The sequence below is a fragment of the Streptomyces sp. NPDC007084 genome (assembly GCF_040703595.1).
Classification (GTDB): Bacteria; Actinomycetota; Actinomycetes; order Streptomycetales; family Streptomycetaceae; genus Streptomyces.
Window position 1 is genome coordinate 1 of sequence record NZ_JBEYFY010000018.1, and the last position, 57,671, is coordinate 57,671.

The following is a 57,671-nucleotide window of genomic DNA, read 5'->3' on the forward strand; positions in this document are numbered from 1 at the left end:
GGCGAGCCTGATCAGGCTCGCCCCCGCCCGGCGGAACAACCCCGGCCCCGAACCGAACACCTGATGAAGACGGACGGACCCCACCCCGCGAGGGCTCAGTCCTCTTCGCCGGCCGGGACCACTACCAGGAACGCGTCCGAGTTCAGGTCCATCACGACCGTCGCCGCCAGTCCCTCGGTGCGGCGCCGGGCCGCGTACTCCTCCGCCGTCCAGGATCCGCGAGGGGCCCCCGCGGGAAATCGTTCCAGCACCTTTGTCCCCATAGCGGCAGGCACCTCCACCTCTGACCTCGGACCCCGAGCGCCGGGTCCCCGTGGATTGCGCTTGCCCGCTTTTCACCCAGACATGTCATGTACGTTCAGGGTTCACCGGCGACGGACGGCAGACGGACGCAGGGCGGCAGGCGGGGGCCGGCGATCCGCGCGGACCGGCCACCTCACACTCCGACGCGCTCCCCCTGACGCGGCACCCGCGCCGGTTCACGGCTCAGCCCGCCCGGCCACCACGCGCGGCGGCCAATGTCGCGGACGAGGGCCGGCACCAGCAGGGACCGCACCACGAGGGTGTCGAGCAGGACGCCGAACGCGACGATGAAGGCGATCTGCACGAGGAAGGCCAGCGGGATCACCCCGAGGGCCGCGAAGGTGGCCGCGAGGACGACACCGGCCGAGGTGATCACCCCGCCGGTGGCGACGAGTCCGCGCAGCACTCCCTGGCGTACGCCGTGCCGCAGGGACTCCTCCCGGACCCGGGACATCAGGAAGATGTTGTAGTCGACGCCGAGGGCGACGAGGAAGACGAAGCCGTACAGCGGCACGGACGCGTCGGTGCCGCCGAAGCCGAACACGTACCGGAAAACGAGCGAGGAAATGCCCAGCGTGGCCGCGAAGTTGAGCGCGACCGTGGCGACCAGCAGCAGCGGCATCAGCAGCGAGCGCAGCAGGCCCGCCAGGATGACCAGGATGATGGCGAGGACCACGGGGACGATGAGGGCGCGGTCCCGTTCGGCGGTCTGCCGGGTGTCGTACTGCTGGGCCGTGTAACCGCCGACGAGGGCGTCCGCGTCGGGCAGGGCGTGGACCGCCGTACGCAGCCGGGCGACGGTGTCCTTGGCCGGGTCGCTGTCGGCGGCGCCGCGCAGGGTGACGTCGACGCGCACCCGGCCGTCCACGACTTTGGGGTCTCCCCCGCCGGGCCGCCCGGACTCCGTCACGGCGGCGGCCGAGGCGACGCCCTCGGTGGCGCGCGCCGCGGCCGTCACCTCGGTGACGCGGTCCGCGTCGGCGATGATCACGGCGGGGTTCCCGGAGCCGCCGGGGAAGTGCCGCGAAAGGGCCTGCTGGGCGGCGACGGAGGGCGCGTCGTCGACGAAGATCTCGTCGAGCGGGACGCCCTTCGCGGTGAGGGTGGGGGCGAAGGCGGCGCAGGCGAGGAGCCCGGCCAGGGCGATCGCCCAGACCTTGCGGGGCGCGCGGTCCACCAGGTCCGCGACCCGGTGCCAGACGCCGCCGCCGCCCGCGTCCCCGGCCGGGCGGGGACGGGCCGGCCAGTAGGCGGCGCGGCCGAGCAGGACCAGGACGGCGGGCAGGAAGGTGAGCGTGCTCAGGACGGCGCAGCCGACGCCGATGGCACCGACCGGACCGAGCGCCCGGTTGTTGGTCAGGTCGCTGAGCAGCAGGGCGAGCAGTCCGAGCGCGACGGTCCCGGCGCTCGCGACGATCGCGCCCCACGACCGCCGCAGCGCGGCCCGTACGGCGGTCAACCGGTCGCCGTGCAGCGCGAGTTCCTCGCGGAAGCGGGCGGTGAACAGGAGGGCGTAGTCGGTGGCCGCGCCGATCACCAGGATGGAGAGGATGCCCTGGACCTGGCCGTCCACCCGGACGAGGTCGTGGTCGGCGAGGACGTAGACGATCGCGCACGCGAGGCCGAGGGCGAACACCGCGCCGAGGATGATGACGAGCGGCAGCAGCACGCTGCGGTAGACGAGCAGCAGGATGACGAGCACGGTCGCGAGGGCCACGCCGAGCAGCAGGCCGTCGATGCCGGCGAAGGCGTCGGAGAGGTCGGCCTGACTGGCGGCGGGGCCGGCGATCCGCGCGGTCGTTCCCGGGACACGGTCGGCGGCGGCCCGGACCCGGTCGAGGGTGTCCGGCAGCTTGTCGCCGAGGTCGGGGCGGAGTTGGACGACACCCTCCAGCGCCTTGCCGTCGTCCGACGGGAGCGCGGGGGACGGGCGGCCGACCACGCCGGGCGCACCGCCGAGGGAGGCGAGCGCACGGGTCGCGGCGGACTGGCGAGCGCCCCGGACCGAGCCGTCCGCGTCCACCGTCCAGACGACGATGGCCGGCAGGGTCTCGTCCTGCTGGAAGGCCCGCTGCTCGGCCACCACCCGGGTGGACTCGGCGCTGCGCGGCAGGAAGGCGGCCTGGTCGTTGGTCGCGACCTCGCCGAGCTTGCCGGCGTAGGGGCCGAGCGTGCCGCCGATGCCGAGCCAGGCGACGAGCAGGACGACGGGGATCAGCCACAGGGCCCGTCGGGGGGTGAGGGACATCGCTCTCCAGGGGTCACGGTCACGGCGGCGTACGAAGCGCCGGGCCGACGCTCCGGCCCGGCGCCCGGGGTCGGTGCACCGGTTCGGCGCCCGGCTTCGACACTCGAACCTCGGCGCTCGGGTTCGGTGCACTGGTGTCCAAATATCTCAACGAAAAACAATCTCAATCATTGAGTCATCTCGGGGGCAGATCGTAGACCACGGCCTTGCTTCGGGAGTCACCGCCCGTTCGGATGCGGCAGGTGCCGTACGGCCTGCGCGGTCAGCGGCCGGGGGACCGTACGCCGGAGAGCCGTTCGTTCATGGCCGTCAGAAAACGCAGGACCACCGTCAGTTCGTCCTCGCTGAACCCGGACCGCACGCTCGCCGTCACCTCGGCGAGCGGCCGGAAGTGGGCGCGCGCCGCCGATCGGGCGTCGGGGACCCAGTGGAGGTGGACCACCCTGCGGTCGGGACTCTCCCGTACCCGCCGGATGTGCCCCGCGCGTTCGAGCCGGTCGAGGCAGGCGGTGACGGCTCCCGAGGTGAGCCCGAGGTGCTCGCGCAGCCGGCCGGGGGTGAGCGGCTCGGGCGCGTCGAGGATCGCGGCGAGCGCCTGGACGTCGGTGGCGTGCAGCCCGTGCTCCCCGGCGAAGCCGTGCACCAGCCGGTTGACCTCGCCGTTCATCCGGCGGAGCTGCACCGCGAAGGCCTGGAGGTCCGCCGCGCCTCCCTGCTCGCGGGCCCCTCCCCCGGCCTGGTCGCGGGCCGGCCCCCCGGCCTGCTCGCTGGCCGACCCCTCGGGGTGTGGCCGGCCCGTTCCCCCGGCGCGCTCGCGGCCCGGTTCCCCCACGGGGTCCGGCTCGCCCGCCCGGGCGTCACGGTCGTCTGCTCTGGCCACGCGGTCAGCCTATAGAAGTCGGCGCCGCGTCCCCGTACGGCCGCCCCCGTCGGCGGATCCGGCCGGACAGGGCCGCCGACTAGGCCCGTCCGGCGCATCCGCGGGAGTGGCCAGCGTGGAAGGGATCACAGGAGAGACAGACGGACCAGCGGCGATCACGGCCGGTGACGGAGGACGCATGAGCGAGGACGACACCCGCACCGGACTGCGGTGTCTGGTGACCGGCGCGACCGGCTACATCGGCGGGCGGCTCGTCCCCGAGCTGCTGGCGGCGGGTTACCAGGTGCGCTGTCTGGCACGCTCCCCCGACAAGCTGCGCGACTATCCGTGGGCGGGCGAGGCCGAGGTGGTGCGCGGGGACGTCACGGACGCCGAGTCCGTCGCGGAGGCGATGCGGGGGATCGATGTCGCGTACTACCTCGTGCACGCGCTCGGCTCCGGCCGCGACTTCGAGGAGACCGACCGCAGGGCGGCCCGTGTCTTCGGCGAGCAGGCCAAGGCGGCGGGCGTCCGGCGCATCGTGTATCTGGGCGGCCTGACCCCCGTGGGGGTACCGGAGAAGGAGCTGTCGCCGCACCTCAGGTCGCGGGCCGAGGTGGGCCGTGTCCTGCTGAACTCGGGTGTGCCGACGACCGTGCTGCGCGCGGCGGTGATCATCGGCTCCGGGTCGGTCTCCTTCGAGATGCTGCGCTATCTCACCGAGCGGCTGCCGGTGATGGTGACGCCGAGCTGGGTGAGCACCCGCATCCAGCCGATGGGCGTACGCGACGTGCTGCGCACGCTGGTCGGCTGCGCCACCATGCCCGCCGAGGTCAACCGGGCCTTCGACATCGGGGGCCCCGACGTCCTGACGTATCTGGAGATGATGCGGCGGTACGCGACGATCGCGGGTCTGCCCCGCAGGCTCATCTTCCCGGTGCCGTTCCTCACGCCCCGGCTGTCCAGCCACTGGGTCGGGCTGATCACGCCGGTGCCCGCGTCCATCGCGAAGCCGCTCACCGAGTCGCTGCGCCATGAGGTGGTGTGCCACGAGCACGACATCGCCCGCTACCTTCCCGATCCCTCGGGCCGGCCGATCGGCTTCGACGCGTCGGTGGCGCTCGCGCTCCAGCGGGTGCGGGACGCGCAGGTGACCACCCGCTGGTCGTCGGCCTCCTACCCCGGTACGTCGAGCGATCCGCTGCCCACCGACCCGGACTGGGCCGGCGGCAGTCTGTACACCGACCGCAGGGAGCTGACCGTCGACGCCTCGCCCGAGGCGCTGTGGCGGGTGATCGAGGGCATCGGCGGCGACAACGGCTGGTACTCCTTCCCGCTGGCCTGGGCGGTGCGGGGCTGGCTGGACCGGCTGGTGGGCGGGGTGGGCCTGCGGCGCGGGCGGCGGGACGCGGCGCGGCTACGGGTGGGCGACTCGCTCGACTTCTGGCGGGTGGAGGAGATCGAGCCCGGCCATCTGCTGCGGCTGCGTGCCGAGATGAGGCTGCCGGGCCTGGCCTGGCTGGAGATGTACGCGGAGCGGGACGAGGAGGGACGCACCCGCTACCGGCAGCGGGCCCTGTTCCATCCGCACGGTCTGCTCGGCCACCTGTACTGGTGGAGTGTCTCGCCGTTCCACTCCGTGGTGTTCGGCGGCATGGCCCGCAACATCGCCAAGGCCGCCGCGAAGAGCACGACGGGCGGGACGAAGGAACCCGCCCTCACCCGCTGACCACGACCCCGCGTCCGGCGGAGCCGCCCCGGCCGAAGCAGATCACGCAACGCCCCTCGCGGCCCCGCGGCAGTGTCCCCTACGACCCCGTAGCCGCACCCCTCGCAGCCGTCGCAGCCCTCGGCCGCACCCTTGCCGTCCTTCGCCGTCCCCCTCGCAGCCCTGTACCGGAGCAACGCCATGACCCTCTCGATCGTCCTGTTCACCTCGGACCTGCGCCTGCACGACCACCCTCCGCTGCGGGCCGCGCTCGACGGTTCCGACGCGGTGGTACCCCTGTTCGTCCGCGACGAGGCCGTCGCGGAGGCCGCGTTCACCGCTCCCAACCGGATGGCGTTCCTCGCGGACTGCCTGACGGATCTGGACGCCGGGCTGCGCGAGCGCGGCGGGCGGCTGGTGGTGCGGTCCGGTGACGTGGTGGCCGAGGTGTGCAAGGTGGTCGCCGAGGCCGACGCGGACGAGGTGCACATGGCGGCGGGCGTCAGCGGCTACGCGCACCGCCGGGAGGAGCGGCTGCGTGCCGCGCTGGAGGCCGAGGGGTGCAGGCTGCACGTCCACGAGACGGTGATCACGGCGGTCGCGCCGGGCGCGGTGACCCCGGCGTCCTCGGACCACTTCGCGGTCTTCACGCCGTACCACCGCCAGTGGGCGCGGCAGCCGCTGCGGGACGCGCTCGGCGCTCCCCGGGTCGTCCGGGTGCCGGACGGGGTCGGCTCGGAGGAGATCCCGAAGCGCGCCGACGTCTCCGGGGTGTCCCCCGCGCTCGCCACGGGCGGGGAGTCGGAGGGCAGGAAGCGGGTGACGGCCTGGCTGCGGAGCGGGATCGCCGCGTACGAGGACCGGCACGACGATCTGCCGGGCGACGCGACCTCCCGGCTCTCCCCGTATCTCCACTTCGGGACGGTCTCGCCGGTCGAGCTGGTGCACCGGTCGAACGCGGCGGGCGGCCCGGGCGCCGAGGCGTTCGTCCGGCAGCTCGCGTGGCGCGACTTCCACCACCAGGTGCTCGCCGTACGGCCGGACGCTTCCCGCGCCGACTACCGCACCCGGCACGACCGTTGGCGCTCGGAGCGGGAGGCGGGCGAGGACATCGAGGCGTGGCGCGAGGGCCGCACCGGCTATCCGGTGGTGGACGCCGCGATGCGGCAACTGCGTCACGAGGGCTGGATGCACAACCGGGGCCGGCTGCTCACGGCGAGTTTCCTGGTCAAGACGTTGTACGTGGACTGGCGGGTGGGCGCCCGGCACTTCCTGAGCCTGCTGGTGGACGGCGACCTCGCCAACAACCAGCTCAACTGGCAGTGGATGGCGGGCACGGGCACGGACAGCCGGCCCAACCGCGTCCTGAACCCGGTCACCCAGGGCAAGCGCTACGACCCGGACGGGGAGTACGTGCGGCGCTGGGTACCGGAGTTGGCGGGCCTGGAGGGCAGGGCCGCGCACGAGCCGTGGAAGGCCCAGGGACTCGACCGGGCGGCCTGTGACTATCCGGACCCGATCGTCGAACTGTCCGAGGGGCTGGCCCGGTTCAGGCGGGGCCGGGGCCTGACCGACTGAGCGGGCGGGCCGGCGGCGGGCGGAACCGCCGAGGGCAGGCGGGCGGCGGGCGGAGCCGCCGAGTGCAGGCGGGCGGCGGGCGGAACCGCCGAAGATTTTACCCGCCGTAAAGATTTTTCCCCGGTGTGCGGCCGTACTGGGGGGCGTCCGAACCACTCGTACCGGGTCCGTCCGCAGCGGATCCATCGCGCGGCGGACCGGCGCGTTTCGCTCCGGACGCCGCCCCCGGCCACCAGGAGGCTCAGTGCGCATTGCACGGAACGCGGGAACACTCTTCGTGACGGGCGCGTTGACCCTGACCCTCGCCGCGCTGGCCTATCCGGCCATGCTGGGTGTGCAGACCACCTCCAGTGCCTCGACACGGATCATCGCCAATCCGCCGTCGGGCCCGCTGACCGAGGCCGACCGCGACTTCGTCGTCAAGGTGCGCGCGGCCGGCCTGTGGGAGTACCCGGTGGGCCAACTGGCCTTGCAGAAGGGGACCATTCCGTCGGTGCGCACGGCGGGAGAGCATCTGGTCTCGGGTCACGCGGGGCTGGACGAGGCCTGCCGCACGATCGCGCGGCAGCTCGGCATCACCCTGCCGAACAAGCCCTCTCCGCAACAGCAGGGATTCGTCGCCACGTTGAGCGGCGACAGCGGCAAGAAGTTCGACTCCGACCTCGCCAACATCCTGCGGGTGACGCACGGTCAGATCTTCTCGGTGATCGCGAAGGTGCGGGCCACGACGGAGAACACGCTGGTGCGTCAGCTCGCCAACCAGGCCAACTCCACGGTGCTGGACCACATCACGGTGATGGAGAAGACCGGGCTCGTGAACTTCGAGCAGGTGATCGTCCAGGAGACGACCGACCCGAAGCTGCCGAAGGACAACCTGACCCCTCCGCCGCCGCAGCCCGGTGAGCCGACGGTCGTGCTGACGCCGCCGGCGGGCGGCGCGCGGGGCGGCGCCGCGAAGCCCTCGCCGACGCCGACCGTGGGATGACCTGAGGCACGCGCGGAAACTCCGTCGGGGCTGCGGGACCCGGCCGGCCGGTTCGCTCAGCCTGCGGCGAGGCCCGCCAGGGCCGTGAGCGCGTCCCGCAGTCCCGGCGGCCGGAGCATCCCGGGCTCCTGCCGCCCGGCCCAGCCCGGTCCGCCCAGCAGCACGGCGGGGTGGCGGCGGGCGCCCTTCACACCCCAGCCGGTGGCGGCGATGTACCGGGCCAGCGGGCGGTCGGCGGTGGAGCGGGTCTGCGACCAGAGCACGACGGCCAGCGGACCGAGCCGCCGTACCGCCGCGGTGAGCGCCTCCGGGGGGACGGCGGGGCCGAACATCCGGGTGGGCAGGCCCTGTTCGACCAGGCAGGCGTGGAGCGCCTCCAGCGGCAGACAGTGCTGTTCGCCCGGGACGCAGGCCAGCACGACGGGTCCGGCGCCGCTCGCGGGCGCGGCCGGCGCGGGCGGACCGGACGGGCCCGACGCCCGGTGCAGCGTCCGGGAGATGTGCCAGGAGAGCAGGTGCTCCACCTCGACGTAGCGGTCACCGGCGGACTCCCATTTGCGTCCCACCGCGTGCAGGGTCGGCACCATCACCTCCTCCCAGCCGACGACCACGCCGTGCCGCTCGACGAGCGAGGTCAACTGGTCGTCCACGGCGGGCGAGTCGAGCCGTACGGCGGCGCGCGCCAGGCCCTTGCACTCCTGCCGGGCGTCGCCGAGGGGCAGCGCGCCCGCCGCCTTCGAGCGGGGCCGGTACTCGTCCCCGGCGGGCTTGGCCTCGGCGGGCTTGGCCTCGGCCGGGGTCTGGTCGGCCCCCTCCTTCGCCGCGCGGGCCGCCTCGGCGGGCGGCACGCCGGCGGAGGTCAGCCGGCACATCTCCTCCAGCATCGCCACGTCCTGCGGGGTCCACCGCCGGTGCCGTCCGCCGGAGCGGACCGCGGGCCCCACGCCGTACCGGCGGTCCCAGGACCGCAGCGTGGTGGGTGACACGCCGAGGCGGCGGGCCAGCGCCCCCGTGGTGACGCCCGTGTCGGCGGACGCCGCGTCCGCTCCCCGCACCAGATCCGACCGGCTCTCACCCATACGGCCGACTATACGACGCAGAAACGATGCGAGTTGTCGCCTCTGTCCAGCCGTTCACACGATGGGGTAACGCGGCCTTCGGGCAGGGCCGGCGGCCGCGGAGGGCGCGGCCCGCGCCCGTTCCGGCGCGGCCCGCCGTCGCCCGCGCAGGTCCGGCCGCCCGGCCCGTGGGACCGTTGTGCCATCCCACAGGAGGGTGTGCCGTCCCATGGGACCGCGAGACCCGAGAAGACCCGGCACCGCGCATCACCGGGGCAGGGCCGCCATCCCGCGGCCCGGCCCCGGCACGGCCGGAACTTTTCCGGCGGCGGGGCAATCCGCCGGCCGACCAGCTTCGGATCACCTGCGAATCATCAGCGCGTCCTGGAGGACCACACCGTGAAGGAAGCCGTGGAGATCGGGAGAAACCCGTCTGCGGAGCCGGATCTGCCGGAACTGATGGCCCGGGTCGCCCGGGGCGACCAGCAGGCGTTCGCCTCGCTGTACGACGTCGTGGCGGGTCCCGTCCTCGGCATCGTGCGCCGGGTGCTGCGCGACCGGGCCCAGTCCGAGGAGGTCGCCCAGGAGGTGCTGGTGGAGGCGTGGCGTACGGCAGCGCGCTACCGGCCCGAGCGGGGTTCGGTGATGAACTGGGTCCTCACCCTCGCCCATCAGCGGGCCGTGGACCGGGTCCGCTCGGTGGAGGCGTCGGCGGCCCGCGAGCACAAGGCGGCGCTGCTGGACAGGTCGCGCGAGTACGACGAGGTGACCGAGCAGGTCGAGGCCCGGCTGGAACGGGAGCAGGTGCGGCGCTGTCTGCGCACGCTGACCGAGCTTCAGCGTCAGTCGGTGACCCTGGCGTACTACCGCGGGCTGACCTACCGGGAGGTGGCGGAGCTGCTGGCGCTGCCCCTCGGCACGGTAAAGACGCGGCTGCGCGACGGTCTGATCCGGCTCCGTGACTGCCTGGGGGTGACGGCGTGACCACGGTCGACCTGCACACGCTGACCGGCGCGTACGCGCTGCACGCCCTGGCCGACGACGAGCGCGAGCTGTTCGAGCGGCACGCGGAGGCCTGCGAGTCCTGCTCCCAGGAGGTCAGGGAGCTGACGGAGGCCGCCGCCCGGCTCGGCATGGCCGTCACCGAGAAGCCCGCCCCGGCGCTCAAGGAGAACGTGCTGCGGAGCATCACCACCGTCCGGCAGGAGGCGCCGCGGACCGTCGCGGTCCCCGCGCCCCGGCGGGCGGCCGGCCGCGTCCGGCGTCCCGCGCGGTGGGCGCTCGCGGCCTGCCTGGCGGCGGCGGCCGGGCTGGGCGGCACGGCGGTGTGGCAGCACGACCGCGCCGAGGACGCCCGGCAGCAGGCCCGGCAGGCCGAGCGGCGTACCGACGAGGTGGCCGCGGTGCTGGCCGCCCCCGACGCCGCGTCGCGTACGGCGAAGCTGGCGGGCGGCGCCCGGGGCACGGTCGTGGTGTCGAAGAGCCGGGACCAGGCGGTGTTCGTCGCCGCGGGGATGGCGAAACCGCCGGCTGGCAAGGTCTACCAGCTCTGGTTCAACGACGCGGGCACCATGCGGTCCGCCGGTCTGATGGACCCGTCCCGTACGACGGAGGCGGTGCTGCTGAAGGGCGCCGTCGACAAGGCGTCCGGGATGGGGATCACCGTGGAGCCGGCCGGCGGTTCGGCCGAGCCCACGTCCGATCCGGTGGCCCTGATGGACTTCCCGGCCTGAGCGGTCGTCCCCTCGTTTTCCCGGGGGAGGGGACGAACGGCCCAGACGCCTCGCCCCGCCGGGTTTCTCCCGGCGGGGCGAGGCGTTCACGGCCGCTGTGCTCAGCCCCGCCGTTTCGGCGGCAGCGGGAAGAAGCCGCTGGTGTGGTCCACGTACTCGGCGTAGCCGGGGCGCTCGGCCATGTGCCGCTCCAGCATGGGCTTGCCGCTGCCCTTGGTGAGCAGGTAGCTCATCACCAGCGGGGAGATCAGGGACAGGGCCGCCGCGGCGGCGCTGTCGCAGGTGAACAGGAACAGACCCCACCAGACGCAGAAGTCGCCGAAGTAGTTGGGATGCCGGGTCCAGCTCCACAGGCCGCGGTCCATGACCTTGCCCTTGTTGGCGGGGTCGGCCTTGAAGCGGGCCAACTGGGCGTCGCCCACGGTCTCGAAGAGGAAACCGCACGCCCAGAGCGCGACGCCCGCCCAGGCGAATCCGCTCGGCCGCCCCGGTACGTACTGGGCGGCCTGGACGGGCAGGGACACCAGCCACACCAGCGCGCCTTGCAGGAGGTAGACCATGCGCAGGGCGTAGAGGTCGCGGTTGCCGGGGGCCTTGGCGAGCAGGGCGTCGTAGCGCGGGTCCTCGCCGTGTCCCCGGCCCCGGCGGGCGATGTGCGCGGCCAGCCGCAGCCCCCACACCGCGGTGAGGACCGTGACCAGCACGCGCCGGACGAGGTCGCCCTCGCCGGCGGAGGCCAGAAGGGAGACCAGGGCCACCGCGGTGAAGGCGATCCCCCAGGCGACGTCCACGATCCGGTGCAGGCCCTTGCGTACGGCGGCGGCGAACGTGGCGAGCATGACGGCGAGCGCGGCGGCTGCCGCGAGGCCGAGGTTCGGGGCGAACGCGCCCCAGGGGAAGCCGCTCATCGCTCGTCCGTGCCCGCGTACCAGGTGTGCGGCACGGCGGGCATCCCGCTCGCGCCGTCCGGTGTGGGCCGGACGGCGAGGATCTGGTCGACGCCCATGCGGCGCTCCTCGAAGGCGAGCGCCCCGCCGACCAGGTACAGCCGCCACACGCGGGCGGTCTCCTCACCGACGAGCCGCACGAAGTCGTCCCAGTGCTCCTCCAGGGTCCGGTGCCAGGCGGCGACCGTCCGGACGTAGTGCTCGCGCAGCGATTCGACGGAGCGCACTTCGAGTCCGGCGTCCTCCAGGAGTCCGACGGTCTCCCCCAGCGGCCTCATGTGCATGTCGGGGGCGATGTACGCCTCGATGAACGCGCCGCCGCCGGGGGCGACCGATCCCCGGGACATCTGCTGGACGAGCACCCGCCCCTGGGGCCGGACCAGCCGGCGCAGGGAGGCCGCGAAAGCCGGGTACTCGGCGTCGCCGACGTGCTCGCCCATCTCGACGGTGGCGACCGCGTCGTAGGCGCCGCCCTCGATGTCCCGGTAGTCCTGGCACACCACGTCGACCAGATGCTCCAGCCCGCGTTCGCGGACCTGCTCGCGGACGTACGCGGCCTGCTCGGCGGCCAGGGTGACGGCGGTGACCTGGGTCTTGTACTCCTCGGCCGCGTAGAGGGTGAGGGAACCCCAGCCGCAGCCGATGTCGAGGAGCCGGGCGCCGGGTACGAGGGCGAGTTTGCGGCAGATCAGCTCCAGCTTGGCGCGCTGGGCGTCGGCGGGGCCGAAGGCGGGGTCCTCGCTCGTCCAGTAGCCGCTGGAGTAGGCCATGGTGTCGTCGAGGAGGAGACGGTAGAACGCGTTCGACAGGTCGTAGTGGTGGCTGATGGCGGCCCGGTCGCGGGACCTGCTGTGCAGGCCGCCGCGCAGCCTGGCCTGGGAGGCGGGCGCCGGGGGCCGGGGGCCGACCGCACCGAGGCGCACCGCGGTGCCGACGGCCTGGGCGCGGTCGGCGAGGCTCAGCCGGGGCGCGTGCAGACCGCGTTCGCGGACGGCTCCCCACATCAGACGCAGCGCCTGGGCGAGGTCGCCCTCGACGTCGAGTTCGCGGGTGACGTAGGCCTGGGCGAGGCCGAGTTCGCCGGGCTGCCAGAGCAGGCGCCGCAGGGCGCGGCGCGAGCGCACGACGACGACGGGGGTGTCCGGCGGGCCGGCCTCGCTGCCGTCCCAGGCGCGTACCCGCAGTGGGAGGGGGCCGCCGAGCGCCTCCTCGGTCAGGGCGGCGAGCCGCTGGGCGGCGCCGCGTCGGGTGGTGCGGGCGACGGGCGCGGTGCTCATGGGGTGGGGTCCTCCTTGGTGAACAGGTACTGCTGGACGTCGAGGTAGCCGGAGCGGAACCCGGCCTCGGAGTAGGCGAGGTAGAAGGTCCACATCCGGCGGAAGGTCGCGTCGAAGCCGAGGGCGGCCACCTTGTCGGCGCGCTCGGTGAACCGTTCGCGCCACAGCCGCAGGGTCTCCGCGTAGTGCGCGCCGAAGGCGTCCCTGCGGGTGGTGCGCAGCCGGGTGTGCCGCTGGGTCACGTCCTCGACGGCTTCCACGGAGGGCAGCAGTCCGCCGGGGAAGATGTACTTCTGGATCCAGGTGAAGGTGTCGCGGGAGGCGAGCATGCGGTCGTGCGGCATGGTGATCGCCTGGAGGGCGACCCGGCCGCCGGGGACGAGCAGCGCGTCGAGGGCGGTGAAGTAGGTCGGCCAGAACTCCTCGCCCACGGCCTCGATCATCTCGACGCTGACGACGGCGTCGTAGGTGCCCGCCGCCTCGCGGTAGTCGCGCAGTTCGATGGTGACCCGGTCGTCGAGTCCGGCCTCGCGAACCCGTTCGCGGGCGAGGTCGCGTTGTTCGCGGGAGAGGGTGAGCGAGGTGACGTGGGCGCCGCGCGCGGCGGCTCGGATGGCCAACTCGCCCCAGCCGGTGCCGATTTCGAGGAGCCGGGTGCCGGGTCCGGCCTCGGCGAGGTCGAGGAGCCGGTCGATCTTGCGGTGCTGGGCGGCGGGGAGCAGGTCCCAGGTGGCGGGGAAGCCGCGGAAGAGGGCGGCGGAGTAGCTGAGGGTGTCGTCCAGGAAGAGGGCGAAGAGGTCGTTGGACAGGTCGTAGTGGCGGCTGATGTTGTCGCGGGCGCCGGTGGGGGTGTTGCGCTGGATGTCGGGCCGGCGCAGCGCCCAGACGTTCCGGAGTTTCTGGAGGGGGGCCGGGATGAGCGCGGCGGCGTTCCCGGCGAGGACGGTGAGGGCCGCCACCAGGTCGGGCGCGTCCCACTCCCCCGCCATGTAGGACTCGCCGAAGCCGATGAGTCCGGTGGTGCCGATGCGGGCGTGGAAGGCGGCCGGGTCGTGGATGTCGATGACCGGGCCGCCGAGGCCGACGCTGGTTCCGTCGGCGAACCGGGCCCGCAGGGGCAGTCGTCGGAGTGCTCGGCGCAGGAGGGCGCGGGTGACGGCGGTGCGGGCGCGCGAGGCGTCCGGCCGTGTGACCACGTCCGGCCAGCGGACCGGGTCGGTGTCCTGTCGTGGCGTCTCGACGGGGCAGGACTCGGCTGTCCTCATTTCGTGTTCTCCTGGGTTCGGCGTGGGGTGCGGGGCTGGACGGGCAGTCCCCGCAGATAGAGGCGGACGCCGTGCAGCCGGATGGCGGCGGACACGGCGACGGTGGACCAGGGGTGGCGCAGGGCCTGCCGGAGCAGGGCGCCGAGGGTGGCGGTGCGGCGCGTTCCGCGTACGGTCGCGGTGAAGGGGCGGGTTCCCTCGCGTTCCAGATGGACCGTCAGGTTCAGCCGGCCGTCGGGCTCGGGCAGCCGCATCCGGTAGGCGCCGTCGACGGGGAAGAACGGCGAGACGTAGAACTCCTTGCGGGTCCGCGCGGTGCCGGTGGCGTCCGGGTGCAGCAGGTAGGTGTGCCGTTCGCCGTAGGTGTTGTGCACTTCGGCGACGACGCAGCGCTGGGTGCCGTCCGGGTCGTGACACCAGTACAGGGTCAGCGGGTTGAAGACGTGGCCGAGGACGCGGGCGTGGGCGAGCATCAGTACGGTGCCGCCGCGCAGGTCGATGCCGTGCGCCGCGAGGAACCGGTCCAGGCCGGCGCGGATGCTCGGCTGGTCGCCGCTGAAGTGGTCACGCGCGTCGAACCGGGCCAACGGGCGGAGTAGATACGGCAGTTGGGGTGGCCGGTCGGGGTCGGTGAGCCACATGTAGGTGCGGTGGCGCAGGGCGTAGCGGCGGGGCGCGGTCCGTATGTGGGCGACCGTGCAGGGGTAGAGGGCCGGGGCCGTGGTCACCAGGTCACCCCCAGGGCGGCGGCCGCCTCGACTCCGGAGCGGCAGCCGTCCTCGTGGAAGCCCCAGCCGTGGTAGGCGCCGGCGTAGGCGGTCACCGGGGTGTTCAGGGCGGGGAGCCGGCGCTGCGCCGCGACCGACTCGGGGGTGTAGACGGGGTGTTGGTACTCCATGCGGGCCAGTACCCGGGCGGGGTCGACGCGGTCGCCTCCGCCGAGCGTCACGACGTAGGTCTCGGGTGCGTCGAGCCGCTGGAGGCGGTTCATGTCGTAGCTGACCCGGACCCGGTCGGCGCCGGCATCGCAGTCGGGCATGAGGTAGTTCCAGGAGGCGCGTGCTCCGCGGGCGCGCGGCAGCAGACTGGTGTCGGTGTGCAGGAGGGTGGCGTTGCGTGAGTAGCGGAACGCGCCGAGCACCTCGCGCTCTCGCTCGTCGGGGTCGGCGAGCAGCCGGAGCGCCTGGTCGGGGTGGACGGCGATGACCACGGAGTCGTACGAGGTGGTGGTGCCGTCCTCGGTGGTGACGTCGGCTCCGTCGGCGTGCCGGCGCACGGCGCGGACGGGGGCGGAGGTGTGGACGGCGTCGAGCTGTTTGGCGAGCCGGTCGACGTAGGAGCGGGAGCCGCCGGTGACCGTGCGCCAGACCGGGGAGCCGCTGACCGAGAGCATGCCGTGGTGGTCCATGAAGCGGAACAGGTAGGCGGCCGGGTAGCGGCGGGCGGTGGCGGCGTCGCAGGACCAGACGGCGGAGACGAGCGGGGTCATGAAGTGCCGGGTGAAATAGGCGGAGAAGCGGTGCCGGACCAGGAACTCGCCCAGGGTGAGGGTGTCGTCGCCGTCTTCGGCGCTTTCGGCGAGCAGGCGGCGGGCGGCGCGGTGGAACGCCGGCACCTCGGTGAGCATGCGCAGGTAGGGGCCGCGCAGTGCGTTGCCGGGGCGCGGGAAGAGTCCTGCGGGACCGCGGGCACCCGCGTACTCCAGGCCGCAGCCCTCGCACCGTACGGACATGCTCATCTCGGACTCCTGGGTGGCGACGCCGAGTTCGGCGAAGAGCCGCAGGAGGTTGGGGTAGGTGCGGTGGTTGTGCACGATGAAGCCGGAGTCGACGCGGTGCACCCGTCCGTCGGACGAGGCCAGGTCGTGGGTGTGGGCGTGCCCGCCGAGCCGGTCGTCCGCCTCGTAGACCGTGACGGACCGGGTCCGGCCGAGCACGTGCGCGGCGGTGAGACCGGCCACTCCCCCGCCGATCACGGCCGTGCGCTCCGTCGTCCGCCGGCCTTGTCCGGCGCGCCCGGTGCCACCGCCCGTGGCGTCTTCGGACCTGTGCATCCTCGTTTCCTCCCGCCCGGCTCCTCGTCGGAGCTCTCGGAGGTATTCCGGAGCTGGGCCCCGTACGGATTGCCGGGGAGGCGATCTTCTGAATCTGGGCGGGCGGAGTCCGGGCGGTTTCCAGGGGGCGTGGCCACTGAAGGGCTCTACGGCTACGGCCGTCGCGCCACCGCATGGCTGCTCAGCGGCGTCTGGTCATCGCCGTCTGGTCATCGTGGCCTGATCATCGCGGCCTGATCATCGCGGCATAAGGGAAAAATAAGGGCAGAATGGAGATGTAGGGCACCGGCCCGCACCCGCGGTGAGCGCGGGCCGGCGCTGTCGGGTGACGTGCCGGTGGGACCGGCTCTCCCAGTCCACCCACGACACCGGCACTGGCACCACCACCGGCACCGGCACCGGCACCGCTTCAACTTCCGTGCGAACGCCGTCAGTTGACGTCCCTGTCGCGCTTCTCCCAGTATGGGCGGCGCAGTTTGTACTTCTGGAGTTTGCCGGTCGCGGTGCGGGCCAGTTGGTCGCGGAACTCGACCTGGGTCGGCGCCTTGAAACCGGCAAGGCGCTCCTTGCAGTACTGGATCAGCTCGTCCTCGGTCGCCGCCGCGCCCGGCGCGAGCACCACCAGCGCCAGCACGGTCTCGCCCCATTTCTCGTGGGGGACGCCGATCACCGCGACCTCGGCGACGGCGGGGTGGCTGAAGAGCGTGTCCTCCACCTCGATGGAGGAGACGTTCTCACCGCCGGTGATGATCACGTCCTTCTTGCGGTCGCTGATCGTCAGATAGCCGTCCGGGCCGAGCGTTCCGCCGTCGCCGGTGTGGAACCAGCCGTCGGCCAGGGCCCGTTCGGTCTCCTCCGGCTGTTCCCAGTAGCCCTCCAGGACGACGTTGGAGCGCGCCAGGATCTCCCCGTCCGCGGAGGTGCGCAGGGTCACGCCGAGGGCCGGGGCGCCGGCGCGCACCAGTTTCTCCGCCCTTTCCCGCGGGGCGAGTTCGTCCCATTCGGAGCGTGCGCGGTTGACGGTGAGCAGCGGTGAGGTCTCGGTGAGACCGTAGATCTGGATGAACTCCCAGCCGAGTTCGGACTCGACGCGGGCGACGGTCCTGGTGGGCGGCGGGGCCCCGGCGACGATGATGCGCACCCGGTCGCGGCCGGGGATCTCGCCCTCCCAGGTGCCGGCGGCGGCCAGCACCGCGTTGACGACGGCGGGCGCCGCGCACATCACGGTCACGCCGTGCTCGGCCACCCGGCGCAGGATCTCCGTGCCGTCGACCTTGCGCAGCACGACCTGGGGAACGCCGAGGCCGGCCATCCCGAAGGGCATCCCCCATCCGTTCGCGTGGAACATGGGCAGGGTGTGCAGATAGACGTCGCGGTCGGTCACACCCGCGTGCAGGGCGAAGGTCGTGGCGTTGATCCAGATGTTGCGGTGGGTGATCTGGACGCCTTTGGGGCGGGCGGTGGTGCCGCTGGTGTAGTTGATCGTGGCGGTGGCGTTCTCGTCGGGTTCCCAGGGGGCGGGTTCCGTGTCGAAGCGGTACAGCTCGGCGTCCGCCTCGGCACCGAGCGTGTACCGGTGCTCGCAGGCGACGCCCTCGAAACGGCCGGCGAGTTCCGGGTCGACGAGCAGGACGCTCGCCCCCGAGTGCTCGACCAGATAGCTCACCTCGTCCGCCGTCAGGCGGAAGTTCACCGGCACGAGGACCCGGCCGTGGCCGCTGACGCCGAAGAACGAGGTGAGCAGGCGGGCGCTGTTGGGCGAGACGACGGCGACGCGCGCGCCGTGCGGGACGCCGAGCGCGTCGAGTCCGGCGGCCTGGGCCCTGGCCAGTTCCCCGACGCGCCGGTAGGTCAGCCCCTCCCAGGGTTCGGCGGGCTGGTCGGGTTCGTCCACGACGCCCACACGGTCGCCGTACACGGTGACGGCACGGTCCAGGAAATCCCGGGCCCCCAAGGGAACGAACATCACGGCCTCCCGACGATCCGACGAACTCCAGGGTCCATCCTGGCCACGCCCCCGCGCATCCGGACAGCCCCGGGGCGGCTCGGTTCCGTCCTGATCGCCGGACTGGCCCGGCCCGCGGTGGGGCAGATACCTGACGGCGACAGACCGACGTGGAGGGGCGGAGATGGAGATCTCAGGCATCATCAGTGCCATCGTCATCGGCATCATCATCGGCGTGCTCGGCAGGCTCGTCGTGCCGGGCCGTCAGCGCATCGGCATCCTGCTGACGATCCTCGTCGGCATCGTGGCCGCGTTCATCGGCTCGGGGGTGGCGGCGGCGTTCGGCGTCGCCGACACCAAGGGCGTGGACTGGATCGAGTGGCTGATCCAGATCGGCCTCGCCGCGGTGGGCGTCGCGGCCCTGGACCGGACCCGCGCGCGCCGCTGAACCGGCACGGCACCGACGGCGGGGGTGCCCGCACGCGCCGGCGAGCGTCACCCCTCGTAGACGTACGGTGTCGTCGTGGTGAGCGGCTGGAAGCCGAGCCGGGCGAGGATGGGGCGGCTCTGGCTGGAGGCGTCGACCTGGACGTAGCGGTAACCGCGGTCGGCCGCGACGCGGGCGCGGTGGGCGACCAGCGCGCGGTAGATGCCCCGGCCGCGCCAGGCCTGGACGGTGCCGCCGCCCCAGAGGCCGGCGAACCGCGCTCCCGGCAGGAGTTCCATCCGGGCGGCGCTGACGGGGACGTCTCCGGCGAGCGCCACCACGGCGACCACGGTGTCCGCGTCTCCGCCGAGCTGGGCGAGGAGCTGATGCCGCAGGCGGGTGCTGTCCGTCCCGAATGCCTGCTCGTGCACGTCGGCCACGAGGTCGACGCCCGCCTGGTCGGTGACGGGCAACAGGCTGACGCCCTCGGGAGGTTCGGCGTCGAGGGCCAGATCGCCCAGCTCGGCGATCATGAGTGTCTCCTCGGGCTCGGGGGTGAACCCGGCGGCTCTCAACCGCTGCCCGAGGTCTTCCGGCCGGTCGTGTCCGTACAGCTTCCACTCGAACTCCCGGCCGAGGCCGGTGAAATGGCGTATCTGCTCGGCGATGGCCGCGTCGGCGTTCGTCTCGTCCAGGTCGGACCAGATCACCCCGTTCCATCCGTCCTCGGCGCCGATCTGGCGCACCACGGGTCCGGCGCGCTCGATCCGGGCGTCCGGCGCGTCGGGCCGCGCCGTCTCCCGCATGTCCCGGTCGAACAGAGCCAGTACCGCTGTGTGATCCATGGGCTCACTCCAGCACCCCGGGGCGTGCGGGGCAACGGAGATTGCGGGCGCCGCGCCACCATGGCGGCCGTACCGAGGAGACATCGAACCCGGGGTGCGCCGTCCAGCGGCCCACGCGGACACACCGGTTGGGCGGGGCGCGCGTGTCCGGACCCGCTCTACTGAGCAGGGGAAACGTCTCGTACGGTGGCTGTGGGCGGCGGCTCCGGGCAGCACCTCCGGTCGGTCGCCGGCCGACGCCGGCCGCGAGCGATCACGGCCGGAACCCTCCGATCCCTCTCGCGAAAGGCTTCCCCTCGTGCCGTTCGACTCCCCGCGCGGACTCTCTCGTACGGTCGCGGTCGGCGCCGCCCGTTCGCGGCCGTGCAGCCTCGTCGTCTGCCGGGGATGCTGCTGCGGCGACCCGGTCAAGTTCCCGGACACCGACCATGCCCGGCAGCTCGCGCGGCTGCGGGCCGGGGCGGAGGCGTCCGGCGGCCGGTTCACCGTACGGACGACGGACTGTCTCGGGCCCTGCGACCAGGCGAACGTCGTGGTGGTGCAGCCCTCGGGGGCGGGCCGGCTGGGCGGGGGACGTCCGACCTGGGTGGGCTTCGCCACGGACGACGGCTGTACGGACGACCTGCTGGCCTGGGCCTCGGCCGGCGGCCCGGGAGTGGCCGAGCCGCCGACCGCCCTGGAGCTGCAGTTCGTCAGCCCGCCGCGCACGGCACGGACCCGGAGGCGGCGGTGAGGGCGGAGGCACGGACGGGGACCTATAACTCCGGCCACACGACCAACTTGTCCGCCGGGTAGCGGAGTTGGGGCAACTCCCCTGCCCGTCTCGCAACACCGCCGCCGCTCGGCCAAGTCGCCGGGCCACAGCCGCGCCGAGCGCCAGGCCAACTCCCTTACCGGGCCGCGCAGTACCGTGCGGGATGGGCGGTGGGCCGTTGATCCAGTGGGCCGGTCCGCCCGTGGGCCGGCGCGGGTCCGTGGCCCGGTGAGCCGGCGTGGCCCGGTGAGCCGGCGCGGGTCCGTGGCCCGGTGAGCCGGCGTGGCCCGGTGTGCCGGCGTTGGCCGGGGGCTCGGTGAGCCGGCGTGGCCCGGTGTGCCGGCGTTGGCCGGGGGCTCGGTGAGTCGGCGTGGGGGCGTCGCCGGAGCGGCGCCCCCACCCCCTCTCAGCGGGCCTCAACCCCCGCCGCCCGCGCCGGGCTCGGTGCCGGTGCCAGGCCCGTGGGCCGGGTCGTGAAGACACCCCGGCCCTGGGTCCGGCTGCGCAACCGGGTCGCGTAGCCGAAGAGTTCGGCCAGCGGCACAGTGGCGGTGAGCACCGCCGTACCACCGCGGGTGAGCGAGCCGGTGACCCGGCCGCGCCGCGCTGCGAGGTCACCGAGCACGCCGCCGACCGCGTCCTCGGGCACGGTGGCCGTGACCTCGACGACCGGTTCCAGCAAGCGCATCACGCAGGCGCGCAGTGCCGCGCGGAGCCCGAGCCGGCCCGCCGCGCGGAACGCCATCTCCGAGGAGTCCTTCGCGTGGGTCGCCCCGTCGGTGAGCGTGACGCGCAGCCCGGTCACCGGGTGTCCGCCGAGGGGACCCTCGGCGAGCGCGTCCCGGCAGCCGGCCTCGACGGCACGGACGTACTCCTGCGGCACCCGGCCGCCGACCACGGCGGAACGGAACACGAAGGCCGCCGCGCTCCCGTCGGCACCGTCCGTGCCGGTGTCGAGCGGTTCCACGTCGAGCACCACATGGGCGAACTGCCCCGCGCCGCCGTCCTGTTTGACGTGCCGGTACACCAGGCCGGACACCCCGCGGGCCACGGTCTCGCGGTAGGAGACGCGCGGCCGTCCCACGGAGACGTCCAGGCCGTGAGCGCGCCTGACCTTCTCCACCGCCACCTCCAGATGCAGCTCTCCCATGCCGGACAGCAGTGTCTGGCCCGTCTCCGGGTCGGTCCGGACGACCAGCGAGGGGTCCTCCTCGACCAGACGGGTCAAGGCGGACACCAGACGGCCGGTGTCGCTGCTCCGGCGTGCCTCGACCGCCACGGACACGACCGGGTCCGCGACCGCCGGCGGTTCGAGGAGCAGGGGCGCCGACGGGTCGCAGAGTGTCGCCCCGGCGCGGGCGGACTTCGGCCCGATCAGCGCGACGATGTCACCGGCCACCGCGCGGTCCAGCTCGGCGTGGCGGTCGGCCCGGACCCGCAGGATCCGCGCGACCCGCTCGGTGCGTCCCGTGCCCACGTCCGTCACCGCCTGTCCCTTCTCCAGCGTGCCCGCGTAGACCCGCAGGTACGTCATCCGTCCGGTCGGCGTGGCGTTCACCTTGAACACCAGCCCGGCGAAGGGGGCTTGGGGGTCCGCCGCCCGCTCCCGCTCCACTCCGCCGTGGGTGCCGCGTACGGCGGGCACGTCGAGCGGCGAGGGCAGATACGCCACCACGGCGTCCAGCAGCGGTTCGATCCCCCGGTTGCGGTAGGCGGAGCCGCACAGCACGACCAGGCCCTCGCCGGTCCTGGTCAGGTCGCGCAGGGCGGCCGTCAGAGTGGTCGCGGAGACCGTGGACCGGGTGCAGAACTCGTCCATGGCCGCCGGGTGGAGGTCCGCCACCGCCTCTTCCAGCAGCCGGCGGCGCCGGAGCGCCTCCACACCGAACGCCTCGGGCACCGGCCCCTCCTCGGGCGAGTCGGCGCCGTCGGCCCACACCAGGGCGCGCATCCGCAGCAGGTCCACCACACCGGTGAAGGTGCCCTCGGCGCCGATGGGCAACTGGACGACCAGCGGCGCCGGATGGAGCCGCTCGCGGATCGACGCGACCGCCGTGTCGAGATCGGCGCCCGCCCGGTCCAGCTTGTTGACGAAGGCGATCCGCGGCACGCCGTGCCGGTCGGCGCGCCGCCACACCGACTCGCTCTGCGGTTCGACACCGGCGACGGCGTCGAACACCGCGACGGCGCCGTCGAGGACGCGCAGCGAGCGCTCCACCTCGTCGGAGAAGTCGACGTGTCCCGGCGTGTCGATCAGGTTGACGCGGTGACCGTCCCAGGCGCAGCTGACGGCCGCGGCGAAGATGGTGATGCCGCGGTCGCGCTCCTGGGAGTCGAAGTCGGTGACGGTGGTGCCGTCGTGGACCTCACCGCGTTTGTGCGTGGTGCCGGTGGCGTAGAGGATCCGTTCGGTGACGGTGGTCTTCCCGGCGTCGACGTGGGCGAGGATGCCCAGGTTGCGGACGGCGGTCAGGGAGTCGGTGAGGTGTCGGTGCGGGTGGGTACGCACGGCCGTTGGCCTTTCGGACGATCCGGAGCGGGTCGGCGCGATTGCCGTACGACACGCCTGGGATCAGGCGGCTGACGGCCTCCGGCGAGCAGGCGTTCGGCGACTCGTCGTGCGGTCGCCGTGGTGCGGTCGCCGTGGTGCGTGCGGAGGTCAGCGGGTCGTCACGGCCATCCGGTCCCGGCCGCGCAGCCGGTGCCGGGCTCCCGGAGACACGAGGATCACCTCGTACTGCGACCGGGGGACGACGACAGCGGTGCGGTACCGCATGGCCTGCCTCCCCCGTCGGTCGCGACACGCGGCGCCGGGCGGGGCCGCGCGTGATTCCGTTGCGAGTGTAGGGAGTTGGGACGTCCCGGCGCACCGCCATTTCTCCGGCCCCTTGTTTCCGGTTCCCCGGCCCCTTGTTTCCGTTTCCCTGCCCCTTGTTTCCGGTTCCCGGCCCCTTGTTTCCGGCGGGGAGTCCCTGCCCGGCCGCTCCCGCCGGATCGCCCCGGTCCGCCCCCCGCTCGGGGCATGACGCCTCAAGTCGCCTGGGTGGGGCGCCCGTTCACCTGTCGCCACCTCGCGCCGGTTCCGCCGGCGCAGTGGTCGCGCGATACCTTCGACCCGGCCCGGCCCACCGGCCGGGCAAGACGTCGTCAAGATCGGGATGGTCATGCGCGAGGAAGCGATCGTCGAGGCAGCCGCCGGAGTCCATCTGGTGCACGGCAGCGACACGAACTGGGTGGTGCTGAGCGAGGGCGAGTCGGTCACGCTGATCGACACGGGCTACCCCGGCGACCGCGAGGACCTCCTCGCGTCACTGGCCGCCCTCGGCCACCGGCCCGAGGACGTGACCGCCGTCCTCGTCACCCACGCGCACACCGACCACCTCGGTTCGGCCGAGTTCCTGAGCCGCACCTTCGGCACGCCCGTCCTGCTGCACGAGGCCGAAGTGCCGCACGCGCGGCGCGAGTTCCTGCACCAGGTGAGCATCGGGCAGGTGATGCGGCAGGCGTGGCGGCCGGGTGTGCTGCCCTGGGCGGTGCGCGCGCTGCGCTCCGGCGGGAAGACGGACGTCCGTGTCACGAAGCCGGAGGCGTTCGCCGGGCCGGGTCCGCTCGACCTGCCCGGTCGGCCGGTGCCGGTGCACACGCCCGGCCACACCGGCGGCCACTGCGTCTACCACCTGCCGGACGCCGGTGTGCTGATCTCCGGGGACGCCCTGGTCAGCGGCCATCCGACGTCACGGACCCGGGGCCCGCACCTGCTGCCCGAGATGTTCGACGCCGAGCGCGCCGCCGCCCTCGATTCACTGCGGCACATCGAGGGGCTGGACGCCGATGTCCTGCTGCCGGGGCACGGGCCCCTGCACCGCGGCCCGGTCCGTGAGGCGGCCGGGCGAGCGCGGGAACTCGCCGCCTGACGAAACTCACCGGCTCACGAACCTCGCCGCTCACCCGGGGGGGCACCCGGCGGGCCCCCTCCGATCGAGGTCCGGACCCGATCAAGGGCCCGGACCCGATCAAGACCGGACCCGATCAACACCGGACCCGATCAAGGTCCGGATCACCGCCCCTCGCGCGCCTAGCCGAGTTCCAGGGTGGTGACCCCGTGCACGCGCTCCAGTGCGAAGGGCCGGACGGGGCCGGTGTACATCCGCGCGGTCTCGAAGGAGGGGGCGAGGCCGAGCTTCTCCACCAGGGCGACGGCCGGGGCGTTGGACTCGGGCACGTCGATGGCGAGCGTCCGGCCGTCGGCCTCGGCGGCCAGCGCCGCGAAGAGGGCGCGGGCGTCGTCGGGTGTGTCGGCGAACAGGGGGCCGACGCGGAGCGCGTCACGCGCCGGCCGGAGCACGGCGTAACCGGCAGGCCGGCCGTCACCGGCGTCTCGTACGAACGTGCGGTGGCCGGGTGCGGTCAGCCAGGACGCCAGGAACGCGGGCCGGTCGGCCGGGGTGCACGCCCCGTCGTACGCGATGATCGCCGGATGGTCCGCGGGCCTGGCCGGCCGGACTCCCGGCGGCTGATCGCCGGGCGGCACCACTCCGCCGAACCGGACGGTGCGGTGGGCGAGTTCGAACCCGGACCTGCGGTAGTTGTCCTGCTGCGCGACCACCCCGTCGAGGCCGACCGTGCGATCACCGGCGTGCGCGAGGGCCGCTTTCCAGGTGGCGAGTCCGTAGCCGCGACCGCGCAGGCCGGGGCGTACGAGGTAGAAGCCCAGGAAGGCGTAGTCCGCGCCGTAGGTGACCACCGAGATGGCCGAGACGGGCTCCCCGTCGATCCGTCCGACGAAGAACCCGGCGGGGTCCTGCGCGAAGAAGCTCGCGATGTCGGACAGCCCGGGATTCCACCCCTCGTCCGCGGCCCAGCCGGTCACCACCGCCCAGTCGTCGGGCGAGGCCTGGGTGACGACGAGGCCGTCGGGTCCGGCAGGGGTCCCGTCGGGGCCCGGAGAAGTCATGGACACGCTCCCATGTGTGAGGGTCACGGAGTGCGCCGGCCGGTCGCACGTGCGGCATCCTCGCCGATCTCCGCGCCGATGACGGGGGCTCGGCCCCCTCCCGGGACGCGATTCGGCCGGCCCCGAGTCATCCGGTCCCGGGTGCCCCGACACCGTGCCGGTGACGAGATAGAGGGACCGCCACGCCGGTAGCGCCTACCGGGGGGAGAGAGCACCACGCGCGCCACCCCTGAGGGGGACGGACACACGGGCCACCCGAAAGAAGAACGGCCCGTGGATGACCCCCGAGGAGGACCGCGACACGGGCCACCACCCAGAAGGCCGACCGCACGGGCCACCCCGTAGAGGGGCAGCCGAACGAGTGACCGGCGACCAGGCCGGACGGAAGTGGCCGCATGCCGGGCCGGGCGGAAGTCGCCGCATGCCGGGTCCGACGGAAGCGGGCGCATGACGGGGTCCGGCGGAAGTGCCCGCATGCCGGGCCCGGCGGAAGCGGGCGTATGACGGCCGGGCAGGCGGGAGGCCCCGCCGGTCACCCGTCCGGCGGGGCCTCCCGTCCGTGATCGCGCGCGGGTCAGCGCACCGCGGCGGGCCGGAACCGGCGGAACATGACGGCACCGCCCAGCAGCATGGCCGCGCTCACCGCGACAGCGGGCATCACTCCGTCCGCGCCCGTGTGGGCGAGGGTGGCCCCGGTGTCGCCCATCGTCCGCACCTCGCCCGGGACGCCCGGCTTGGGGTGCTCCGGCGCGGGCGCGGGGGCGACCGGGACGGTCGGCTTCGCAGGCGGGGTGACGGGGTGAACGGGCTCAGGGTGCTCGCCCGAGGTGTTGGCGGACTCGTTCCCGAAGGCCGGGTTGCCGATGCCGACCACGTTCACCGAGTTGCCGCTCACGTTGACGGGGAGCTGCACCGGAAGCTGCAGTCCGTTACCGGAGAGCAGGCCCGGCGAGTCCGTCGCGCTGCCGTCCGCGACCGCGCCGCCGCCGCTCCCGCCGACGGGCCCGCCCGCGTGGCGCCCACCGGACTCCCCCTGCGCGGCCGGGGTGATGCTCCTCTTGCCGCCGGAGGAGTGGGAGGCGGCTCCCCCGCCGTCGCTCACGTTGGCGCAGCGGTTGCCGGCCGCCGGGTTGAGCAGGCCGACGACGTTCACCGTGTTCCCGCACACGTTCACCGGAACGTGCACCGGGAGCTGGACGGTGTTGCCGGAGATCACCCCGGGCGATCCCGCCAAGGTGCCGTCCGCGGCGGAGTCGGCGTGCGCCGGCACGGTCGCGGCGAGCGCGCCCGAGGCGGCGGCCGCGGCGATCAAACCATTTCGGGTCACCCGTTTCATAGGTTCACTGCCTTCCAGACAAGGTCACGGGCACTCACCCGCACTGCCTAAAACGCATAAGACCTATCCGAGTTATGGCTAAACGGTCTTTCACCCCATCGAGTGTCAGACATATCGAACTGCCACTGTTACCCGTACGGGCGACAAGGTGACGCAGAGTAGGGCACGCCGAGGGGTCCCGCACGCCCGGTGCGCCGGACGGATTCGCCCGGAGGCGTGCCCCGGACGCCGCGCCTATCGTGAGCCGGGGGGTACGCCGGTCCACCGCAGGGCGACCCTGGAGGCACGCATGCTGTCCATGCACCAACGCGTCGCGGTCGTGGGAGCCGCGACGGCGACGCTGACGCTGCTGGCGGCGGGTCTGCCGACGACGGCGACCGCCGAGGATCCCGACCTGTCCCGGTTCTACCGGCAGAAGGTCGCCTGGGCCGCCTGCAAGGGCGAGGGCATGCCCAAGGATCTCCAGTGCGGCAAGGTCACCGTGCCCCTCGACTACGCGAAGCCGGACGGCGGCACGCTGGACCTGGCCCTGGCCCGCTACCGGGCGACCGGCTCCTCGCGCGGTTCCGTGCTGCTGAACTTCGGCGGTCCGGGCGGGGCCGGCATCCCCCAACTGGCCATGGGCGGCAAGGACTTCATGGGCCTGACCAACGGCTACGACGTGGTGACCTTCGACCCGCGCGGGGTCGGCCGGTCCTCCCCGGTGAGCTGCGGCGAGGGAGTCGACCAGATAGCCGAGGCGACCGACGACAGCGCGGAGGGCAGCGACAGCGCCTCGGTGCGGGCGGCGCTCACGGCGGTGAAGAAGGCCGCCGACGAGTGCGCCCGGCACTCGGGCGCCGTCCTCCCCCACATCGGCACGGTCAACGCCTCCCGCGACATGGACATCATGCGCCAGGCGCTCGGCGACAAGAAGCTCAACTATCTCGGCTTCTCCTACGGAACCCGGCTCGGCGCGGTGTACGCGGCGCAGTTCCCCAAGAAGACGGGCCGGATGGTCCTCGACGGCGTCGACACGCTCACCGAGCCGATCGCCGAGCAGGGCCTGACCGGCGCGGAGGGCCAGCAGACCGCGCTGGACGACTTCATCACCTGGTGCACGCAGAACATGGCCTGCCCCTTCGGCCAGGACGCCCGGGGCGCCCGCGAGCAGGTGGTCCAGCTCGTCGCCTCGCTCGACGACGAGCCCGTGCCCTCGGACTACGGCCAGGAGTTCTCCGGCCAGGACCTGGTGGGGTCGATCAGCCAGGCGCTGTACAGCAAGGAGATGTGGCCCTCCCTGGAACAGGCCCTGAGCCTGCTCGTCCAGGACGGCGACACCCACGGCCTCACCCAGCTCTCCGGCGGCGCCGCCCTGCCGAACGTCTCGGCGCCCGTACGGAAGAACGGCACCCCGCAGGAGAACGCCCGCGACGAGGGGGGCGGCACCGGGGACAGGGACAAGAAGACCAAAGAAAAGAAGGCCAAGGGGAAAGCCAAAGACGAAGCCAAGGACAAGAAGGCCGGGGACAAGCCGAAGAGCGGCGGCCTCGTGGACGACGAGGAAGTCCCGATCGACAACCTCCCGGCCGCGCTCATGGCGATCAACTGCGCCGACGACCCCGACCGCCCCAGCGCCGAGGAGATCACCCGCGACATCGGCAGACTGCGCGCCGCCTACCAGGAGGCGTCCCCGGTCTTCGGGCAGTACCGGCTCACCCAGGTGCTGATGTGTTACGGCCGGCCCAAGGGCACCGACTACATCCGCGACGAGGTCCGTGATGTGAACACCTCGAAGATGCTGCTCGTCGGCACGCGCGGGGACCCGGCGACCCCGTACCGCTGGACGGAGGAGACCGCCAAGCGGCTGGGCTCCGCGGCGGTCGTGCTGGACAACAAGGGCGAGGGGCACACCGGCTACGCGTCCTCGAAGTGCGTGCACCGGAAGGTGGACAACTTCCTGCTGTACGGCTCCCTGCCGGACAGCGGCAGTTCCTGCGGCCCAGAGGGCAGGGACGACTGACGCCCGCCGGGATGCTCTGCCTGCTGTTCGTGGCCCTCGGCGCGGCCGGGTCGCTGTTCCTCGCGGGTGCCGTCTCGGCCTGGTGGTGGTGCGCGGCGGGCCCGCTGCTCGCCCTGACCGCGCTCGGCGGCCGTGACCTGGTCCAGCGCCGCCACGCGCTGCTGCGCTCCTATCCGCTGCTCGGCCGCTTCCGCTTCCTGTTCGGTGTCGAGGCCGCCGGGGAACCGTCCGGCACGGAGCGCGGCCCGTCCGGGCCCGGCGCACACACGCGCGGCGTCCACCAAGCAGATACGTACGGAGCCGGTGCTCACGGAGACAGTGCACACGCAGCCGGTGCGTACCGAGGCGGTGCGTACGAAGGCGGTGCGTACCGAGGCGGTGCGTACGGAGATGTCCACGAGTTCCTTGAGCCCTCGATGCGCCCGGTCGACGTGCCCGAGGAGCCGCCCGTCGTCCGGGTCGGCGGCCCCGACTGCGCGCAGCCGTACGACATGGCGCTGCTCAATGTCTCCGGCCTGAGTTTCGGAGCCCTCTCGGCGAACGCGATCCTGGCGCTCAACAGGGGTGCGGCGCTGGGGGGTTTCGCGCAGGACACGGGCGAGGGCGGCCTCACGGAACATCATCTGCGGGGCGGGGGCGACCTCGTCTGGGAGATCGGCACCGGGTACTTCGGGTGCCGGACAGCCGAAGGGGACTTCGAGGCGCGGGAGTTCGCGGACAAGGCCGCGCTGCCCGAGGTGAAGTGCGTGTCGCTGAAGCTCTCGCAGGGGGCGGGGCCGGGGATGGGCGCCGTGCTGCCCGGGGCGAAGGTGAGCGCGGAGGTCGCCCGGGAGCGCGGGGTCCCGGAGGGCCGGACGGTGGTGTCACCGCCGTATCACCGGGTCTTCTCGACCCCGCGTGAACTGGTGCGGTTCCTCGCCCGGATGCGGGAGCTGGCGGGTGGCAAGCCGACCGGTTTCAAGCTCTGTGTCGGCTCGCGGCGCCAGTTCCTGGCCGTCTGCAAGGCGATGCTCGCGGAGGGGGTGACGCCGGACTTCATCGTGGTGGACGGCTCGGAGGGCGGTACGGGGGCGGCGCGCCGGGAGTTCACCGGCGCCGTCGGCATGCCGCTGACCGAGGGGCTGATCACGGTGCACAACGCGCTGGTCGGCACGGGGCTGCGGGACCGGGTCCGGATCGGCGCGAGCGGGCGGGTCGCGAGCGGCTCGGACATCGTCAAACGCCTTGCCCAGGGCGCCGATTACACCAACGCGGCCCGCGCGATGATGTCCGCACTCGGCTGCCTCCGGGCCCACCGGTGCCACACCAACACCTGCCCGGTCGGCGTGGCGACCCAGGACCCGCGCCGGGTCCGCGCCCTGGACGTGGCCGACAAGTCCGAGCGGGTGTTCCGCTACCAGCGTGCCACCGTGCGCGACGCGAGCGAGATCATGGCCGCGATGGGCGTACGGGAGCCGGCCGCACTCACGCCGCACCGGCTGCTGCGGCGCACCGGACCGACGACCGCGCGGACGTACGCGGAGCTGTACGAGTGGCCGGCGCCCGGGGTGCTGCTCGCGGAGCCTCCGCGGTCCTGGGCTGAGGACTGGACGTCCGCCGATCCGGACACCTTCTGACGGCTCCCGCAAAGGCCGTCGCCCCCGTCCGTGCGCCGGCCTTCCCGCGACACCGGCAACCTGACCCCCGCACCCACCAAATGCCCCAAATGCCCGACAAGCCGATTCATCCTATGGTGCTCGTATGGAGCACGCACTCAGCCCCGCGACCCTGTCCGAGCTGCGCAGCCCGCGGCCCTATCCGGCGGTGTCCGTGCTGACGCCGACGCACCGCCGCGAGCCCGACAACGCGCAGGACCCGGTCCGGCTGCGCAATGTCGTGGCCGAGGCCAAGAAGCAGGTGGAGGCCGATCCCGCGGTCACCCGAGAGCTGCGGGCGGACGTCGTCGAGCAGCTCGACCGGGCGGTCGCCGAGGTCGATCTCGCGCACGCCGAGGAGGGTCTGGTGATCTTCGCGGCGCCCGGTGAGCACCAGGTGTGGTCGCTGGCCCGTACCGTGCCCGAACGGGTCGTCCTGTCGGACACCTTCCTGACCCGCAACCTCGTCGCGGCGCAGGCGGCCGAACGTCCGTTCTGGGTGCTGTCGGTCTCCGCCGACCGGGTCACCCTGTGGAACGGCGGCGTCGACCGGGTGACCGAGGAACGCCGGGGCGGCTTCCCGCTCACGCGGAGCCTGGAGGACCCCGACGCCGAGCGCAAGGAGCGGATCGGGGATCTGCCGAGCACCTTCCGGGACGAGCGGACCCGGCAGTTCCTGCGCGACGCGGACACCGCCCTGGGCGAGGTGCTGCGCGAGCACCCGCGCCCCCTGTACGTCACCGGTGAGACGGCCGCGCTGTCGTTGCTGGACGAGATCGGGACGGTCACCAAGGACGCCGGGCACCTCCCGCACGGCGGCCTGGCGAGCGGTCCGCCCGACGCGGTCTGGCAGGCGGTCCGCCCGGTGATCGCGGCGCGGGCGCGCCAGAGCGCCGAGGAGGTGGCCGGGGAACTGGAGTCGGCGCGCGGGCGCAAGGAGTTCGCGGCGGGGCTCGACGAGGTGTGGCAGAGCGCGGCCGAGGGCCGGATCAGGCTGCTCGCCGTCGAGGAGAACTACCGTGCCACGGTCCGCGACGACGGCGACCACCTGGTTCCGGCCGCGAGCGGTGATCTGGACGCGCGGGAGGACATCGTCGACGAGATCGTGGAACGCTGCCTGGAGACGGGCGCCGATGTCCGGTTCGTCCCGGACGGTGCCCTGGGTGACGCGAAAGGCATCGCCGGGGTGCTGCGTTACTGATCTCCGCGGCCGACAATCGGATCGCGCGGACGAGCGGTCCGGGCTGTCGTCGGAGAGGTGCGCGAGGCGTGAGTGAGCTGTTGGGTGTGGCGGTGCTGGGTGCCGGACACATGGGAGCCGACCACATCCGCCGGCTCGACGGGGCCGTGAGCGGGGCCAGGGTGGCGGCCGTCGCCGATCCCGACACGGGTCGGGCCGAGGAGGCCGTGGCGGGCATCGACGGGGTGTCGGTGCACGCCGAGGCGGAGGCGGCGCTCGACGCGCCCGGGGTCGACGCCGTGCTGATCGCCTCTCCCGGTCCCGCGCACGAGGAGGCGTTGCTCGCGGCGTTCGCGCGCGGGCTGCCGGTGCTCTGCGAGAAGCCGCTGGTGCCGGACTCGGCCGGGGCGCTGCGGGTCGTGGAGGCGGAGGCGCGGCTCGGGCGGCGGCTGGCGCAGGTCGGGTTCATGCGCCGGTACGACGCCGAGTACCAGCGCCTCAAGGCCCTGCTGGACAGCCGGCGGCTCGGCCGCCCGCTGATGCTGCACTGCACCCACCGCAATGTGTCCTCGCCGTCCCACTTCACCTCGGCGATGCTGGTCAACAGCTCCGTCTCGCACGAGATCGACGCGGCGCGCTGGCTGCTGGACCAGGAGCTGACGGCGGTGACCGTCCTGCGTCCGCGGTCCACCTCGAACGCCCCGGACGGGCTGCTCGATCCGCAGTTCGTGGTGTTCGAGACCGCCGGGGGCGCGCTCGTGGACGTGGAGATCTTCGTGAACTCGGGGTTCGGCTACCAGGTGGCGTGCGAGGCGGTCTGCGAGGCCGGCACCGCGCGCGTCGGCGACGAGCGCACGATGTCGGTGACGACGGCGGGCGGCCGGTCGGAGGAGGTGGCGCGGGACTACCTCGTACGGTTCGCCGACGCCTACGACCGCGAGGTGCGGGCCTGGGTGGACGCCACCCGGGCCGGCCGGGTCACCGGACCCGGCGTCTGGGACGGGTACGCGGCGTCCGCCGTGGCCGAGGCGGGGGTCCGGGCGCTGGAGAGCGGCGGCCGGGTGGCCGTCGACCTCGCGCCGCGCCCGGAGCTGTACGCGTGACCGGCGCTCCGCGCCCGATCAGCCGCTGACGCTGGCGGCGCCGGTCTCGATGTGCCCGGTGAACCGGCGCGACCACGTCGTGTCGGAGTCGACCGTCACGGTGAAGTCGTACCAGCCGTTCTGGTAGGCGACCGCGTTGAAGAAGTCCTCCGCCGAACCGCCCGCCGCGACGGTGTACGTCCAGGGGCCGTCGCCGCGGTAGTGCGTGGACGTCACGGTGAACTTGACCGGCGCGGCGGAGGAGTTGGCCATCTTGAGGTAGAGGGCCGTTCTGCCCGTGCCGGGCTCGGTCGCGTAACGGGAGGTGACCTCCGCGGACTTGCCCGGCTTGCCGGCGTCGCCCTTGAAGCGGCGCAGGAAGCGGTTGGGGCCGACCATGGAGAAGTCGTACTTGCCGTCGCCGTAGCCGGTGCCGATGTTGAAGGAGTCGGCGGCGGTGCCGCCCGCGTCCACCGTGTACTGCCAGGGTGTGGTGTCGCGGTAGGCGTTGGGGTGGAGGGAGAAGTGCGCGGCCCGCTTGGCGGGGGCGCCCTGGTTGGCCATGGTGAACCAGGCGAGGATCTTGCCGCTCGCCCCGAACTCCAGGTGGTCCAGGTATCCGTTGGGCTGGTAGGGCAGTGCGCGGGCGGGCCGGGTGCCGCTCTCCTGGACGGGCAGGGCGTTGGCCGTCGGGACCGGGTTGGGCAGCGGCGCGCAGGCGGACATGCCGATGACGCTCGTCGCGGGCAGCGCGGGGGTGCCGTGGACGGGGTTGGCGAAGTCGAAGACACCGGTCAGGTCGCCGGTGACCTTGCGCCGCCAGGCGCTGATGTTGGGGCAGGCGGCGGGGTTGCCGAGGGCGCCGGTCCAGGTCTCCAGGAAACGCAGCACGGAGGTGTGGTCGAAGACCTCCGAGGAGACCCAGCCGCCGCGCGTCCAGGGCGAGATGACGAGCAGGGGCACCCGGAAGCCGAGGCCGTAGGGAACGCCGTTGAGGAACTCCCCGGCGGTGCCGGCGGGCGGCGCGGGCGGCGGCACGTGGTCGAAGAAGCCGTCGTTCTCGTCGTAGTTGAGGAACAGGACGGTGGAGTCGAAGACACCGGAGTCGGCGGCGAGCGCCTTGTACACGAGGTCGACGAAGTGGGCGCCGTCGCCGGGCGGGGCGTAGGGGTGCTCGCAGAAGGCCTGGTTGGCGACGACCCAGGAGACCTGGGGCAGGGTGCCGGCGAGCACGTCGGCCTTGATGGCGGCGGCGATGTCGTCGGGCGTGGAGCCGGTGACCTTCGGGACGGAGGCCATGCCGCGGTCGTGCAGCGGGTCGCCGGCCTTGGCGGAGGCGAACTTCTGGAAGTAGGCGCAGCCGTTGTCGCCGTAGTTGTCCTGGGCGTTCTGGTAGACCTTCCAGGTCACGCCCGCGGCCTGGAGCGCCTCGGCGTAGTTCTGCCAGGTGAGTCCGGACTCGTCGCCGCCGTCGTGGCTGGAGGCGTCGACCTTGCCGCTCCACAGGAAGGTGCGGTTGGGGCCGGTGGCGCTGAGCGTGGAGCAGAAGTAGGCGTCGCAGATGGTGTAGTTGTCGGCGAGCGCGTAGTGGAACGGTATGTCGGCGCGGTCGAGGTAGCCGAGCGAGCGGACGTTGCCGACGCCGGAGACCCAGCTGTCGAGCCGTCCCTTGTTCCAGGCGGCGTGCTGGGAGGTCCAGGAGTGCGGGAGATCGCCGTTGCACTGGGCGAGGGTCTCGCCGTCCGCGCCGCCGGCGGCGGGGGTGGAGCTGAGCTTCCACGGGTACTGCCGGGCGGCGCCGTTCGGCTGGTTGAAGACGGAGTATCCGCCGGACAGGGTGATGCCGCTGCGGTCGTCGAAGCCGCGGACGCCCTTGAGGCGCCCGAAGTAGTGGTCGAAGCTGCGGTTCTCCTGCATGAGGATCACGACGTGCCGTACGTCGGTGATGGTGCCGGTCGCCGCCGCGGCGGTGGACGCGGCCGCCGCGGGCCGTGCTCCGGCGGCCATGGCGGCGCCGGCCGCCACGGACGCGCCGAGCCCCACGAAGTCTCTTCGGCTGATCGGTGTCATTCGCCCGCCCTCGTCGCTCGCTCGGGGTGCCCCGGTGGCACACCGCGCGCAAGCGTGCACCGTGTGATCGGCGAAGGCCATGGTGGTGCGGTGAGAGCTGGGTGAACAGCGGCCGAACCTGTTCACACAAGTCACCGGGTCGGCGGCGGGCACGGACACCGCACCGTTACCCCTTATCGCATACTTGATAAGATCTAACACTCCTGTTTCCGCCGAGACGAAGAGGCGATGTCATGGCCGCAGCCACCCGGACCGGTACGGGCCCGCGCGACCGGTTCCGCGCCCAGGTGCGGCAGGAGGTGAAGACCGCCGCGCTGCGCCAGCTCGCCGAGGGCGGTCCCGAGGCCCTGTCGCTCAACGCGATCGCCAAACAGCTCGGCATGACGGGCCCCGCCCTCTACCGCTACTTCGCCAACCGCGACAGCCTGCTGACCGAGCTGGTCATCGACGCCTACGGGGACCTGGCGGCCGAGCTGGCCCGCACCGCCGAGGCGTCAGCGGCCGAGGCGTCCGAGGGGGACGCCGCCACCCGCCTGAGGGCACTGGTCCTGGCCTACCGCGCCTGGGCGCTCGCCGAGCCGCACCGCTACCGCCTGCTGTTCCGCGCCCCGCTCCCGGGCTACGACGCCCAGTCCACCCGCCTGGTCGAGGCCGCACAGCCCGCCATGACCGTACTGCTGGCGGCGGTGGGAGCGCTGGCGGAGTCGACCGCCGAGGCGACGGACGGCACGCAGGGGGCCGGCGGTGCGGCGGTACCCGAGGGCACGGCGGCCGAGTTCCGTGCGTGGGGGGAGCGCCACGGCTTCGAGGACGTGCCAGAGGCGGTGGCGGCACGGTCCACCATGCTCTGGGCCCAGCTGCACGGGCTGGCCGGCCTGGAGATCGAGGGCAACTTCGCCTCGATGGGGGTCGATCCGTCCTTTCTGTACGAGACCGCGGTGACGGACTTCGCGCGATCACTCTGAGGTACATCCGGGGCACCCGCGCGCAACGGCGTACGCGCGGCGCATCCGTGCGATCGTCCGGAACGGATGGGACACCAGGGTGGATATGTGACGCACGGGGCTCGCACACACGACCCTCGAACATGCGATTGAAGAAGCCGCTCCCGGTCCATCCCAGCCACCCCAAGTCACGTACCACGGCTACGACTTGACCTGTCGAGCGGCTACCGCGCCGGGGCCGGTAGTTCACTCCGGGAGGACTGTGGCACATGCCAGAAGCACCACCGCATCAGGTGTTGCCAAATCCCTTACAGCGCGTCGCGGGCTGTGCGACAGTCGTAACGGTCCTTCCGTCAACCCGGGTTGTACCGTCCCCGCATCGGAGTACGCCATGCCTCCCCATCTCTCTGCGGACCGCCCAGCCGCCCAGCCGTCGCAGCACGGCTCGGTCGACGCGCTCATCTCGCAGACCCGCCGCCTGCGCGGCGAGGTGGACGCCGTCCGGCGTGAGGCACCCGCCGACGGCGAGGACGTACGGGGACGCTGGCAGCGCGCGCTGTGCACGCTGGCCCTGCATCAACTGAACGATCTGGACGAGCACTTGGCGCAGCTCCGCGAGGGCCCGCCGGGCGTGGACGCCGGGCCCTCGGCGGTCACCGGTCCCGCGCCGGCGCCTGCCGGGCGCGGCTCACTGCTGAGCCGGGTCGGCAGTGCCGAGTGGAACCTCCTGACGGACGAGGCCAGTTGGTCCGAGGAGCTGTACCAGATCCTCGGCCGGGACAGCGCCGCTCCCCCGCTCACCCTGGACGAGTTGCCGTCCCTGGTGCACGACGAGGACCGTCCGATGCTGACGACGATGGTCACGGACTGCCTCATCGACGCCAAGCCGATCGACGGGGAGTTCCGCGTCATGTGCCCGGACGGCGGCGTACGCACCGTGCACATGATGGGTGAGCCCGTGCTCGGCGCCGACGGCAGCACCGCCGCCATGTGGGCCGTGCTGCGTGACATCAGCGAACTGCGCAGCACCCAGCGGACCGTGAGCGAGACCCGTGACTCGCTGCGGCGCGAACAGCGGGCCGCGCACACCGGGCACCGGCCCCCGGCCGAGCCACGGGAGGCCGGGGGGCGACAGGCCGCACCGAGGGAGGCGGTCCCGCCGCCCTGGCGCGGCCCGCTCCGGCCCTCGCCCCAGGGCGCCCCCTCGCCCCTGGGTGTTCACACACTCGACATCGCCGCCCACCGCCTGCCCGCCTCACCCGTCGCACCGGTCGGCGGCGCCTGGTACGACACGCTCGAACTGCCGGGCGGCGAGACGCTGTTGAGCGTCGGTGACCTCACCGGCGCCGAGGCGGCCTCGGGCACGACGATGCTGCTGGGAGCGATGCGCGGCATGGCCGTGGCCGGCACCCAGCCCGGCCAGCTCCTTTCCTGGCTCGACCACCTCCTCGACACCCCGGTCCAGCCGCCCCTGGGCAGCGCCGTGTGCTGCCGCTACCGGCCCGACAGCCGCACCCTCACCTGGGCGCAGGCCGGACACCCCGCACCGCTGCTGTTCCGCGACGGGACGGGACGCGCGCTGACCCCGCCGGACGGCGCCCCGCTGGGCACCGGACCCGACGCCGTCTACGGGCAGGCCGAGGAGACCCTCCGCCCGGGCGACGTACTGCTCCTGCACACCGGCGGACTGCTGCCGCGGCCACCGGAGTCCTCCCGCGCCGGCGAAACCACACCGGCCGGAAACGGGCACGGGTCAGCGGCCGTTCACGGACTGCTCCCCCTGGCCGCCCGCCTCACCGAGGCCGGCACGGCTCAGGACGCCGCACGGATCGTCGCCGAGGAGTTCGGCGGGACCGAGCGCGAGAGCGACGCCCGCGTACTCGTCGTGCGCGTCGGTTCCTGACCGGCCGCTTCCTGACCGCCCAGTTCCACCTCTCGGTCCGCGCTCTCACAGCGGCAGATCGCCGCTCCGGGCCGCGCGTGTGCCGCTCAGGTCCGCGCGCTGCCGCCCCGGGGCTTCGGCACCGGCTTGGGCAGCGCGAGTTTGATCTCCTCACGCAGATCGCTGATCTTCGGATAGCTGGAGTACTGCCCGGTGAGCCGGTACATCTCACGCAACCGGTCCCAGGTGCGATGGGAGGAGTTGGAGCCCATCGACGTCAGGGCCAGACGCGCGTACCGGTCGGCCTGTTCGGGATCGTCGGCGATGAAGCAGGCCGACGCCAGGGAGATGTGGTCGAAGATCTTCGACCGGTCCCGCCCCGACTCCCGCAGCTTCAACGCCTCCTTGGCGTGCCGCTGGGCCGTCACCGCCGCGCCCGGCTCGTGCTCCGCCAGGGTGCGGTAGGCCAGCGCCTGCATGCCATGCAGGTCGGCCTCGTCGAACATCTGCATCCAGCTCGGCGAGGGCACGTCACCGCGGTCGGAGACGAACAGGTCCTCCGCCACACCGAGGGTGCGCCGCATGGCCTGGCCCTTGCCCATCGAGGCCTGCGCCCAGGCCTCGATCGTGTGCAGCATGGCCTGGGTGCGCGGCAGCACCTCGTCACCGGAGCCCGACTTGGCGAGCTTCATCAGGTCCAGCGCGTCGTCCGGCCGGCCCAGGTGCACCATCTGGCGGGCCGCCCGGGAGAGGGCCTCCCCCGCGCGGGGCCGGTCGCCGCCCTCCCGGGCCGCGTGCGCCGCGATGACGAAGTACTTCTGTGCCGTGGGCTCCAGGCCGACGTCGTGCGACATCCAGCCCGCGAGGACGGCGAGGTTGGCGGCGACGCCCCACAGACGCCGCTGGAGATGGTCGGGGTGATGGTAGGAGAGCATGCCTCCCACTTCGTTGAGCTGGCCCACCACCGCCTTGCGTTGCAGCCCGCCTCCGCGGGACGCGTCCCAGGCCCGGAACACCTCGACGGAACGCTCCAGTTCCTCGATCTCCTGCGACCCGATGGGGGCGGCCTCGTAGCGGTCGAACCCGGCGGGGTCGGCGTGCAGGGGATCGTCGAACTGCGGAGCGTCGGCCGTGAGGGCCGGATCGGTACGGAGCCAGTTGTGCATGGCGGAGCTGAGTGCGGAACCCGCGGCGAGCGCGGCACCCGCGCCCACCAAGCCGCGTCGGTTGAGCATGAGGTCCATTCCCGTGAATTCGGTGAGGACCGCGGCGGTCCGCTCGGGCGCCCACGGCACTCCGTCGGGATGGTCCACACTCCCGCCGCCCTGCCGTTTCCCCGCGCGCCCGTGCCTGACCAGACCGAGGTCCTCGATGGTCACGACACGGCCGAGACGCTCGGTGAACAGAGCCGCCAGCACCCTCGGCACCGGATCGCGCGGGATCTCTCCCATGTCGATCCAGCGCCGCACCCGCGAGGTGTCGGTCGCCAGCTGGGGGTGGCCCATGGCCGCCGCCTGCCGGTTGACCATCCTCGCGAGTTCGCCCTTGGACCAGCCGGCCAGGCCGAACAGGTCCGCGAGGCGGGTGTTGGGTTGTCCGTTCACGTCAAGCCCCCAGGTTCTCGGCTGATTTCGACAGTAACCGCCTGTCAGTTGCTGAGCGACTATTCGCCAGGGTTCGCCAGGGTGCGCCAGATGGTGTGCCAGTGGACCTCGGGTGTCAGGTAGGAATGCGCCACCCCGACCCGGTCACCGCAGGGACATTCCCCAGGATGGACCGAGGGGTCACCGGGCGGGGAGCGCGGCAACTCGCAGGCACACGAAGGGATCTGTTTCGCCCATGTACACAGCATCGTCCTCCGTGTCCGCTCCGCCCCGGTCGTTGCACCCCCGCCCGGTGGGCAGCGGCCCTTACCTCGACCCCGCGCGCCAGTCGGCTCCCGTTCTCGGGGCCGGCCGGGCACGGCGGCTGCCGGGGCTCGGCACCCAACCGCTCAGCGGGAGACTCGACTTGTCCGGCCCACAGGGCGCCCACCTGCGCACCGCGATCGCGTCGGTGCACCGGATCTGTCCGGAGTTCGCGCCGGTCCAGGTGCTCAGGCGCAGCGGACGCTCCGTGCTCCTCGTCGGTACGACGGGACGCAGCACGGCGGTCGCCAAGTGTTTACTGGACCACTCCCCCGTCTGGGCCGAGCGGATCCGGCACGAAATAGCGGCGTACCGCTCGTTCGTCCGGCACCGCCCGCCCGTGCGGGTGCCCCGGCTGATCGCGGCGGACCCGGACAACTGCACGCTGGTGATCGAGCGGATGCCCGGCCGGGTGGCCGCGCTCCAGCGGCACCCGGCCGAGGCCCCGTCCCGCACGGACATCCGGGCGGCGCTGGGCGCCATCTGCCGGCTGAACACCTGGCGCCCGCCGGCCGGCACGTTCAACGCCCCGCTGGACTACGCGGAGCGGATCTCCCGCTTCCACGAACTGGGGCTGCTCACCGACCGGGACATGGGCGACCTCCAGAAGCTCGTGCACGGCATCGCCGCCTCCTCGGGACGCCAGGGCATGGGCCAGTTCTGCCACGGCGACGCCCTGCTGTCGAACGTGCTGCTCTCGCCGGCCGGTCCCGTGCTGGTGGACTGGGAGCACGCGGGCTGGTACCTCCCGGGCTACGACCTGGCGACCCTGTGGGCCGTCCTCGGTGACGCCCCGGTGGCCCGCCGTCAGATCAGCCAGCTCGCCCAGTCGGCGGGCCCCGCCTCCCGGGACGCCTTCCTGGTGAACCTGATGCTGGTGCTCACCCGCGAGATCCGGACCTACGAGACGGCCGTGCAGCGTTCCCTGCACGACCCGGCCCCCGCGGCCCCGGGACAGGCCCCCCCGGCCGCCGCGCCGTCCGGCGAGGAGCAGCGGCTGCTGCTCCGGCGGCTGCACGACGACTGCCAGATGGCCCGGCGGGCCGTACGCGCGGCGGTCGGCACTCGCTGACCGGGGACGAGGGCCCGCGGAAGCGCACCGCACGGTGGCGCGCCGCGGGCCCTCGGCATGTCCGGCCTCACGGAGTCACGCGCCCTCGCGGTGTCCAGGACGTTCCGGGGCGCCGCCGTTCGGGTTATTGGTCCAGGCCACTGATGCCGCGCAGGCGGGAGACCCCCCGCCGCGGAAACCTTCCCGCCACGCGCTGACATGGGAAATCACCTCGCCCCGGTCATGATTGACGGATCGTCCGGAAGCCGGTAGCACTGACGCGTTCGGCCCGCACGCCCCACCGCGCTCGACCGTCCCAGGAGGCTGCATTGCACCGGTCCGCCACCGACCCCCACGGCACCACCGGACACAGACGCGCCCGAAGGGTGGCGGGGACCGTCGCCTCGGCGGCGCTGCTGCTGCCGCTGCTCGGCGCCGCACCCGCGCGTTCCGCCCCCGAGGCGCCCGAGACCGACGGGCTCCAGCAGGCCTTCGCCGCCGCGGCCGGCGAGTACCACGTACCGCAGAGCGTGCTGCTCGCCGTGTCCTATCTGCAGTCCCGCTGGGACGCACACGCCGGGGCGCCGAGCGTCAGCGGCGGCTACGGTCCCATGCACCTGACCGACGCCCGGGCGGCGATCGCCGGGTCACCGCACCACAGCGACGGCACGGAGGACGCCCGCGGCGACAGCTCCCGTCCGGCGCTGCCGCCCAGGGCGAAGGTCCCGGCCAACGCCGAACTCCCGGCGCGGCTCAAGACGTTGACGAAGGCGGCCGGTCTCACCGGGCTGCCCGCGGAGCGGCTGCGCACGGACGCGGCGGCGAACGTCGAGGGCGGCGCCGCGCTGCTCGCCGCCGCGCAACGCGATCTGGGCCGGCCGCTGAGCGCCGACCCGGCCGACTGGTACGGGGCGGTGGCGCGCTTCTCCGGCGCGGACGACACCGGCACGGCGGCGGCCTACGCCGACGACGTGTACACGGTGCTGCGGACCGGCGAGGCGCGCACCACGGACTCCGGCCAGCGGCTGACGCTCGCCGCGCAGCCGAAGCTGAGCCCCGACCGGGCGCAGCTCCGCGGTGCCGGACTGCGCACCGCCTCCGCCGACGGCACCGAGTGCCCGAAGACCGTCTCCTGCGAGTGGATCCCGGCTCCCTACGAGGAGTTCGGGGACGGTGACTACGGCAACCACGACCTGGGCGACCGGCCGGCGTCGGAGAGCATCAAGTACATCGTCATCCACGACACGGAGGGGACCTGGGACGGTGTGCTGAACCTCGTCCAGGACCCGACGTACGTGTCGTGGAACTACACGCTGCGCTCCACCGACGGGCACATCGCCCAGCACGTGAAGGCCAAGGACGTCGCCTGGCACGCGGGCAACTGGTACGTGAACGCGAAGTCGATCGGCCTGGAGCACGAGGGCTTCCTCACCGCGCCGGACGCCTGGTACACGGAGGAGATGTACCGCGCCTCGGCGCGCCTGGTGCGCTACCTGTCCGCGAAGTACGCGATCCCGCTGGACCGGCAGCACATCCTCGGCCACGACAACGTGCCGGGGCCGACCACGTCCACCATCCCGGGCATGCACACCGACCCGGGCCCGTACTGGGACTGGCAGCACTACTTCACGCTGCTCGGGCACCCCTTCCACCGCACCCTCGCCAAGAGCGGGTCGCTGGTGACCGTGCTGCCCGACTTCGCGAAGAACCAGCCGGTGTACACGGGCTGTGTCACCTCCGGCGAGCCCTGCGCCGCGCACGGCTCCAGCGAGGTGCGGCTCTACTCCCAGCCGGACGAGACCTCGCCGCTGATCAAGGACATCGGCCTCTACCCGAGCGGCGCCGCCTCCACCATCGACGTGAACGACGTGGCCTCGCGCGTCTCGACGGGCCAGCGGTACGCGGTGGCCGGACGGGACGGCGACTGGACGGCGATCTGGTACCTGGGCCAGAAGGCCTGGTTCAAGAACCCGAAGAAGCAGCCGACCGCGGTGTCCGCGTCGGGCCCGGTCGTGACGCCCAAGGCGGGCCTCGCGGAGGTCCCGGTGTACGGCAGGGCGTACCCGGAGGCCGCGGCGTACCCGGCGGGCGTTCCGGTCCAGGCCGTCTCCCCGCTGCCGTACAAGATCCTCGCGGGGCAGCGGTACGCGGTCGGTGACAAGGTGCCGGGCGAGTACTTCTTCTCCCCGACGTTCGACACGACGGGCCACAAGGTCGTGATCGGCAAGGACATGTACTACGAGATCCAGTACGGACACCGGGTGGAGTTCGTGCGGGCGGCGGACGTGGACCTGGTGCGGTAACGGGCCGCGTCCGTCCGGGGCCGGGTCCGCCGCAGCGGGCCCGGCCTCACCGCTTTCCGCCCACACCCCGGGCCTCGCGCTTCCCCGTGAGCGGGGCAACCGGCCAGGGAAGGTTCCCCCGAGGTCAGGTTCGGCCCTGCTCGGGTCAGTAAACGACATGTCGTCGCACCGGGCGCCGAGTTGCGCTGAGATGGGCCGAATCACGTCAAGCGGCACATCTGGGGCGGACATGGGCGACTTCGTCAAGGGGACTTCAGCGGGTCTCGCCGGCACGGCGGAACCGAGACGGTGCCAGTGCGGCGGGGCCCCGCCCGATCCCGTGCCGGAGGGGGCCGAGGAGAGGTTCCGCGGGCTGCTGGAGGCGGCGCCGGACGCGATGGTCATCGTGGACGACACCGGCACCATCCGCCTCGTCAACGCCCAGACCGAAGCCCTCTTCGGCTACCGACGCGAAGAACTCCTCGGCCACCCCGTCGAACTCCTCGTCCCCGGCCGCTTCCGCACCCACCACACCCTCCACCGCGACGGCTACGCCGCCAACCGCCAAGTCCGCCCCATGGGCGCCGAACTCGAACTCCACGGCCTCCGCAAGGACGGCACCGAATTCCCCGTCGAAATCAGCCTCAGCCCCCTCGAAACCACCGACGGCCTCCTCGTCTCCGCCGCCGTCCGCGACGTCAGCGACCGCAAGGCGGCGGAGGAGAGGTTCCGCGGGCTGCTGGAGGCGGCGCCGGACGCGATGGTCATCGTGGACGACACCGGCACCATCCGCCTCGTCAACGCCCAGACCGAAGCCCTCTTCGGCTACCGACGCGAAGAACTCCTCGGCCACCCCGTCGAACTCCTCGTCCCCGGCCGCTTCCGCACCCACCACACCCTCCACCGCGACGGCTACGCCGCCAACCGCCAAGTCCGCCCCATGGGCGCCGAACTCGAACTCCACGGCCTCCGCAAGGACGGCACCGAATTCCCCGTCGAAATCAGCCTCAGCCCCCTCGAAACCACCGACGGCCTCCTCGTCTCCGCCGCCGTCCGCGACGTCAGCGACCGCAAGCGGGCCGAGGCGCGGATCAACGAACTGGCCGGTCTGGTGGAGTCCTCCCAGGACGCGATCCTCGCCAAGACCCTCGACGGGGAGATCACCTACTGGAACGCGGCGGCCCAGCGGCTGTACGGCTACTCGCGGGCCGAGGTGATGGGGCGGCACGTGTCGCTGCTCGCCACCGCCGAGCGCCGCGACGAGATCGACACGCTGCTGGACCGGCTGCGGCGCGGCGAGAAGGTCGAGCACTTCGAGACGCTGCGGCTGACGCGCTCGGGCGATCTGCTCGACGTGGACATCACACTGTGGCCCACGCGCACCCCGGACGGCGCGGTCGTCGGCGCGTGCGCCATCGTCCGGGACATCAGCGACCGCAAGAAGGCGGAGGCGGAGCTGACGTTCCTGTACGAGCAGCAGCGGCACATCGCGCTGACGCTGCAGCGCAGCCTCATGGGCACGCCGCCCGCGATCCCGGGTCTGACCACCGCGAGCCGCTACCGGCCCGCCACCCAGGGAGCGGGGGTGGGCGGCGACTGGTTCGACCTGATCCCGCTGGGCGCCGGCCGGGTCGGTGTGCTGATCGGCGATGTGATGGGCCGCGGTCTGGAGGCCGCCGCGGTGATGGGCCAGCTACGGTCGGCGGCGCACGCCCTGGCCAAGACGGGGATGCAGCCGCGGCAGCTCATGCAGGCCCTGGAGACGGTCGTCGGCGATCTGGACGTGCCCGACCAGTTGGTGACCTGCTGCTATGTGGTCATCTCGGCCGACGCCGGTGAGGTGACGGTCTGCTCGGCGGGGCATCTGCCGACGCTGGTGGCGTTGCCGGGCAGCGCGGCCCGGCAGCTCCCGGCGCCGGTGAACGCGCCCCTCGGTGTCGGTGACGTCCTCTACGAGCAGGCCACGTCGGTGATACCGCCCGGCGCGACCCTCGTCCTGTACACGGACGGTCTCATCGAGACGCCGGGGACCGACATCGAGGACCAGCTCGCCCAGCTCACCGCGACGCTCGGGGAGCTGTTCGCGGGACCGCCCGATCTGGAGGACGCGGCCGACCGGGTGCTGACGGCGCTGCTGCCGGACGCCGAGGGCCACAACGACGACGTGACGCTGCTGCTCACCCGGCTGCCCGACGCGCCCCTCGCCACGGTCGCCGTCGAGCTGCCGGCCGTGCCCGAGTCCGTACCGGAGGGCCGCGCCTTCCTCGGCAAGGCGCTGACCTCGTGGGACTGCGGGCCGGCCGCGGACGACGCCCGGCTCCTGCTGTCCGAGGTGCTCACCAACGCCGTCCAGCACGCGCAGGGACCCATCGGCCTGCACCTGTGCCGCGGCGCCACCGATCTGACCGTGGAGATCAGCGATCACAGCCCGCATCTGCCGCAGCCCCGGATGGCCGCCGAGGACGAGGAGTCGGGACGGGGGCTGATCCTGGTGCGCGCGCTCGCCCACAACTGGGGCGTACGGCCCACGGACCAGGGCAAGACGACGTGGTTCACGCTCAAGTTGTGACGCCGGGCGGGGGTGTTCGGCCTCGGCGCGGTGTCCGGCCCCGGCCGCCGCCGAAGCGGCCCTGCCTGAAGATCAGCCCTGCTGGAAGAGTTCCGCCGGCAGCGGCTTGAGCAGTGCGTACAGGTCGTCGGTGATCGGGCGGTCCCAGGCGGCGATGGTCACCAGGACGTTGTCGCTGCGGTCGAACTGGACGCAGGAGATACGGGTCTCGGAGAGCTTCAGCCGGCGCACGATGAGCAGGTTGTCGCCCTGCATCACCGGCATGTCCTCGGTGCCGGTGACGGTGACCTCCTCGTCGTTCTCCAGCGCGATCAGCAGTTGCGCCACCTCGAAGGGGACCTCGCCCTCGGCGACCTCGCGGGCCGGGGAGCCCTCGGGGAGGTTGCCGATGATCATCGCGGGGCCGCGGCCGCCGAACAGGTCGTACCGCAGGAAGACGCCCTGGCAGCTTCCGTCGGGAGCGGGCAGCAGGCCGGCGCCGAGGTTGCCCGGCCAGTCGCCCGGGTCCATGGCCAGAACGTCGAAGTCGGGCCCGGCGGGCGTGGCGCTGCGGCGGCGGAGGAAGGACATGCCGCAATGGTACGTGCCCCGGGGGCGCGCCGGGTGCCGCGGGCGCCGCCTCCCGGCGCCGGCCGCCGCCTCAGCTGGTGGCCTGTTCCCTGAGGGCCGCGGCGAGCCCGGTGCGGTCGGTGCCGACCTTGCGGTAGACGGCGGACAGCAGCCGGACGACGGTCTGCTCGTCGAGGCGCAGTTCCTTCGCGACCTGGGCCGGGGTCCGGTCCCGGGCGGTGAGCGTGGCGGCGGCGCGTTCGCGGGCGGTCAGGGTGTCCGTCTCGGTGCTGTGCAGCGGGCGCGGTCGCAGTCCCGCGTGCGTCAGTTCCTCGCGGGCGGCTTCGGCGAGGCCGTCGGCGCGGCACTGGACGGCCGCGTCGAGGCCCCGGTGGAGGTGCTCGGCGGCTTCCTTGGGGCGTCCCGCGCGGCGCAGTCCGGTGCCGAGGGCGACCAGGGAGCAGGCCAGTTCGTAGGCGGCCGGGGAGCCTTCGAGGTGGGCGACGGACTCCTCCAGGAGCGGGACACGGTCGGGCTCCGGGGCGACCTCGGCGGCGGCGCGCAGGGCCTGGCCGATCGCGGAGGGGGCGCCGTACTGGTGGGCCCGGTTCACCGCTTCGAGTGCGGTTGCGACGGCGCGCTCGGGGGCGTCGCGGTGTTCGGCGCGGGCGAGGTGGAGCTGCCAGGGGCACCAGGCGGGGTTGCGCATGCCGCGTCCGTCGAGGCGGCGTCCGGCGGCGGCCAGCTCGACGGCGGCTTCGGCGGTGAGGCCGCGGGCGAGCAGGAGTTCGCCGTACACGGTCTGGGCGTCGGGGAAGGTGACGGCGGCCGGGAAGGGCGGGCGCAGCGCGTAGTGTTCGCCGGCGCGGGTGGCCTCCCGGACCCGGCCGCGGGCCAGCAGCACCTGGACGAGGGTGCCGACGGCGTACCAGTGGACCGGGGTGCCGGGTCCGACGCGTTCGGCGAGCCTAAGTCCCGCGCGGACGAAGTCCTCCGCCTCGGCGAGCCGGCCGCGGCGGAAGCGGACGTAGCCGAGGATCGTGTAGCCGAAGGAGAGGTGGGCGCCGTGCCAGCCCTGCTTCTCGAAGTCGGCGAGGCCGGTGGCGAAGAGGGCCTCGGTGCGGCCCGGCCGGTCGGCGTACATGTAGGTCATGGCGACCAGGACGGGGACCTCGAAGCCGCGGTCGGGTTCGGCCCAGCCGAAGCCGCCGGCGAGGGCCCGTTCGGCGTGCCGGAGGGCGACGTGGGAGGATTCGCCGCGCAGGGTGGCGTCCCAGGCGCGCAGTCCGATGACGTAGCGCTCGGTGAGGTCACGGCCGGTGAGCCGGTCGGCGAGACGGGCCAGGCGGCGGGAGCGGGCGGGCGAGTCGGGTTCGTCGGCGCGGAAGGCGTCCCACATGAACTGCTCGGACTGCATGCGCAGCCGTACCCGGGCGTCGCCGGTGACGCGGATCTCACGGGCGAGGGTCTCGGAGGCCTCGGCGAGCCGGTCGCTGTGGGCGAGGACCTGGGAGAGGCGGTAGACGATGTTGTGCCGCAGCTCGGCGTCGGCGATGGGTTCGTCGAGGGCGGCGCGCAGGTGGTTGACCGTGTTCGCCGGTTCGGTGAGCAGGGAGGCGCAGCCCAGTTCGTACAGGACGGCGGCGCGGTCGGCGGGCAGGGGTGGTTCGCGCAGGGCGCGCGCCAGGCAGCGGCGGGCCGCGTCGGGGGCTCCGGCGCGCTGGGTCTCGCGGGCGGCGGCGCGCAACTGCTGGACGATCCAGGTGTCGCCGTCGGGGTGGGTCTCCATGAGGTGGCGGGCGGCGGCGGCCGGGCCGAGTCCCTCGTCGATGACGCACCAGGCTGCCTGGCCGTGCAGGGCGACGCGGACGCCGCCGGGGATGTCCCGGTAGACGGCGGTGGCGATGAGGGGGTGGACGAATTCGAGGGGGTCGGCGCCGGTGAGGATGCGGGCGGTGCGCAGGGCGTCGGCCGCGTCGGCGGCTTCCTCGGGGCCGAGTCCGGCGACGGCCGCGGCGAGCGCCGGGCGGATCTCGGTGCCGAGGACGGCGCAGGCCCAGGCGAAGCGGACGGTGGCGGGGCCGAGGCGTTCGAGGCGGGCGACGAGTCCGCTGCCCTTGACGGCGGCGGCGAGGTCGCGGAGCAGGTGGGCGCCGTCCTCGGTCGGGTCCAGTCCGCGGTCGCGGACCTTCGCGGTCAGCTCGACGGCCTCGAAGGGGTTGCCCGCGGTGACGGCCCAGCACTCGCGGCAGAAGGCGTCGTCGGCCTGGGTGCCGAGGTCTTCGCGGACGAGCCGGGCGACGGCGGCGGCGCTGAGCGGTTCGAGGCCGATGGGGCGTCCGCCGGCCCGGCCGGGCAGGTTCCTGAACGCCTCGGCGTGGTCGGGGAGTTCGTCGGGCCGGTAGGCGACGACCAAGAGCAGCGGGAGTTGTTCGGCGCGGGGTGCGAACGCGGCCAGCCAGCTCAGGGATTCGGCGTCGGCCCAGTGGGCGTCGTCCAGGGCGAGGACCATCGGGGCGCGCTGCACGGCGAGGTGGGTGAGCACCCAGTCGAGTCCGTCGCGCAGTCCCTGCTGGTCGGGCGGGGCGCCTTGGGAGGGCGCGCAGAGGCCGAGCGCGGGACCGACGATGGCGTACCAACTGCCCAGGGTGGCGCGGAGTTCGGCGTCGGAGAGGCCGGCGAACTCGGGCTGGAGGAGCTGGCGCGCGACGTGGAAGGCGACGCGCTGCTCCTGTTCTCCGCCGCGGGCGCTCAGGATGGTGCAGCTCCTGGCCGCGGCGCGGCGGCGTACTTCGGTGAGGAGGGTCGTCTTGCCGATGCCGGGGTGGCCCGCGAAGGCGAGCAGCGCCCCGCGGGGGCGTCCGGCCGGTTCTCCGGTGTCCGGGCGCGGTCCGGCGAGGTCGCCCAACGCCTCGTCCACGGCGGACAGTTCGCTCTCGCGCTCGAAGAGCGTACGACGGCCACGCAGGCTGCGCTGCCCCATGCTCACCCCCTGTCACGGTCGTGTCCGCGCGCGGGTGCGGACGCGTACCGTGACGTTCAGGCAGCTCAGCGTACGCCGGGATCATCCAGGGGGCAGCCTGTTCGAGCGTGCTGCTCAGGGAAGCTTCGCGCGCTCGTGGGCGGGCGGCCGGACGCGGCGGCGCGCGAGCGCGTCCGGGCGCGGCGGGGCTGCCGCCGCCCTCCCCGCACGGGGTCCGGGGACGGGGAGGACACGGTCCGGCCGGGGCCGGTTCAGGTGAGGTCGAACTCGCCTTCGCGGGCCCCCGAGACGAACGCCCCCCACTCCGCGGGGGTGAAGATCAGGGAAGGGCTCTGTGGGCGGCCACTGTTGCGCATCGCGATGAAGCCTTCGACGAAGGCGATCTGGACATCTCCCCGCCCTCGGCTGCTGGACTGCCACTCGGCGTTGCTGAGATCCAGCTCCGGCTTGTCCCAGCCCGCGAGCGGGTGCTGCTCGATGGTGCTTTCGGCCACGTCCGTGCTCCTCCCGGTTCGTCGTCCGCGGCCAGCCTAGCGATCGGTCCGGGTGGCGGACAGGCCACGTGAGGGGGACGGTTTCAGGATGCGGGCGGCGCGGCGCCGACCAGCCACATGGCGAAGAACTGGGAGCCGCCCCCGTAGGCGTGCCCGAGGACCCGGCGCGCGCCGTCGACCTGGTGTTCTCCGGCCTGGCCGCGGACCTGGAGGGCCGCTTCGGCGAAGCGGATCATGCCGGAGGCGCCGATCGGATTGGTGGACAGGACGCCGCCCGACATGTTGACGGGCAGGTCGCCCTCCAGTTCGGTCACACCCGATTCGGTGAGTTTCCAGCCCTCGCCCTCGTCGGCGAAGCCGAGGTTCTCCAGCCACATGGGCTCGTACCAGGAGAACGGCACGTACATCTCGACGGCGTCGATGTCCCGGCGGGGGTCGGTGATGCCGGCCTGGCGGTAGACGTCGGCGGCGCAGTCCTTGCCGGCCAGCGGGGACACGAAGTCCTTGCCGGCGAAGAGGGTGGGTTCGCTGCGCATCGCGCCGCCGTGCATCCAGGCGGGCGGCCGGGGTGAACGGGCCGCTCCGGCACGGTCGGTGAGGATCATCGCGCAGGCGCCGTCGGAGGACGGGCAGGTCTCGGAGTAGCGGATCGGGTCCCAGAGCATGGGTGAGGCCTGGACCTTCTCCAGGGTGATGTCGTGCTCGTGCAGGTGCGCGTACGGGTTTTTCAGGGCGTTGCGCCGGTCCTTGTAGGCGACGAGGGAGCCGACGGTGTCGGGGGCTCCGGTGCGCCGCATGTAGGCACGTACGTGGGGGGCGAAGAAGCCGCCGGCACCGGCGAGGAGCGGCTGCTGGAAGGGGACGGGCAGGGACAGGCCCCACATGGCGTTGGACTCGGACTGTTTTTCGAAGGCCAGGGTGAGGACGGTGCCGTGGACGCGGGCGGCGACGAGGTTGGCGGCGACGAGGGCGGTCGAGCCGCCGACGGAGCCGGCGGTGTGCACCCGCAGCATCGGTTTGCCGACGGCGCCGAGCGCGTCGGCGAGGTACAGCTCGGGCATCATGACGCCCTCGAAGAAGTCGGGGGCCTTGCCGATGACCACGGCGTCGACGTCGGCCCAGGTCAACTCGGCTTCGTCGAGGGCGCGTCGGGCCGCCTCGCGGACGAGTCCGGCGATGGACACGTCGTGGCGCGCGGCCACGTGTTTGGTCTGGCCGATGCCTACGACGGCCACGGGCTCCTTGCTCATCGGGCGTCCCCTTCGAGTACGGCGACCAGGTTCTGTTGCAGGCAGGGGCCGGAGGTCGCGTGGGCGAGGGCCCGTTCGGACTCCCCGCGCTGGACGCGGGCGGCGGCCTCGCCGAGCCGGATCAGTCCGGCGGCCATGACCGGGTTGGCGGCGAGCGCGCCCCCGGAGGGGTTGACGCGCACGGTGTCGTCGAGGCGCAGCGCCTTGCGCAGGATCACCTCCTGGGAGGTGAACGGGGCGTGCAACTCGGCGGTGTCGACGGGCCGTTCGAAGGCTCCGGCGTGTTCCGCGGCGAGCCGGGTGGAGGGCGAGTCGGTGAGGTCGCGCACGCCGAGGGAGTGGGCCTCGACGCGGTGGTCGATGCCCCGGATCCAGGCGGGGCGTTCACACAGGTCGCGGGCCCGGTCGCCGGCGGCGAGGATCACGGCGGCGGCGCCGTCGCCGATGGGCGGGCAGTCCCCGGTGCGCAGCGGCCGGACGAGGTGGTCACCTCGCGGGAGCGGACCGCGGAGCTGGGCGTGGGGGTTGGCGCTCGCGTCGGCGCGACTGCGGGCGGCGATGCCGGCGAGCGCGGGTTCGTCGGTCTCCCCCGCGTCGATGAGGGCCTGCGCCTGGAGCGCGGCGAGGGCGACGGAGTCGGGCCACAGGGGGGCCACGTAGTACGGGTCGAGCTGCCGGGTCAGGACGTCGCGCACCGAGCCGGGCGAGGACTTGCCGTACGCGTACACGAGGGCGGTGTCGGCGTCGCCGGTGAGGAGTTTCGTCCAGGCCTCGTACAGGGCCCAGGCGCCGTCCATCTCGACGTGCGACTCGGAGATCGGCGGCCAGGCGCCCACCCCGTCGAGCGCCATGGTGAAGGAGAAGGCGCGGCCGGCGAGGTAGTCGCTGGAGCCGGAGCAGGTGAAGCCGATGTCCGCGGTGCGCAGGCCGGTCCGGTCGAGGACGTCGTGCAGGACGGGGAGGAGCATCTCGACCTCGGAGTGCTCCTCGGAGGTGCGCCGGTGGTCGGTCTGCCCGAAGGCGACGACGGCGATGTCCCTGGCGGTCGGCATCTACAGCATCTCCTTGTACGTCTCGTAGTCCGCGTCCGGTTCGCCGGTGGGCCGGTAGTGGTCGGGGTGGCGCCCGCCCTCCGTCCAGACGGGTTCGACGCGCAGTCCCATCCGCACCTCGTCGTAGGGGATGCCGCCGATCCGGCCGTGCAGCGCGAGGCCGGCCCCGTCGAGGGCGATGTGCGCGTAGACGTAGGGGACTTCGATGTCGAGGTTCTTCGCCTTGATGTTGACGATGCAGTACGTGGTGACGGTGCCGCGCGGGCCGACCTCGACCTGTTCGGAGGTGGCCAGGCCGCAGGTCGGGCAGGCTCCTCTCGGGGGCACGTAGACCTTGCGGCAGGAGGGGCAGCGTTCGCCGATCGTGCGCCGTTCGGCGAGGCTCTCGATGTAGGCGGTCTGGGCGCGGCCCGGTGAGTAGACGTAGTCGAGCCGGGCGGCGGCGACGATGCCGGTCACCGGGTCGGCGAAGTGCCCGTCGTGGCCGGTGGGTTCGCCGGGCGGGCCGTCGTACGGCTCGAAGCAGGCGATGTCGGTGATGGCGCCGGAGCGGTCGGGGGCCCAGCGGACGCGGACACGCATGCCGGTGCGGACGGCGTCGGGGCCGGGGGCGTCGAGGGCGTGCAGCAGCGCGGTGTCGGCGCCGTCGAGCCGGACGAGGACCCAGGCGAAGGGGGTGCCGAGGGGCTGGCCGCGGCGGGGTTCGTGGTTCCAGGCCCAGGTGGTGACGGTGCCGGTGGGGGCGACCTCGACCAGGTGGTGGATCTCCTCGGCGGTGACCGGGTCGTACTCGACGGGCGGGACGAGGGTGCGGCCGTCGGCGGTCCGGACGCCGAGGACGACGCGTTCGCGCAGTCCGGTGAGGAAGGCGCTCTGGACGGGGCCGAGGGAGCGGGTGAAGGGGAACTCGACGACGAGGGGGGCTTTGAGGACTTGGGGCATCCCGGGTCTCTCCTTGGGAGGTCGGATCCGTCCGCGTCCGCCGGCGGTTCGGGCGGCGGCGGGCGCGGGCGGGTCACGGGTCAGGCGCGCCGGTAGACGGGCGGGCGCTTCTCGGTGAAGGCCCGGGAGCCTTCCTTGGCGTCGGCGGTGTCGAAGACCGGCCAGCCGCGCCGGAGTTCGGCGGCGAGCCCGTCGGTCTCGGTCAGGTCGGCGGTCTCGTACACGGACGCCTTGACTGCCTCGACGGCGAGCGGTCCGCAGGCGTTGACCTGTTCGGCGACGGCCAGCGCCTCGGCGAGCGCGGTGCCCTCGGTCACGACCCTGCCGACGAGGCCGATGTCGGCGGCCTCCCGGGCGGTGTACGGGCGTCCGGTGAGGAGCATTTCGAGGGCGTGGGTGCGCGGGATCTGGCGTTGCAGCCGGACGGTGGAGCCGCCGATCGGGAAGAGGCCGCGTCTGACCTCGAAGAGTCCGAAGGTCGCGGAGGCGCCGGCGATCCGGATGTCGGTGCCCTGGAGGATCTCGGTGCCGCCCGCGACGCAGTACCCCTCGACGGCGGCGATCACCGGTTTTCGCGGGCGGTGGTGGCGCAGCATGGCCTTCCAGTGGAGGTCGGGGTCGGCCTTGAGCCGGTCCCGGTACCGGTCGCCCGCCATGCCGTTCCCGGCCAGTGCCTTGAGGTCCATCCCAGCGCAGAAGGAGCCTCCGGCGCCGGTGAGCACGATCGAGCGGACCGTGTCGTCCGCGTCGGCCTCGGTCCAGCCGTCGTACAGGCCGACCAGCATCGGCAGTGACAGCGCGTTCCTGGCCTCGGGCCTGTTGAGCGTGAGCACCAGTGTGGCGCCTTCGCGCCGCACGGTGAGGTGTTCCGTACCACCCATCACGGTCCTCCCGTCTCGGATGCGAGAACAGGGTGCAGGAGGTGTGCGGCCAGTACAAGGGTTTTCTGACAGACAGTCAGATTAGTTCTGCCGTGGGCCTTCCCAGTTCGTTCGGGCTTTGCTCTGATGACCGTCGGGCCGAGGCCCGCCCCTGTCACGGACGCTCGTACACGGTCAGGAGGAACGGTGGAGTACAACCTTGCCGACCTGTTCGAGTCGGTCGTGGACGTGGTCCCGGACCGTGAGGCGCTCGTGTACGTCGACCATCCCGGCACCGGCGTCGAACAGCGCCTGACCTACGCCGAGTTGGACCAGGCCGCGAACCGTCTCGCCCACCATCTGATCGACAGCGGCATCCGCCCGGGCGAACATCTGGGCCTCCACCTCTACAACGGCGTCGAGTACCTCCAGACCGTGCTGGGCTGCCTGAAGGCGAGGGTGGTGCCGGTCAACGTCAACTACCGCTATGTCGAGGACGAGTTGGCGTATCTGTACCAGGACGCCGATCTGGCGGCGCTGGTCTTCGACGCGGAGTTCACCGAGCGGGTGGCGGCGGCGCGCCCGCGTGCCGCACGGCTGCGTCATCTCGTCCGGGTGGGGGCGGCGCCGGGTGAAGGCGGCCCGGACGTGGTGGAGTTCGCCGCCGCGACGGCCGCCGCCTCACCGGAGCGGGGCTTTCCCGCCCGGTCGGCGGACGACCAGTTCATCATCTACACCGGCGGCACGACGGGGATGCCGAAGGGGGTGATGTGGCGGCAGGAGGACCTGTTCTTCGCGGGGCTCGGCGGTGGCGCCCCCACCGGCGAGCCGGTCGGCCGGCCGGAGGAACTGGCCGAGCGGGTCGCGGCCGGCGGCGCGGGGATCACCTTCTTCCCCACTCCCCCGCTGATGCACGGCACCTCGACGCTCACCGCGTTCATCGCCTTCGACTTCGGCCAGCGCGTGGTCATCCACCGCAAGTTCGTCCCCGAGGAGGTGCTGCGCACGATCGAGCGGGAGAGGGTCACCAGCGTGTCCCTGGTCGGCGACGCGATGCTCCGGCCGCTGATCGACGCGCTGAACGGCCCCATGAAGGGCACGGACTGTTCTTCCCTGTTCAGCGTCTCCTCGTCCGGGGCGATCATGTCGGAGACCGTGCGCGAGCAGTTCCAGAGTCTCGTCCCGAACGTGACGCTGCTCAACAACTTCGGCTCCTCCGAGTCCGGCTTCAACGGCACCGCGACGCCCGACTCCGGGCCGGAGCGGGGCTTCCGGATCCGTGTCAACTCCCGTACTCAGGTGGTCGATCCGGTCACCTACGAGCCGGTCGCCGTGGGCACGCCCGGCCGGGTGGCGCAGCGCGGCCATGTGCCGCTCGGCTACTACAACGACCCGGGGAAAACCGCCGAGACGTTCTTCCAGCGGGGCGAGGAGCGCTGGGTGCTGCTCGGCGACATGGCCACGGTCGACGAGGAGGGCATCGTCACCGTCCTCGGCCGGGGCTCGCAGTGCATCAACACCGGCGGCGAGAAGGTCTACCCCGAGGAGGTCGAGCAGGCCCTCAAGTCGCATCCGGACGTGTACGACGCCCTGGTCGCCGGGGTGCCCGACGAGCGGTGGGGCAATCACGTGGCGGCGGTCGTCCAACTGCGCGAGGGCGCGCCGCCGCCGTCCCTGGACGACATCCAGGGGCACTGCCGCACGCGTCTGGCGGGCTACAAGGTCCCGCGCCAGCTCGTGATCGCCGACTCCATCCAGCGCTCCCCCAGCGGCAAGGCGGACTACCGCTGGGCGCGGTCGGTCGCCGCGGACGCCGCACGCTGACCTGACCCCGGCCCCGGCCCCGGCCCGCCCCGGCGCCAGCCCCGGCCGGCCACCTGACGAACTCTTTGCGTACCTCGCGCGGTGCCGGTTGAACGGCGCGTGAAGATCAGCCGTACGGAGGATGGCACCCCTGCCCTGCCCCGGGGCGTGGTCGGTCGTGTCATCACGGGGCCCGTACGGAAGGAACCATCGGCGTGTCGCACACCACGCGCTCCAGTCGACTCCCGGAGCAGCCGTCGCCGGACCAGCCGTCGCCGGAACAGGAGCGGGACTCCGGCCCGGAGCCCGGCACGCCCCCGGCCGAGGCACCGGGCACGCCCGACGGGCCGGACACGGATGCGCCCGCGAGCGGGGCGGACACCGGGACGCGGCCGGAGACCGCGGATACGTCCGCCCTCCCGGACACGTCCGCCGCCTCGCCGGACGACGGCGCCTCGCCAGAGCCGTCCGCCCCCAAGGAGCCGTCCGTCGACGCGGAGAAGCCGGGCTCCGCCACCGCACCCCCCGGCCGACGTCGTTGGCGTGACTGGCGGGCCACGTATCCGCGCGCCGCGCGAGGGGTGAGCATCGGGACCACCGTCCTCGCCGGTGTCCTCGTGTTCCTCGCCCTCGTCCTGCCGAACCGGCTCGAGCGGCTCGGCGTCGCCGCCTTCCTGCGCATCCCGGCGGAAGGGGTGCTCCTGGCGGCCCTGCTGCCGGCGCTGCCGCCGAGGCCGCGCCGGATCGCCTCGTACGTCGTGGGCGCCCTGCTCGGGCTGCTGACCGTGCTCAAGCTCGTGGACATGGGCTTCTACTCGGTCCTGGTCCGGCCGTTCGACCTGGTGCTGGACTGGAGCCTGTTCGGCAACGCGGCGGACTGGGTGCGGGAGTCGTTCGGGCGGAGCGGCGAGGTGCTGGCCCTGATCGCGGTCGTCGCGCTCGTCGTCGCGCTGCTCGTCCTGATGACGCTGGCCGTCGCCCGGCTGACCGACGTCATGGTCCGGCACCGGCCCGTCGCGAGCCGCACCGTACTGGTCCTCGGCACCGCCTGGATCACCTGTGTGATGCTCGGGGTGCGGGTCACCGGCGTCCCGGTCGCCGCGCAGACCGACGCGCGGATCGTCCAGAACCGGGTGAAGCAGGTGCGCGCGGGCCTGCGCGACGGCGAGGTCTTCGAACGGCAGGCATCCGCCGACGCGTTCGCCCACACCCCGCCCGACCGGCTTCTGACCGGACTGCGCGGCAAGGACGTGCTGTTCACGTTCATCGAGAGCTACGGCCGTACGGCGATCGACGATCCGGCGATGTCCCGGCAGATCGACGCGGCCCTCACCGAGGGGAACGACAGGCTGAAGGCGGCCGGGTTCTCCTCGCGCAGCGGCTGGCTGCGCTCGCCCGTCACGGGTGCCGGAAGCTGGCTCGCCCACTCCACCTTCCTGTCCGGGCTGTGGATCAAGAACCAGCAGCGCTACCGGAGTCTGACCACCAGCGACCGCGCCACCCTCACCGGCTACTTCCGTAAGACAGGCGCGTGGCGCACCGTCGGCATCGTGCCGGGCGTCAGGCGGGCGTGGCCCGAGGGCAGGTTCTTCGGCCTCGACCACATCTACGACTCCGAGCATCTCGGCTACCACGGCCCCTACTTCAGCTGGACGCCCGTGCCGGACCAGTTCAGCCTGGCGGCCTTCGAGCGGCTGGAGCACGGCAAAAAGGACCGCCGGCCGATGATGGCGGAGATCATCCTCGCCTCCAGCCACAACCCCTGGGCACCCGTCGCCCACATGATCGACTGGGACGATCTCGGTGACGGCTCGGTGTTCGAGAAGATCAAGAAGGAGGGCAAGGACCCCAAGGAGGTCTGGAAGAACCCGGAGAGCGTGCGCACCGAGTACCGGCGCGCCATCGAGTACTCGCTGCACAGCCTCACCGAGTACGTCGCGAAGTACGGCGACGAGAACACCGTGCTGGTCTTCCTCGGCGACCACCAGCCCGTCCCGACCGTCACCGCGGGCAGCACGAGCCGGGACGTGCCGGTCACGATCGTCGCGCACGACGCGAAAGTGCTGGACCGGGTCTCCGACTGGGGCTGGACGGACGGGCTCAAGCCGGCCGCCGACGCGCCGCAGTGGCGTATGGACACCTTCCGGGACCGCTTCCTGACGGCCTTCGGCCCCCAGCCGGGCGGTTCCTCCGCCGCGCCGCGGAAGCCCTGACCCGACCGCCACGGTCCGAGATGGTTGCCCTCCCCATTGACCTCAGGGGTTCACGAACCTAACCTCTGTTCTCATACATAGACGTCGTCTGTATACGGGGATGAGCGACATGGCAGGGTTCAGCGCGGGCGCACGGGGCGTGGCCGGTCGGCTGCGGGACGGGATGGCGAGTGGCGTGCTGTCCTTCCCGCTCACCAGCTTCACCGACGACGGCGATCTCGACCCGGAGGCCTACCGGGCCTATCTGGCCCGCCAGTTGGCGACCGGACCCGGTGCCGTGTTCCCCGCCTGCGGCACCGGCGAGTTCAGCGCGCTGGACGAGGACGAGTACCGCTCGGTGGTCACCGCCACGGTCGAGATCGCCGACGGCCGGCTGCCGGTGGTCGCCGGTGTCGGATACGGCTGGGCGCAGGCCCTGCGGTTCGCCCGGATCGCGGAGGAGGCCGGCGCGGACGCCCTCCTGGTGCTGCCGCACTACCTCGTCGAGGCCCCCGAGGAGGGGCTGGTCGAGCAGGTGCGCCGGATCGCCGCGGGCACCGGGCTGCCGCTGATCGCCTACCAGCGCGGGCCGGTCGCCTTCACCCCCGACGGCCTGCGCGCCCTCGCGGAGATCCCCACGGTGATCGGGCTCAAGGACGGCCACAGCG

At 73.0% G+C, this 57,671-nt stretch carries 43 protein-coding genes (1 of these 43 running past the window's edge); 20 read left to right on the forward strand and 23 right to left on the reverse strand.

Translation table 11 applies throughout. The annotated features are described in order from the left end of the window. Positions 1–95 precede the first annotated feature (95 nt). The 3 genes from AB0912_RS17110 to AB0912_RS17120 form a co-directional block, all read right to left on the reverse strand. Positions 96–263: a hypothetical protein gene (locus tag AB0912_RS17110; RefSeq protein ID WP_366700360.1), complete on the reverse strand. Its 168-nt coding sequence runs from the start codon at positions 261–263 to the stop codon at positions 96–98. Positions 264–436: 173 nt separating this feature from the next. Next, positions 437–2,551 (reverse strand): MMPL family transporter, encoded by a 2,115-nt coding sequence (locus tag AB0912_RS17115; RefSeq protein ID WP_366700362.1) that lies wholly within the window; start codon positions 2,549–2,551, stop codon positions 437–439. Between the two features lie 262 nt (positions 2,552–2,813). Further along, the gene (locus tag AB0912_RS17120; protein WP_366700364.1) at positions 2,814–3,431 is read right to left on the reverse strand and encodes a MarR family winged helix-turn-helix transcriptional regulator; all 618 of its coding nucleotides are present in this window, start codon (positions 3,429–3,431) and stop codon (positions 2,814–2,816) included. 178 nt (positions 3,432–3,609) lie between these two features. Here AB0912_RS17120 and AB0912_RS17125 point away from each other — a divergent pair, with 178 nt between their 5' ends. The 3 genes from AB0912_RS17125 (at position 3,610) to AB0912_RS17135 (ending at position 7,681) form a co-directional block, all read left to right on the forward strand. Next, the gene (locus AB0912_RS17125; RefSeq protein WP_366700366.1) at positions 3,610–5,139 is read left to right on the forward strand and encodes an SDR family oxidoreductase; all 1,530 of its coding nucleotides are present in this window, start codon (positions 3,610–3,612) and stop codon (positions 5,137–5,139) included. 180 nt (positions 5,140–5,319) lie between these two features. Next, on the forward strand, positions 5,320–6,696 hold the full coding sequence (locus AB0912_RS17130; protein WP_366700369.1) for a deoxyribodipyrimidine photo-lyase: 1,377 nt from the start codon (positions 5,320–5,322) through the stop codon (positions 6,694–6,696). 244 nt (positions 6,697–6,940) lie between these two features. After that, positions 6,941–7,681: a DUF4142 domain-containing protein gene (locus AB0912_RS17135; RefSeq protein ID WP_366700371.1), complete on the forward strand. Its 741-nt coding sequence runs from the start codon at positions 6,941–6,943 to the stop codon at positions 7,679–7,681. A 56-nt stretch (positions 7,682–7,737) separates the two neighbouring features. On the opposite strand, the gene AB0912_RS17140 is transcribed toward AB0912_RS17135, so the two are convergent. Beyond that, on the reverse strand, positions 7,738–8,760 hold the full coding sequence (locus AB0912_RS17140; protein WP_366700373.1) for a MerR family transcriptional regulator: 1,023 nt from the start codon (positions 8,758–8,760) through the stop codon (positions 7,738–7,740). Positions 8,761–9,138: 378 nt separating this feature from the next. On the opposite strand from AB0912_RS17140, the gene AB0912_RS17145 reads away from it, so the two are divergent. Both AB0912_RS17145 and AB0912_RS17150 read left to right on the forward strand, forming a co-directional pair. Continuing rightward, positions 9,139–9,723, forward strand: coding sequence for a sigma-70 family RNA polymerase sigma factor (locus AB0912_RS17145; protein WP_366700375.1), 585 nt, complete (start codon positions 9,139–9,141; stop codon positions 9,721–9,723). Next, on the forward strand, positions 9,720–10,472 hold the full coding sequence (locus AB0912_RS17150; protein WP_366700377.1) for an anti-sigma factor: 753 nt from the start codon (positions 9,720–9,722) through the stop codon (positions 10,470–10,472). Before AB0912_RS17145 ends, AB0912_RS17150 begins: the two co-directional genes overlap by 4 nt. 101 nt (positions 10,473–10,573) lie before the next feature. Here the strand turns inward: AB0912_RS17150 and AB0912_RS17155 are convergent, their stop codons facing one another. From AB0912_RS17155 to AB0912_RS17180, 6 genes are all read right to left on the reverse strand, one after another. Further along, on the reverse strand, positions 10,574–11,380 hold the full coding sequence (locus AB0912_RS17155) for a DUF1295 domain-containing protein (protein ID WP_366700379.1): 807 nt from the start codon (positions 11,378–11,380) through the stop codon (positions 10,574–10,576). Further along, a complete protein-coding gene (locus AB0912_RS17160) occupies positions 11,377–12,696 on the reverse strand; it encodes a cyclopropane-fatty-acyl-phospholipid synthase family protein (protein WP_366700381.1) in 1,320 nt (439 codons plus the stop codon). The genes AB0912_RS17155 and AB0912_RS17160 overlap by 4 nt, the downstream gene beginning before the upstream one ends. Further along, positions 12,693–13,961, reverse strand: a complete 1,269-nt coding sequence (locus tag AB0912_RS17165; RefSeq protein ID WP_366700383.1) for a cyclopropane-fatty-acyl-phospholipid synthase family protein — start codon at positions 13,959–13,961, stop codon at positions 12,693–12,695. Before AB0912_RS17165 ends, AB0912_RS17160 begins: the two co-directional genes overlap by 4 nt. After that, positions 13,958–14,689 carry a DUF1365 domain-containing protein gene (locus tag AB0912_RS17170; RefSeq protein ID WP_366700385.1) on the reverse strand — a complete coding sequence of 244 codons (732 nt, stop codon included), beginning with the start codon at positions 14,687–14,689 and terminating at the stop codon, positions 13,958–13,960. Before AB0912_RS17170 ends, AB0912_RS17165 begins: the two co-directional genes overlap by 4 nt. Beyond that, complete coding sequence (locus AB0912_RS17175) at positions 14,686–16,014, reverse strand: FAD-dependent oxidoreductase (protein WP_366700387.1); 1,329 nt, start codon at positions 16,012–16,014, stop codon at positions 14,686–14,688. Before AB0912_RS17175 ends, AB0912_RS17170 begins: the two co-directional genes overlap by 4 nt. Positions 16,015–16,444: 430 nt before the next feature. Next, positions 16,445–17,980 (reverse strand): AMP-binding protein, encoded by a 1,536-nt coding sequence (locus AB0912_RS17180; protein ID WP_366700389.1) that lies wholly within the window; start codon positions 17,978–17,980, stop codon positions 16,445–16,447. 163 nt (positions 17,981–18,143) lie between these two features. Between AB0912_RS17180 and AB0912_RS17185 the strand changes: the two genes are divergently transcribed. Further along, on the forward strand, positions 18,144–18,407 hold the full coding sequence (locus tag AB0912_RS17185) for a GlsB/YeaQ/YmgE family stress response membrane protein (RefSeq protein WP_366700391.1): 264 nt from the start codon (positions 18,144–18,146) through the stop codon (positions 18,405–18,407). A 47-nt stretch (positions 18,408–18,454) separates the two neighbouring features. On the opposite strand, the gene AB0912_RS17190 is transcribed toward AB0912_RS17185, so the two are convergent. Beyond that, a complete protein-coding gene (locus AB0912_RS17190; protein WP_366700393.1) occupies positions 18,455–19,231 on the reverse strand; it encodes a GNAT family N-acetyltransferase in 777 nt (258 codons plus the stop codon). 298 nt (positions 19,232–19,529) lie between these two features. Between AB0912_RS17190 and AB0912_RS17195 the strand changes: the two genes are divergently transcribed. Continuing rightward, entirely contained in the window at positions 19,530–19,964 is a 435-nt protein-coding gene (locus tag AB0912_RS17195; RefSeq protein WP_366700395.1) for a (2Fe-2S) ferredoxin domain-containing protein, read from the forward strand. 427 nt (positions 19,965–20,391) lie between these two features. Here the strand turns inward: AB0912_RS17195 and fusA are convergent, their stop codons facing one another. After that, the gene (gene fusA / locus AB0912_RS17200; RefSeq protein WP_366700398.1) at positions 20,392–22,494 is read right to left on the reverse strand and encodes an elongation factor G; all 2,103 of its coding nucleotides are present in this window, start codon (positions 22,492–22,494) and stop codon (positions 20,392–20,394) included. Positions 22,495–23,149: 655 nt separating this feature from the next. On the opposite strand from fusA, the gene AB0912_RS17205 reads away from it, so the two are divergent. Beyond that, positions 23,150–23,899, forward strand: a complete 750-nt coding sequence (locus AB0912_RS17205; protein ID WP_366700400.1) for an MBL fold metallo-hydrolase — start codon at positions 23,150–23,152, stop codon at positions 23,897–23,899. 161 nt (positions 23,900–24,060) lie between these two features. On the opposite strand, the gene AB0912_RS17210 is transcribed toward AB0912_RS17205, so the two are convergent. Together AB0912_RS17210 and AB0912_RS17215 are read right to left on the reverse strand one after the other, a co-directional pair. After that, positions 24,061–24,939: a GNAT family N-acetyltransferase gene (locus AB0912_RS17210; protein WP_366700402.1), complete on the reverse strand. Its 879-nt coding sequence runs from the start codon at positions 24,937–24,939 to the stop codon at positions 24,061–24,063. A 574-nt stretch (positions 24,940–25,513) separates the two neighbouring features. Next, positions 25,514–26,275, reverse strand: a complete 762-nt coding sequence (locus AB0912_RS17215; RefSeq protein ID WP_366700404.1) for a chaplin family protein — start codon at positions 26,273–26,275, stop codon at positions 25,514–25,516. A gap of 289 nt (positions 26,276–26,564) precedes the next feature. On the opposite strand from AB0912_RS17215, the gene AB0912_RS17220 reads away from it, so the two are divergent. The 4 genes from AB0912_RS17220 to AB0912_RS17235 all read left to right on the forward strand — a co-directional run bounded on the left by AB0912_RS17220 (position 26,565) and on the right by AB0912_RS17235 (position 32,194). Next, positions 26,565–28,277, forward strand: a complete 1,713-nt coding sequence (locus AB0912_RS17220) for an alpha/beta hydrolase (protein WP_366700406.1) — start codon at positions 26,565–26,567, stop codon at positions 28,275–28,277. A gap of 11 nt (positions 28,278–28,288) precedes the next feature. Continuing rightward, positions 28,289–29,893, forward strand: a complete 1,605-nt coding sequence (locus AB0912_RS17225) for an FMN-binding glutamate synthase family protein (RefSeq protein ID WP_366700408.1) — start codon at positions 28,289–28,291, stop codon at positions 29,891–29,893. A 124-nt stretch (positions 29,894–30,017) separates the two neighbouring features. After that, entirely contained in the window at positions 30,018–31,112 is a 1,095-nt protein-coding gene (locus tag AB0912_RS17230; RefSeq protein WP_366700410.1) for a chemotaxis protein, read from the forward strand. A gap of 68 nt (positions 31,113–31,180) precedes the next feature. Beyond that, entirely contained in the window at positions 31,181–32,194 is a 1,014-nt protein-coding gene (locus tag AB0912_RS17235) for a Gfo/Idh/MocA family oxidoreductase (RefSeq protein ID WP_366700412.1), read from the forward strand. 18 nt (positions 32,195–32,212) lie between these two features. Here AB0912_RS17235 and AB0912_RS17240 read toward each other — a convergent pair whose 3' ends face one another. After that, positions 32,213–34,243, reverse strand: coding sequence for a phosphocholine-specific phospholipase C (locus tag AB0912_RS17240; protein WP_366700414.1), 2,031 nt, complete (start codon positions 34,241–34,243; stop codon positions 32,213–32,215). A gap of 233 nt (positions 34,244–34,476) precedes the next feature. On the opposite strand from AB0912_RS17240, the gene AB0912_RS17245 reads away from it, so the two are divergent. After that, the gene (locus AB0912_RS17245) at positions 34,477–35,208 is read left to right on the forward strand and encodes a TetR/AcrR family transcriptional regulator (RefSeq protein WP_366700417.1); all 732 of its coding nucleotides are present in this window, start codon (positions 34,477–34,479) and stop codon (positions 35,206–35,208) included. A gap of 370 nt (positions 35,209–35,578) precedes the next feature. Further along, positions 35,579–37,090: a SpoIIE family protein phosphatase gene (locus AB0912_RS17250; RefSeq protein ID WP_366700419.1), complete on the forward strand. Its 1,512-nt coding sequence runs from the start codon at positions 35,579–35,581 to the stop codon at positions 37,088–37,090. An 86-nt stretch (positions 37,091–37,176) separates the two neighbouring features. On the opposite strand, the gene AB0912_RS17255 is transcribed toward AB0912_RS17250, so the two are convergent. Continuing rightward, positions 37,177–38,673 carry a hypothetical protein gene (locus AB0912_RS17255; RefSeq protein ID WP_366700421.1) on the reverse strand — a complete coding sequence of 499 codons (1,497 nt, stop codon included), beginning with the start codon at positions 38,671–38,673 and terminating at the stop codon, positions 37,177–37,179. Positions 38,674–38,908: 235 nt separating this feature from the next. Here AB0912_RS17255 and AB0912_RS17260 point away from each other — a divergent pair, with 235 nt between their 5' ends. The 3 genes from AB0912_RS17260 to AB0912_RS17270 all read left to right on the forward strand — a co-directional run bounded on the left by AB0912_RS17260 (position 38,909) and on the right by AB0912_RS17270 (position 44,878). Beyond that, the gene (locus AB0912_RS17260) at positions 38,909–40,048 is read left to right on the forward strand and encodes an aminoglycoside phosphotransferase family protein (protein WP_366700423.1); all 1,140 of its coding nucleotides are present in this window, start codon (positions 38,909–38,911) and stop codon (positions 40,046–40,048) included. Between the two features lie 308 nt (positions 40,049–40,356). Continuing rightward, on the forward strand, positions 40,357–42,330 hold the full coding sequence (locus tag AB0912_RS17265) for a peptidoglycan recognition family protein (RefSeq protein WP_366700425.1): 1,974 nt from the start codon (positions 40,357–40,359) through the stop codon (positions 42,328–42,330). Positions 42,331–42,559: 229 nt separating this feature from the next. Next, complete coding sequence (locus AB0912_RS17270; RefSeq protein ID WP_366700427.1) at positions 42,560–44,878, forward strand: PAS domain S-box protein; 2,319 nt, start codon at positions 42,560–42,562, stop codon at positions 44,876–44,878. Between the two features lie 72 nt (positions 44,879–44,950). Here AB0912_RS17270 and AB0912_RS17275 read toward each other — a convergent pair whose 3' ends face one another. The 7 genes from AB0912_RS17275 to AB0912_RS17305 all read right to left on the reverse strand — a co-directional run bounded on the left by AB0912_RS17275 (position 44,951) and on the right by AB0912_RS17305 (position 53,029). Further along, complete coding sequence (locus AB0912_RS17275; RefSeq protein ID WP_366700429.1) at positions 44,951–45,448, reverse strand: hypothetical protein; 498 nt, start codon at positions 45,446–45,448, stop codon at positions 44,951–44,953. A gap of 70 nt (positions 45,449–45,518) precedes the next feature. Next, a complete protein-coding gene (locus AB0912_RS17280) occupies positions 45,519–48,410 on the reverse strand; it encodes an AAA family ATPase (RefSeq protein ID WP_366700431.1) in 2,892 nt (963 codons plus the stop codon). 251 nt (positions 48,411–48,661) lie between these two features. After that, a complete protein-coding gene (locus AB0912_RS17285; protein WP_028799506.1) occupies positions 48,662–48,904 on the reverse strand; it encodes a DUF397 domain-containing protein in 243 nt (80 codons plus the stop codon). An 83-nt stretch (positions 48,905–48,987) separates the two neighbouring features. Then, positions 48,988–50,154, reverse strand: a complete 1,167-nt coding sequence (locus AB0912_RS17290; protein ID WP_366700433.1) for a thiolase domain-containing protein — start codon at positions 50,152–50,154, stop codon at positions 48,988–48,990. Continuing rightward, positions 50,151–51,206, reverse strand: coding sequence for a thiolase domain-containing protein (locus tag AB0912_RS17295; RefSeq protein ID WP_366700435.1), 1,056 nt, complete (start codon positions 51,204–51,206; stop codon positions 50,151–50,153). The genes AB0912_RS17290 and AB0912_RS17295 overlap by 4 nt, the downstream gene beginning before the upstream one ends. Next, a complete protein-coding gene (locus AB0912_RS17300; protein WP_366700437.1) occupies positions 51,207–52,148 on the reverse strand; it encodes an OB-fold domain-containing protein in 942 nt (313 codons plus the stop codon). Between the two features lie 80 nt (positions 52,149–52,228). Beyond that, entirely contained in the window at positions 52,229–53,029 is an 801-nt protein-coding gene (locus AB0912_RS17305) for a crotonase/enoyl-CoA hydratase family protein (RefSeq protein WP_366700439.1), read from the reverse strand. Positions 53,030–53,215: 186 nt separating this feature from the next. On the opposite strand from AB0912_RS17305, the gene AB0912_RS17310 reads away from it, so the two are divergent. The 3 genes from AB0912_RS17310 to AB0912_RS17320 form a co-directional block, all read left to right on the forward strand. After that, positions 53,216–54,832, forward strand: coding sequence for an acyl-CoA synthetase (locus tag AB0912_RS17310; RefSeq protein ID WP_366700441.1), 1,617 nt, complete (start codon positions 53,216–53,218; stop codon positions 54,830–54,832). Between the two features lie 194 nt (positions 54,833–55,026). Then, a complete protein-coding gene (locus AB0912_RS17315; RefSeq protein WP_366700443.1) occupies positions 55,027–57,024 on the forward strand; it encodes a sulfatase in 1,998 nt (665 codons plus the stop codon). Positions 57,025–57,133: 109 nt separating this feature from the next. Further along, positions 57,134–57,671, forward strand: the 5' portion of a protein-coding gene (locus tag AB0912_RS17320) for a 5-dehydro-4-deoxyglucarate dehydratase (protein WP_366700445.1). It continues 422 nt past the right edge of the window; the window shows 538 of its 960 coding nt (coding positions 1–538); its start codon is at positions 57,134–57,136; its stop codon lies off the right edge, out of view.

Bases quoted from the DNA above. Each gene is read 5' to 3' on its own strand.
- AB0912_RS17280 (WP_366700431.1), bottom strand. From the start codon at position 48,410: ATGGGGCAGCGCAGCCTGCGTGGCCGTCGTACGCTCTTCGAGCGCGAG.
- AB0912_RS17160 (WP_366700381.1), bottom strand. From the start codon at position 12,696: ATGAGCACCGCGCCCGTCGCCCGCACCACCCGACGCGGCGCCGCCCAG.
- AB0912_RS17140 (WP_366700373.1), bottom strand. From the start codon at position 8,760: ATGGGTGAGAGCCGGTCGGATCTGGTGCGGGGAGCGGACGCGGCGTCC.
- AB0912_RS17300 (WP_366700437.1), bottom strand. From the start codon at position 52,148: ATGCCCCAAGTCCTCAAAGCCCCCCTCGTCGTCGAGTTCCCCTTCACC.
- AB0912_RS17295 (WP_366700435.1), bottom strand. From the start codon at position 51,206: ATGCCGACCGCCAGGGACATCGCCGTCGTCGCCTTCGGGCAGACCGAC.
- AB0912_RS17245 (WP_366700417.1), top strand. From the start codon at position 34,477: ATGGCCGCAGCCACCCGGACCGGTACGGGCCCGCGCGACCGGTTCCGC.
- AB0912_RS17290 (WP_366700433.1), bottom strand. From the start codon at position 50,154: ATGAGCAAGGAGCCCGTGGCCGTCGTAGGCATCGGCCAGACCAAACAC.
- AB0912_RS17240 (WP_366700414.1), bottom strand. From the start codon at position 34,243: ATGACACCGATCAGCCGAAGAGACTTCGTGGGGCTCGGCGCGTCCGTG.
- AB0912_RS17165 (WP_366700383.1), bottom strand. From the start codon at position 13,961: ATGAGGACAGCCGAGTCCTGCCCCGTCGAGACGCCACGACAGGACACC.
- AB0912_RS17155 (WP_366700379.1), bottom strand. From the start codon at position 11,380: ATGAGCGGCTTCCCCTGGGGCGCGTTCGCCCCGAACCTCGGCCTCGCG.
- AB0912_RS17125 (WP_366700366.1), top strand. From the start codon at position 3,610: ATGAGCGAGGACGACACCCGCACCGGACTGCGGTGTCTGGTGACCGGC.
- AB0912_RS17110 (WP_366700360.1), bottom strand. From the start codon at position 263: ATGGGGACAAAGGTGCTGGAACGATTTCCCGCGGGGGCCCCTCGCGGA.
- AB0912_RS17175 (WP_366700387.1), bottom strand. From the start codon at position 16,014: ATGCACAGGTCCGAAGACGCCACGGGCGGTGGCACCGGGCGCGCCGGA.
- AB0912_RS17305 (WP_366700439.1), bottom strand. From the start codon at position 53,029: ATGGGTGGTACGGAACACCTCACCGTGCGGCGCGAAGGCGCCACACTG.
- AB0912_RS17130 (WP_366700369.1), top strand. From the start codon at position 5,320: ATGACCCTCTCGATCGTCCTGTTCACCTCGGACCTGCGCCTGCACGAC.
- AB0912_RS17220 (WP_366700406.1), top strand. From the start codon at position 26,565: ATGCTGTCCATGCACCAACGCGTCGCGGTCGTGGGAGCCGCGACGGCG.
- AB0912_RS17230 (WP_366700410.1), top strand. From the start codon at position 30,018: ATGGAGCACGCACTCAGCCCCGCGACCCTGTCCGAGCTGCGCAGCCCG.
- AB0912_RS17115 (WP_366700362.1), bottom strand. From the start codon at position 2,551: ATGTCCCTCACCCCCCGACGGGCCCTGTGGCTGATCCCCGTCGTCCTG.
- AB0912_RS17190 (WP_366700393.1), bottom strand. From the start codon at position 19,231: ATGGATCACACAGCGGTACTGGCTCTGTTCGACCGGGACATGCGGGAG.
- AB0912_RS17210 (WP_366700402.1), bottom strand. From the start codon at position 24,939: ATGACTTCTCCGGGCCCCGACGGGACCCCTGCCGGACCCGACGGCCTC.
- AB0912_RS17275 (WP_366700429.1), bottom strand. From the start codon at position 45,448: ATGTCCTTCCTCCGCCGCCGCAGCGCCACGCCCGCCGGGCCCGACTTC.
- AB0912_RS17180 (WP_366700389.1), bottom strand. From the start codon at position 17,980: ATGTTCGTTCCCTTGGGGGCCCGGGATTTCCTGGACCGTGCCGTCACC.
- AB0912_RS17225 (WP_366700408.1), top strand. From the start codon at position 28,289: ATGCTCTGCCTGCTGTTCGTGGCCCTCGGCGCGGCCGGGTCGCTGTTC.
- AB0912_RS17260 (WP_366700423.1), top strand. From the start codon at position 38,909: ATGTACACAGCATCGTCCTCCGTGTCCGCTCCGCCCCGGTCGTTGCAC.
- AB0912_RS17270 (WP_366700427.1), top strand. From the start codon at position 42,560: ATGGGCGACTTCGTCAAGGGGACTTCAGCGGGTCTCGCCGGCACGGCG.
- AB0912_RS17250 (WP_366700419.1), top strand. From the start codon at position 35,579: ATGCCTCCCCATCTCTCTGCGGACCGCCCAGCCGCCCAGCCGTCGCAG.
- AB0912_RS17185 (WP_366700391.1), top strand. From the start codon at position 18,144: ATGGAGATCTCAGGCATCATCAGTGCCATCGTCATCGGCATCATCATC.
- AB0912_RS17205 (WP_366700400.1), top strand. From the start codon at position 23,150: ATGCGCGAGGAAGCGATCGTCGAGGCAGCCGCCGGAGTCCATCTGGTG.
- AB0912_RS17215 (WP_366700404.1), bottom strand. From the start codon at position 26,275: ATGAAACGGGTGACCCGAAATGGTTTGATCGCCGCGGCCGCCGCCTCG.